This is a genomic window from Nostoc commune NIES-4072, assembly GCF_003113895.1.
GTDB lineage: Bacteria > Cyanobacteriota > Cyanobacteriia > Cyanobacteriales > Nostocaceae > Nostoc > Nostoc commune.
This window is the reverse complement of the sequence record NZ_BDUD01000001.1, coordinates 2,269,118-2,326,788: the sequence shown is the minus strand read 5'-3', so window position 1 is coordinate 2,326,788 and position 57,671 is coordinate 2,269,118. Positions and strand designations below refer to the sequence as shown.

54 protein-coding genes, 1 tRNA gene and 3 pseudogenes (1 of these 58 cut by a window edge) are annotated in these 57,671 nt (G+C 41.5%); 23 read left to right on the top strand and 35 right to left on the bottom strand.

Annotated features, from left to right (window positions below; translation table 11 throughout):
* Together CDC33_RS10330 and CDC33_RS10325 are read right to left on the bottom strand one after the other, a co-directional pair.
* Nucleotides 1–535, bottom strand: the start of a protein-coding gene (locus tag CDC33_RS10330) for a CBS domain-containing protein (protein ID WP_109008406.1). The gene continues 2,204 nt to the left of window position 1, outside the view; the window shows 535 of its 2,739 coding nt (coding positions 1–535); its start codon is at nucleotides 533–535; its stop codon lies beyond the left edge, outside the window.
* Nucleotides 526–789 (bottom strand): hypothetical protein, encoded by a 264-nt coding sequence (locus CDC33_RS10325; RefSeq protein ID WP_109008405.1) that lies wholly within the window; start codon nucleotides 787–789, stop codon nucleotides 526–528. Before CDC33_RS10325 ends, CDC33_RS10330 begins: the two co-directional genes overlap by 10 nt.
* A gap of 142 nt (nucleotides 790–931) precedes the next feature.
* Between CDC33_RS10325 and psbZ the strand changes: the two genes are divergently transcribed.
* From psbZ to CDC33_RS10290, 7 genes are all read left to right on the top strand, one after another.
* A complete protein-coding gene (psbZ, locus tag CDC33_RS10320) occupies nucleotides 932–1,120 on the top strand; it encodes a photosystem II reaction center protein PsbZ (protein ID WP_109008404.1) in 189 nt (62 codons plus the stop codon).
* Between the two features lie 188 nt (nucleotides 1,121–1,308).
* Nucleotides 1,309–1,887 (top strand): 6,7-dimethyl-8-ribityllumazine synthase, encoded by a 579-nt coding sequence (gene ribH / locus CDC33_RS10315; RefSeq protein WP_094346524.1) that lies wholly within the window; start codon nucleotides 1,309–1,311, stop codon nucleotides 1,885–1,887.
* 255 nt (nucleotides 1,888–2,142) lie between these two features.
* Nucleotides 2,143–2,214 (top strand) — tRNA-Gly (locus CDC33_RS10310).
* 660 nt (nucleotides 2,215–2,874) lie between these two features.
* Entirely contained in the window at nucleotides 2,875–3,282 is a 408-nt protein-coding gene (locus CDC33_RS10305; RefSeq protein ID WP_109008403.1) for a hypothetical protein, read from the top strand.
* 4 nt (nucleotides 3,283–3,286) lie between these two features.
* The gene (locus CDC33_RS10300; protein WP_109008402.1) at nucleotides 3,287–4,552 is read left to right on the top strand and encodes a glutamate-5-semialdehyde dehydrogenase; all 1,266 of its coding nucleotides are present in this window, start codon (nucleotides 3,287–3,289) and stop codon (nucleotides 4,550–4,552) included.
* 372 nt (nucleotides 4,553–4,924) lie between these two features.
* Nucleotides 4,925–6,493 carry an alkaline phosphatase D family protein gene (locus CDC33_RS10295; RefSeq protein WP_109008401.1) on the top strand — a complete coding sequence of 523 codons (1,569 nt, stop codon included), beginning with the start codon at nucleotides 4,925–4,927 and terminating at the stop codon, nucleotides 6,491–6,493.
* Nucleotides 6,494–7,000: 507 nt separating this feature from the next.
* Nucleotides 7,001–7,852 carry a universal stress protein gene (locus CDC33_RS10290; RefSeq protein ID WP_109008400.1) on the top strand — a complete coding sequence of 284 codons (852 nt, stop codon included), beginning with the start codon at nucleotides 7,001–7,003 and terminating at the stop codon, nucleotides 7,850–7,852.
* Nucleotides 7,853–7,932: 80 nt separating this feature from the next.
* Here the strand turns inward: CDC33_RS10290 and psbM are convergent, their stop codons facing one another.
* The 5 genes from psbM to CDC33_RS10265 form a co-directional block, all read right to left on the bottom strand.
* Complete coding sequence (psbM, locus tag CDC33_RS10285) at nucleotides 7,933–8,049, bottom strand: photosystem II reaction center protein PsbM (RefSeq protein ID WP_096540882.1); 117 nt, start codon at nucleotides 8,047–8,049, stop codon at nucleotides 7,933–7,935.
* Between the two features lie 156 nt (nucleotides 8,050–8,205).
* Complete coding sequence (locus CDC33_RS10280) at nucleotides 8,206–8,502, bottom strand: 2Fe-2S iron-sulfur cluster-binding protein (RefSeq protein WP_109008399.1); 297 nt, start codon at nucleotides 8,500–8,502, stop codon at nucleotides 8,206–8,208.
* Between the two features lie 184 nt (nucleotides 8,503–8,686).
* Entirely contained in the window at nucleotides 8,687–8,824 is a 138-nt protein-coding gene (locus CDC33_RS10275) for a photosystem II reaction center protein K (RefSeq protein ID WP_006195022.1), read from the bottom strand.
* An 85-nt stretch (nucleotides 8,825–8,909) separates the two neighbouring features.
* Complete coding sequence (gene tgt, locus CDC33_RS10270; RefSeq protein ID WP_109008398.1) at nucleotides 8,910–10,058, bottom strand: tRNA guanosine(34) transglycosylase Tgt; 1,149 nt, start codon at nucleotides 10,056–10,058, stop codon at nucleotides 8,910–8,912.
* Between the two features lie 684 nt (nucleotides 10,059–10,742).
* Nucleotides 10,743–11,195: a hypothetical protein gene (locus CDC33_RS10265; RefSeq protein ID WP_109008397.1), complete on the bottom strand. Its 453-nt coding sequence runs from the start codon at nucleotides 11,193–11,195 to the stop codon at nucleotides 10,743–10,745.
* 376 nt (nucleotides 11,196–11,571) lie between these two features.
* On the opposite strand from CDC33_RS10265, the gene cobS reads away from it, so the two are divergent.
* On the top strand, nucleotides 11,572–12,345 hold the full coding sequence (cobS, locus tag CDC33_RS10260; RefSeq protein WP_109008396.1) for an adenosylcobinamide-GDP ribazoletransferase: 774 nt from the start codon (nucleotides 11,572–11,574) through the stop codon (nucleotides 12,343–12,345).
* Nucleotides 12,346–12,456: 111 nt separating this feature from the next.
* Here the strand turns inward: cobS and CDC33_RS10255 are convergent, their stop codons facing one another.
* From CDC33_RS10255 to CDC33_RS10210, 10 genes are all read right to left on the bottom strand, one after another.
* Entirely contained in the window at nucleotides 12,457–12,912 is a 456-nt protein-coding gene (locus CDC33_RS10255; RefSeq protein WP_109008395.1) for a PPC domain-containing protein, read from the bottom strand.
* A gap of 87 nt (nucleotides 12,913–12,999) precedes the next feature.
* On the bottom strand, nucleotides 13,000–13,677 hold the full coding sequence (locus CDC33_RS10250; protein ID WP_109008394.1) for a ComF family protein: 678 nt from the start codon (nucleotides 13,675–13,677) through the stop codon (nucleotides 13,000–13,002).
* 36 nt (nucleotides 13,678–13,713) lie between these two features.
* Entirely contained in the window at nucleotides 13,714–14,205 is a 492-nt protein-coding gene (locus tag CDC33_RS10245; protein WP_109008393.1) for a GNAT family N-acetyltransferase, read from the bottom strand.
* Between the two features lie 231 nt (nucleotides 14,206–14,436).
* Complete coding sequence (locus CDC33_RS10240) at nucleotides 14,437–15,771, bottom strand: alkaline phosphatase PhoX (protein ID WP_109008392.1); 1,335 nt, start codon at nucleotides 15,769–15,771, stop codon at nucleotides 14,437–14,439.
* A gap of 678 nt (nucleotides 15,772–16,449) precedes the next feature.
* Nucleotides 16,450–16,854: a VOC family protein gene (locus CDC33_RS10235; RefSeq protein WP_109008391.1), complete on the bottom strand. Its 405-nt coding sequence runs from the start codon at nucleotides 16,852–16,854 to the stop codon at nucleotides 16,450–16,452.
* An 18-nt stretch (nucleotides 16,855–16,872) separates the two neighbouring features.
* Nucleotides 16,873–17,490 carry a MiaE family protein gene (locus CDC33_RS10230; protein WP_109012526.1) on the bottom strand — a complete coding sequence of 206 codons (618 nt, stop codon included), beginning with the start codon at nucleotides 17,488–17,490 and terminating at the stop codon, nucleotides 16,873–16,875.
* Between the two features lie 44 nt (nucleotides 17,491–17,534).
* Nucleotides 17,535–19,064, bottom strand: a complete 1,530-nt coding sequence (trpE, locus tag CDC33_RS10225) for an anthranilate synthase component I (RefSeq protein ID WP_109008390.1) — start codon at nucleotides 19,062–19,064, stop codon at nucleotides 17,535–17,537.
* Between the two features lie 94 nt (nucleotides 19,065–19,158).
* On the bottom strand, nucleotides 19,159–19,584 hold the full coding sequence (locus CDC33_RS10220) for a photosystem I reaction center subunit II PsaD (protein ID WP_109008389.1): 426 nt from the start codon (nucleotides 19,582–19,584) through the stop codon (nucleotides 19,159–19,161).
* A gap of 83 nt (nucleotides 19,585–19,667) precedes the next feature.
* Nucleotides 19,668–19,796 carry a histidine kinase gene (locus CDC33_RS10215; protein ID WP_109008388.1) on the bottom strand — a complete coding sequence of 43 codons (129 nt, stop codon included), beginning with the start codon at nucleotides 19,794–19,796 and terminating at the stop codon, nucleotides 19,668–19,670.
* A gap of 9 nt (nucleotides 19,797–19,805) precedes the next feature.
* Complete coding sequence (locus CDC33_RS10210; protein WP_109008387.1) at nucleotides 19,806–21,815, bottom strand: DICT sensory domain-containing protein; 2,010 nt, start codon at nucleotides 21,813–21,815, stop codon at nucleotides 19,806–19,808.
* Between the two features lie 792 nt (nucleotides 21,816–22,607).
* On the opposite strand from CDC33_RS10210, the gene CDC33_RS10205 reads away from it, so the two are divergent.
* Complete coding sequence (locus CDC33_RS10205) at nucleotides 22,608–24,896, top strand: amylo-alpha-1,6-glucosidase (RefSeq protein WP_109012525.1); 2,289 nt, start codon at nucleotides 22,608–22,610, stop codon at nucleotides 24,894–24,896.
* Between the two features lie 125 nt (nucleotides 24,897–25,021).
* Here CDC33_RS10205 and CDC33_RS10200 read toward each other — a convergent pair.
* A pseudogene (locus tag CDC33_RS10200) lies at nucleotides 25,022–25,492 on the bottom strand (hypothetical protein); the annotation flags it as partial.
* Nucleotides 25,493–25,504: 12 nt separating this feature from the next.
* Here CDC33_RS10200 and CDC33_RS37745 point away from each other — a divergent pair.
* On the top strand, nucleotides 25,505–25,687 hold the full coding sequence (locus CDC33_RS37745; RefSeq protein WP_146195797.1) for a hypothetical protein: 183 nt from the start codon (nucleotides 25,505–25,507) through the stop codon (nucleotides 25,685–25,687).
* 76 nt (nucleotides 25,688–25,763) lie between these two features.
* Here the strand turns inward: CDC33_RS37745 and CDC33_RS10195 are convergent, their stop codons facing one another.
* Together CDC33_RS10195 and CDC33_RS10190 are read right to left on the bottom strand one after the other, a co-directional pair.
* Entirely contained in the window at nucleotides 25,764–26,093 is a 330-nt protein-coding gene (locus tag CDC33_RS10195; protein WP_109008386.1) for a DUF2973 domain-containing protein, read from the bottom strand.
* A 312-nt stretch (nucleotides 26,094–26,405) separates the two neighbouring features.
* Entirely contained in the window at nucleotides 26,406–26,723 is a 318-nt protein-coding gene (locus CDC33_RS10190; RefSeq protein WP_109008385.1) for a DUF2605 domain-containing protein, read from the bottom strand.
* Nucleotides 26,724–27,126: 403 nt separating this feature from the next.
* Here CDC33_RS10190 and thrS point away from each other — a divergent pair, with 403 nt between their 5' ends.
* The 3 genes and pseudogenes from thrS to CDC33_RS10175 all read left to right on the top strand — a co-directional run.
* Entirely contained in the window at nucleotides 27,127–28,977 is a 1,851-nt protein-coding gene (gene thrS / locus CDC33_RS10185) for a threonine--tRNA ligase (RefSeq protein ID WP_109012524.1), read from the top strand.
* Nucleotides 28,978–29,461: 484 nt separating this feature from the next.
* The gene (locus CDC33_RS10180; protein WP_244919194.1) at nucleotides 29,462–29,917 is read left to right on the top strand and encodes a hypothetical protein; all 456 of its coding nucleotides are present in this window, start codon (nucleotides 29,462–29,464) and stop codon (nucleotides 29,915–29,917) included.
* A gap of 284 nt (nucleotides 29,918–30,201) precedes the next feature.
* Nucleotides 30,202–30,369, top strand: a pseudogene (locus CDC33_RS10175) (DUF4351 domain-containing protein); the annotation flags it as partial.
* Nucleotides 30,370–30,535: 166 nt separating this feature from the next.
* On the opposite strand, the gene CDC33_RS10170 reads toward CDC33_RS10175, so the two are convergent.
* The 3 genes from CDC33_RS10170 to CDC33_RS10160 all read right to left on the bottom strand — a co-directional run bounded on the left by CDC33_RS10170 (nucleotide 30,536) and on the right by CDC33_RS10160 (nucleotide 32,574).
* Nucleotides 30,536–30,874 (bottom strand): hypothetical protein, encoded by a 339-nt coding sequence (locus CDC33_RS10170; RefSeq protein WP_109008383.1) that lies wholly within the window; start codon nucleotides 30,872–30,874, stop codon nucleotides 30,536–30,538.
* A gap of 181 nt (nucleotides 30,875–31,055) precedes the next feature.
* On the bottom strand, nucleotides 31,056–31,856 hold the full coding sequence (locus tag CDC33_RS10165) for an RMD1 family protein (protein WP_109008382.1): 801 nt from the start codon (nucleotides 31,854–31,856) through the stop codon (nucleotides 31,056–31,058).
* Between the two features lie 427 nt (nucleotides 31,857–32,283).
* Nucleotides 32,284–32,574: a hypothetical protein gene (locus CDC33_RS10160; RefSeq protein WP_109008381.1), complete on the bottom strand. Its 291-nt coding sequence runs from the start codon at nucleotides 32,572–32,574 to the stop codon at nucleotides 32,284–32,286.
* Between the two features lie 1,030 nt (nucleotides 32,575–33,604).
* Here CDC33_RS10160 and CDC33_RS10155 point away from each other — a divergent pair.
* Complete coding sequence (locus CDC33_RS10155; protein ID WP_109012522.1) at nucleotides 33,605–33,757, top strand: ribbon-helix-helix domain-containing protein; 153 nt, start codon at nucleotides 33,605–33,607, stop codon at nucleotides 33,755–33,757.
* 763 nt (nucleotides 33,758–34,520) lie between these two features.
* Nucleotides 34,521–34,925: a response regulator gene (locus tag CDC33_RS10150; protein ID WP_109008380.1), complete on the top strand. Its 405-nt coding sequence runs from the start codon at nucleotides 34,521–34,523 to the stop codon at nucleotides 34,923–34,925.
* Between the two features lie 204 nt (nucleotides 34,926–35,129).
* Here the strand turns inward: CDC33_RS10150 and CDC33_RS10145 are convergent, their stop codons facing one another.
* Nucleotides 35,130–35,918, bottom strand: a complete 789-nt coding sequence (locus tag CDC33_RS10145) for a hypothetical protein (protein ID WP_146195796.1) — start codon at nucleotides 35,916–35,918, stop codon at nucleotides 35,130–35,132.
* A 451-nt stretch (nucleotides 35,919–36,369) separates the two neighbouring features.
* On the opposite strand from CDC33_RS10145, the gene CDC33_RS10140 reads away from it, so the two are divergent.
* Nucleotides 36,370–37,350, top strand: coding sequence for an aldo/keto reductase (locus CDC33_RS10140; RefSeq protein WP_109008378.1), 981 nt, complete (start codon nucleotides 36,370–36,372; stop codon nucleotides 37,348–37,350).
* A 499-nt stretch (nucleotides 37,351–37,849) separates the two neighbouring features.
* On the opposite strand, the pseudogene CDC33_RS10135 reads toward CDC33_RS10140, so the two are convergent.
* Nucleotides 37,850–38,017, bottom strand: a pseudogene (locus CDC33_RS10135) (transposase); the annotation flags it as partial.
* Nucleotides 38,018–38,879: 862 nt separating this feature from the next.
* Here CDC33_RS10135 and CDC33_RS10130 point away from each other — a divergent pair.
* From CDC33_RS10130 to CDC33_RS10120, 3 genes are all read left to right on the top strand, one after another.
* Nucleotides 38,880–39,755 (top strand): inositol monophosphatase family protein, encoded by an 876-nt coding sequence (locus CDC33_RS10130; RefSeq protein ID WP_109008377.1) that lies wholly within the window; start codon nucleotides 38,880–38,882, stop codon nucleotides 39,753–39,755.
* Nucleotides 39,756–39,778: 23 nt separating this feature from the next.
* Nucleotides 39,779–40,759, top strand: a complete 981-nt coding sequence (locus CDC33_RS10125) for a 2-dehydropantoate 2-reductase (RefSeq protein WP_109008376.1) — start codon at nucleotides 39,779–39,781, stop codon at nucleotides 40,757–40,759.
* 487 nt (nucleotides 40,760–41,246) lie between these two features.
* Nucleotides 41,247–42,440, top strand: coding sequence for a Fic family protein (locus tag CDC33_RS10120; protein ID WP_244919192.1), 1,194 nt, complete (start codon nucleotides 41,247–41,249; stop codon nucleotides 42,438–42,440).
* Nucleotides 42,441–42,496: 56 nt separating this feature from the next.
* Here CDC33_RS10120 and CDC33_RS10115 read toward each other — a convergent pair whose 3' ends face one another.
* Entirely contained in the window at nucleotides 42,497–42,976 is a 480-nt protein-coding gene (locus tag CDC33_RS10115) for a DUF4760 domain-containing protein (RefSeq protein ID WP_109008375.1), read from the bottom strand.
* A 116-nt stretch (nucleotides 42,977–43,092) separates the two neighbouring features.
* On the opposite strand from CDC33_RS10115, the gene CDC33_RS10110 reads away from it, so the two are divergent.
* A complete protein-coding gene (locus tag CDC33_RS10110; RefSeq protein ID WP_109008374.1) occupies nucleotides 43,093–44,580 on the top strand; it encodes an ABC transporter permease subunit in 1,488 nt (495 codons plus the stop codon).
* Nucleotides 44,573–45,307 carry an amino acid ABC transporter ATP-binding protein gene (locus CDC33_RS10105; RefSeq protein ID WP_109008373.1) on the top strand — a complete coding sequence of 245 codons (735 nt, stop codon included), beginning with the start codon at nucleotides 44,573–44,575 and terminating at the stop codon, nucleotides 45,305–45,307. The genes CDC33_RS10110 and CDC33_RS10105 overlap by 8 nt, the downstream gene beginning before the upstream one ends.
* Here the strand turns inward: CDC33_RS10105 and CDC33_RS10100 are convergent.
* Nucleotides 45,304–45,792: an NUDIX hydrolase gene (locus CDC33_RS10100; RefSeq protein WP_109008372.1), complete on the bottom strand. Its 489-nt coding sequence runs from the start codon at nucleotides 45,790–45,792 to the stop codon at nucleotides 45,304–45,306. The two genes, CDC33_RS10105 and CDC33_RS10100, sit on opposite strands and share 4 nt — an antisense overlap.
* Nucleotides 45,793–45,858: 66 nt before the next feature.
* Here CDC33_RS10100 and CDC33_RS10095 point away from each other — a divergent pair, with 66 nt between their 5' ends.
* Nucleotides 45,859–46,479, top strand: coding sequence for an NADPH-dependent FMN reductase (locus tag CDC33_RS10095; RefSeq protein ID WP_219930010.1), 621 nt, complete (start codon nucleotides 45,859–45,861; stop codon nucleotides 46,477–46,479).
* Here the strand turns inward: CDC33_RS10095 and CDC33_RS10090 are convergent.
* Together CDC33_RS10090 and CDC33_RS10085 are read right to left on the bottom strand one after the other, a co-directional pair.
* On the bottom strand, nucleotides 46,476–47,438 hold the full coding sequence (locus CDC33_RS10090) for an acetamidase/formamidase family protein (RefSeq protein ID WP_109008371.1): 963 nt from the start codon (nucleotides 47,436–47,438) through the stop codon (nucleotides 46,476–46,478). The genes CDC33_RS10095 and CDC33_RS10090 overlap by 4 nt on opposite strands.
* 181 nt (nucleotides 47,439–47,619) lie before the next feature.
* Nucleotides 47,620–48,240 (bottom strand): hypothetical protein, encoded by a 621-nt coding sequence (locus tag CDC33_RS10085; RefSeq protein ID WP_109008370.1) that lies wholly within the window; start codon nucleotides 48,238–48,240, stop codon nucleotides 47,620–47,622.
* A 148-nt stretch (nucleotides 48,241–48,388) separates the two neighbouring features.
* Between CDC33_RS10085 and CDC33_RS10080 the strand changes: the two genes are divergently transcribed.
* Nucleotides 48,389–49,621 carry a DUF4336 domain-containing protein gene (locus tag CDC33_RS10080; protein WP_109008369.1) on the top strand — a complete coding sequence of 411 codons (1,233 nt, stop codon included), beginning with the start codon at nucleotides 48,389–48,391 and terminating at the stop codon, nucleotides 49,619–49,621.
* Nucleotides 49,622–49,676: 55 nt separating this feature from the next.
* On the opposite strand, the gene CDC33_RS10075 is transcribed toward CDC33_RS10080, so the two are convergent.
* From CDC33_RS10075 to CDC33_RS10050, 6 genes are all read right to left on the bottom strand, one after another.
* A complete protein-coding gene (locus CDC33_RS10075; protein ID WP_109008368.1) occupies nucleotides 49,677–50,324 on the bottom strand; it encodes a GNAT family N-acetyltransferase in 648 nt (215 codons plus the stop codon).
* A gap of 246 nt (nucleotides 50,325–50,570) precedes the next feature.
* A complete protein-coding gene (locus tag CDC33_RS10070) occupies nucleotides 50,571–51,884 on the bottom strand; it encodes a GTPase family protein (RefSeq protein ID WP_109008367.1) in 1,314 nt (437 codons plus the stop codon).
* Nucleotides 51,885–52,156: 272 nt separating this feature from the next.
* Nucleotides 52,157–53,488: a polysaccharide lyase family 7 protein gene (locus tag CDC33_RS10065; RefSeq protein ID WP_109008366.1), complete on the bottom strand. Its 1,332-nt coding sequence runs from the start codon at nucleotides 53,486–53,488 to the stop codon at nucleotides 52,157–52,159.
* Nucleotides 53,489–53,672: 184 nt separating this feature from the next.
* Complete coding sequence (locus tag CDC33_RS10060) at nucleotides 53,673–53,969, bottom strand: hypothetical protein (RefSeq protein ID WP_109008365.1); 297 nt, start codon at nucleotides 53,967–53,969, stop codon at nucleotides 53,673–53,675.
* A 50-nt stretch (nucleotides 53,970–54,019) separates the two neighbouring features.
* Complete coding sequence (locus CDC33_RS10055; RefSeq protein WP_109008364.1) at nucleotides 54,020–56,671, bottom strand: PAS domain-containing hybrid sensor histidine kinase/response regulator; 2,652 nt, start codon at nucleotides 56,669–56,671, stop codon at nucleotides 54,020–54,022.
* A 293-nt stretch (nucleotides 56,672–56,964) separates the two neighbouring features.
* Nucleotides 56,965–57,663 carry a rhomboid family intramembrane serine protease gene (locus CDC33_RS10050; protein ID WP_109008363.1) on the bottom strand — a complete coding sequence of 233 codons (699 nt, stop codon included), beginning with the start codon at nucleotides 57,661–57,663 and terminating at the stop codon, nucleotides 56,965–56,967.
* Between the last annotated feature and the right edge of the window lie 8 nt (nucleotides 57,664–57,671).

Below are 57,671 nucleotides of genomic sequence, written 5' to 3'. Positions count from 1 at the left end.
TTACCGATAAACTCGCACCTTGTTGCATCAACCAAGCCAAAGCTAGGGCATCCCGTGGTGTGGACTGGTCATAAGTCAAAGAGCCAGTGTCAACGTGGATACCCAAAGCCATCACAGTTGCTTCGGCAGGAGTTAGGGAAATTTCCTGTTGTTGCAATTGTTCAACGATTAAAGTTGTGGTTGCTCCTACTGAAGAAATATATGATTCGGTAGCCGGAATATTTGATTCTTGTCCTAAGTGATGGTCATAAATTATAATTTCTCCAATATGGGGTAAATCTAACCACTCAGCAGCTTTACCCAAGCGATCGCGCTGTTGCGTATCCACCACAGTTAGAGAACGAATTTTTTCTGGAATCACCGAACGGCGTTCAATTAGGGGATATTCATCCCGATGCAATGCTAAAAAATCCCTTACAGGAGGGTGAGAACCGCCACTCAGAACAATCTTACTTCCCGGTAGTAGGCGCGTTAACCCTACCGCAGCCCCTAGTGCATCAAAATCTGCTGTTGTGTGGCAAAGAATTAAATCCATAGTATTAAGACTTTATTTCTGGTAAAATACTTGTGGTTTGCTTCACCCACATTGGTGTCTGATAAGCCTCTGTCCAGTAGCATAGCGACTATTGGTAAGCGACTCCGTTGCACAGCATGAAAAGAAGTCGGCACATCTTGATTAATACAAATTACCGATTGGTTTGTCCAATAGCGCGAATAAGCCAGCACATCATCCAGGATAGTAAAATTTGTAGGGTACAAGGTAAGAACTTGTAGTCTGCGGTAGGGCATTCCGTGGACTTAAAACAAAGCTCAACGCCTCCTAAGCAATAGCCGGATTGGTTGAGAAGCCTGCACTGTACAGCTTGCTGTCAGCGTGGGAGTATGTCACTGTAAGACATATCACTATTTCGCTGTATTGGGAGAAGCAAAAATGACCATAATATTCCAATTCGCTTTGATAAGCCTAGTTCTATTGTCTTTTGTCCTGGTTGTTGGCGTTCCCGTAGCTTACGCCACTCCCCAAAATTGGGTTGAATCTAAAAAACTGCTCTGGGTTGGTTCCGCCGCCTGGATTGCTTTGGTATTTTTAGTTGGTTTGTTAAACTTTTTTGTCGTGTAGGCGACGGCTTCACTCTGGCGCAGGCACATAATATAAGAACTAGAGGGGCAGAAAAGCTAAGGTCAAAGACCAAAGGAGAAAAGGAGAAATTTTTTCCAATTTCCTTTTTTTAACCGTGCTTTCCTGCTCCTCTACATTTAAATAAGAAATGTATATTGGCCAGAACTATAGTTGATTAAGAGGCAGTCATGGCAGTTTTCGAGGGAACTTTTACCCAAACGGAGCCTTTGCGGTTTGCAGTGGTGATTGGTCGATTTAATGACCTAGTTACCGGAAAGCTGCTAGAGGGATGTCAAGATTGCTTGAAACGCCACGGTGTAGATCCTAACCCCCAAGGTAATCAGGTAGACTATGTTTGGGTTCCGGGAAGTTTTGAGGTACCTTTAGTAGCTCGCCAACTAGCACTTTCCCATCGTTATGATGCTGTAATTTGTCTAGGTGCAGTCATTCGAGGACAAACACCCCATTTTGATTATGTATCCGCCGAAGTTTCTAAAGGCATTGCTGCCGCTAGCTTTCAAACTGGAGTGCCAGTAATTTTTGGTATTTTGACAGTAGACACTATGCAACAAGCCTTAGAACGGGCAGGCATCAAAGGTAATCATGGCTGGGATTATGCCCTGAATGCTCTAGAAATGGCAAGCCTGATGCGGCAACTGCGTTCTAACCTGGCAGAACCATATTCTCGTAATAGCCAGTCTTTGCCAGCCTCTTTTCAAAGCGCCAGCATCGGCAATTTAACTGCGGAATCAGAAGAACTCGGTTAAATGAGTCATTAGTCATTTGTCCTTTGTTATTGACCAATGACCATTGTACAGACGCGATTAATCGCGTCTCTACTGACCAATGACCAATGACTAATGATTAATAGGACTTACGCAAAAATTGCTAAAAAGCTTAATTTCTCGAACCGCCAAGACGCCAAGAGCGCCGAGAATTCGTAGAGTGTGCGTAAGTCCTAACTAAATTAAGGGGTTGACAATTAGGAATAAATCTGAGATATTAATATATGGCGATTGATTGCGGGTATAGCTCAGTGGTAGAGCGTCACCTTGCCAAGGTGAATGTCGCGCGTTCGAATCGCGTTACCCGCTTCCAACTAAAACCTCTTGCAGTTTTTAACTCCAAGAGGTTTAGTGTTTTTAGGGTGCATTAAATCAGTGAACAGTGAACAGTTAATCATTGGAAGTAGTCGGAGATTTGATCCCGATTTAAACACCCTACTTATATTCATGTGGGACTGTGACTTCCAACGGACAAATTAACTGATAATTGATAACTGTTGAAGTCTTCGGCGATTCGCACTACACTCTTGTGAATCACTCCTAATGTAGACAAATCGAGCAAACAAATCGTCTACTGTCTCAGAATATCACTCAAAATTGCGTTACCCACTTGCTAAGAAATATAAAACCCAGCTTTAGACTGGTGTAGATATAGATTAGCTTGGCTACAATCTTTGTGTGTCATCACAATAAATGCCCAAAAACGCAAACACAATATCTTGAAAGCGACAAATGGAGAGAAGGAAATTTTTAGATAAGATTGCCAGCTATGGGGAAAGATTACAAGCAGAGAACCTCGTACTGATATGGTGATTAGGATATTTAGAGTCTGCTGCATCTACTGTTTGCAATAATGGCGATATTTGAATCGTCTGTTTATTTTCATAAAAAAGAAGCCTTATCAGGCATTTACCAAGAAATCATATTCTCACAGTTCGTGTAAAACACGCTCAAGTTACTAGAACGCTTGTGCAATCTCAAAAACCCGAAAAAATAGACTTCAATACCGAATACCCCTGTCCCTGTCGTCGCCGGGGTCAGTTAGTTCCGATTACGTTGACAGAAGCATTTGGTTGCGATCGCTGTCAGCAAATCTTTGTAGTAGAAGATAATGGTCATGTCCTAGAACAGCTTTCTACCACCTATCCCTACAAACGGGCTTGGCGTTGGATGGGAAATAGTTGGCATGTTGTCCATCCGCGCTTGGGAGAAAGCTATCTGCCTATAGCACTTGGCATTATTTTCGTGCTAGTGATTATATGGCTGCCATTAGCACTGCGATTGGCAAATAGTTCCAGCATTGTTGCTTGGGCAATGGTGGCGGTGCTATTGGCTATTCTGCCAGCGCTAATGGTCTGGCTTACCTACAGACGTTAACTCAATGACTGTTGAAGTTTTGGACGATTACCCCGAACCAATTACTAGTGCCCAACGCGCCTATCATGCTTCCCTAAAGTTGGGGATCACTAAGGGAGCAGACCGGAGTCGTGCAGTACTGGCAATGGCACAAGCCCTTGAGCGTTCATTTGACGACATTCTAGAAGCCAATACCTTGGATTTAGAAGCCAGTCGAGAAATGGCAGTGCCTGAGTTGATACTAGACTGGCTGAAGCTGACTCCCACAAGGCTAGAGATGACCGTGGACATTTTGCAACGGTTGGGGGAATTATCAGATCCACTGCGGCGCGTCAGAACTGCTGATTATCAACTGGAAGATTCCCAGAGTTATACCCAGTTAATGCCCTTGGGAGTGATTGGATTTATTTATGAGGCGTTTCCAGATTTAGGAGCGATCGCAGCAGGTTTTTGTATTAAAACTGGCAATAGTATAATTCTCAAAGGCAGTACTGAAGCTAGCCATTCCAACGCGGTTATCGCTGAGGTACTGCAAAGTGCGATCGCCCAGGTTGGTCTACCTCCTGGCTGTCTAGAATTGATCACAACAGAACATGGTGCTTCGGTTCGGGATTTAATCACCCAAGACCAGTACGTAAATCTAGTGATTCCCTACGGACGTTCTAGTTTGATACAGCAGGTAGTACGACAGTCAACTTGCCCAGTCCTAAAGTCAGCGATGGGTAACTGTTATCTCTACTGGTCGCTAAATAGCAGTTTAGAAATGGTGCGCTTGATGATTCTTAATAGCCATCAGAGTGAACCAGACCAAGTTAATGCCATTGAAAAAGTACTTATTCATCGCCAAGCCTTGCCATCATCTTTAGCCGTTCTGTGGAACAGCTTGATGGAAAAAGGCTTTGAAATTAAAGGGGATGCAGAACTAGTAAAAGCCTTTCCCCAATTGCAGCTAGTGAAGGAAGGGGAATGGGGAAACCCTTATTTAACTAAAACAGTAGCTTTTAAATTGGTGGATAGCTTAGAAGCTGCGATCGCCTGGATTAATGAACACAGCAGTGGTCATGCCGACTCTATCGTTACTGAATCTTATCAAGAAAGTCGGCAGTTTGCGTTAGGAGTGAACAGTGCTTCTACCTACATCAACACTTCCCCGCGCTTTTCCCGCAACCCCTCGCGGGGAGATTCAGTGTTTCTTGGCATGTCTAACCAAAAAGGTCATCGTCGGGGATTTATCAGCCTGGAAACCTTGACCACCGTTAAGCACATTGTTCAGGGGAATGGCAGATTTTAAATAATTCGTAACTCGTAATTAGAAAAGGGTTTGATAAGAGTGCTGATAGTACCACTTCTGTTTGAGTTTTGGTATAAATCAATACAGGTCAGATAAGCTTTTTTTTCCCCCTGCATCCCCTGCTCCCCCTGCCTGCCTCAACGAATAAATTTCTTAACCCAACCGTATTGGGGTATAAATCTCCTATGCCTCATACCCCAATCCAATTTTAAACTTAACAAAATCTTAATTACTGCTTGATCCTGGTTTGCTAGGCTCCTTGTGTTTGGTTGAGCAGCAATTAGGAGACAAGTCAAATCAAGCCACTGTTTGTGCTTTTCCCAAATGACCCTCCTAAATGCCAACTGTATTTACATCTAGGTAGGGGTGAATATGGAACTTATGGATGGTACACGCCTGCTAGCAAATCGTTGCAGACGGCGGAATTTTTTGCTGGGTGCAGGATTCTTAACGGGGTTAACAATCGCTAGCCAATGGCATCCGGTATTGGCTTCAAGGTTTTCTGGCTATCCGTTCAGTCTTGGTGTTGCCTCTGGCGATCCTTTGCCGGATGGTGTTGTTATTTGGACACGACTGGCTCCAAATCCACTCTCTGGTGGTGGAATGCCACTTGTAAATGTGCCAGTGCGGTGGCAAGTTGCCCTTGATGAAAATATGAGGCGGGTTGTGCGGCGAGGAACAGTGCTGGCGACACCAGAGTTAGCACATTCAGTTCACGTTGATGTTCGCGGACTAGACCCTGACCGTTGGTACTGGTATCAATTTGAAGCGGGTAAGGAAGTTAGCCCCATTGGACGGACTCGCACAGCACCAGCATTTTATGGCTCTATGTCACAACTAAATTTTGCTTTTGTCTCCTGTCAAGACTGGCAAAATGGCTACTATACGGCTTATCGATATTTAGCTGAGGAAAACCTCGACCTTGTGGTTCATCTGGGTGATTATATTTACGAATACGGGCCACAATCCGGTGGGCCGCGTCAGCATAATAGTCCAGAAATCATTACTCTTGACGACTATCGAGGGCGCCACGCCCTATACAAAACTGATTTGAATCTCCAAGCGGCTCATGCTGCTTTTCCCTGGATTGTCACTTGGGATGATCATGAAGTTGACAACAACTACGCCAACTTAGTCCCCGAAGATAACCAAACCCAAGAGGCTTTTAGGAAACGGCGAGCTAACGCGTATCAAGCTTATTATGAACACATGCCTCTGCGTCGGTTTTCATTGCCTAATGGCCCAGATATGCTGCTTTATCGACGCTTGACTTTCGGTAATTTAGCTGAGTTCAATGTTCTAGACACCAGACAGTACCGCACTAACCAACCTTGTGATGACGGACTTAAACCTCGGTGTCCTGAAGCTTTTGAGACAAAAGCTACCATGACTGGCTCAGAACAAGAGCAGTGGTTACGAAAAGGGTTAGATCAGTCGCGATCGCGCTGGAATGTGATTGCTCAACAGACCATGCTTGGTCAGTACAATTTTAATAGCAATTCAGGTGCAGGTGTATTCAATCTCGATCAGTGGGACGGCTACGTGGCTGCACGTAATCGACTCTTGAGTTTTATAAACCAGCGCCAACCTTCTAATCCAGTGGTGATTAGCGGAGACATCCATTCTAGTTGGGTACATGACCTGAAGCTTGATTTTAATAACCCAAACTCACCGACGGTAGGCACTGAGTTTGTAGGAACCTCAATTACCTCTGACTTTCCTACCTCATTCATCGCTCCAGTTCAAGCTTCCCTACCTAACAATCCCCATACTAAGTTCTTTGACGGAGCCTTCCGGGGATATGTCCGTTGTAAGCTTACCCCACAACTTTGGCAAAGTGACTACCGTGTTGTATCAAGCATCATTGACTTGAATGCCTCTGTCAAAACCCTAGCTTCCTTTGTAGTCCAAAATGGACAACCAGGAGCGCATCTAAGTTAAGGGAAGTTCGATAAACCCTCCCTAAGTCTAACTAAAGTTCAGTCCCTCCCTCTCTCTGGTTTTACTGCGTAGAACCAGGGAGAGGTTTTTATAGTACCTCAACAAGTAAATTTCCTTAATCCAAGCATATCGGCTTACAGTAAATAAATCTTTTTGAAGAGTTATTTTGGCATTTCTTTGCAATACTTAACTAACTTCTAATTAAAAAAAGTGAATATAGATAAAAAATGATAACTAGCATCATAATTGATTAAGTTATCTAAGCTAAATTGAGACTATGCTTAATAATTGCAGTCTAGTCGATCATCTTAAGTAAATAGGTGCAAATGAACTTAAACATTTGTTGAGCTTTTTGTACTTTGTCATTTGTTTGAGTGTTAAATACTAAAAAAGAAAGTTTATTTATGCCGAGTTAATGACTAGGTTGTTGAACAAGGCAGTAAAAATCTGACCAGAGCCAAGTAATAACAGCGATAACTAAAGTAAACTTAACAACAATCACGTAAAATGATAAAAAAAATTTTGCTGGCTGTATCAGGATTGGGACATGCAGAAGAAATGCTCAAAACCCTGAGAGAAATCCCTTCTATTGAATCTGCAAAAGTGACAATTTTGCATGTTGTTCAAGCACAAAATACTGCTGCTACCATGACAACTAAATGGGAAAATGGTGGTAAAATTCTGGCGAATGCCATTCAAACTTTGAACTTAGATCCTAGCCAGGTTTCTTCGATTTTGCGCGAAGGCGACCCCAAAGATGTAGTTTGCCAAGTAGCTGATGAAATCGACGCTGACTTGATTGTTATGGGTTCACGCGGACTTAAACGGTTACAATCCATTTTATCAAACTCAGTCAGTCAGTATGTTTTCCAGCTATCTTCTCGCCCCATGTTGCTGGTAAAAGATGATATTTATGTCAAAAGAATTAAGCGCATTATGGTGGCAATAGACAACTCTGATTCCGCAAAAAACTGCTTGAAATTAGCACTGTTTTTACTGCGAGATATTCAGGGCGGTGAGTTAATTTTGGCAAATGTTGCCACAGATTTAGGCGGTAAAAAATCGGAAATAACTGAAGTTAGTTCAGATAAAAATCCAGTTTTGGCAGCCGCAGTTGCAGAAGCTAAAAGCCAGGGCGTTCAATCTCGTTGTTATATCAGCAGTGGCAAACCTGGTGAAGAAATTTGTCGGTTGGCAGAGGAGTTGAATATAGACTTATTATTGCTCGGTTCTCCAGATCGTCGTCCATCCATCGCTAAGAGTTTTGTTGATATAGACCGACTTATCGGATCTTCCTTGTCTGACTATGTTCGAGTCAATGCCACTTGTCCAGTACTGTTGGCGCGGACGATCGCTTAAAGTCAAAATAGAGTTAGCGGTTGACAAATAAAAACCCCTACACTATTGGTGCAGGGGTTCTTTATTTGATACACAAACTCTTAACTATCTTTTCCACCTTCGCGGCTAGCAGTTTGGATGTACAGAATTAGTAAAAACACAGAGGGAACTAGTACGAACAAAATGCTCGCCACGAACCCCAGGTCATTAACTTGCATGGCAAGAAAACCTCTCTTAAATTTCCAGTCAACAACATTAGGATAGCATCATCGACGACACAGTTATACCAATTCAAAATTCAAAATCAGGAAACTTAATTTGGTAAGTATTTTGACTACTGACTGGATACTTGAAGCAGTGGCAAATTTGAGAACTTAAGGCTTCGTAACCACACTGACTGAGCCATTCACTAAAGTTTGACAGGCAAGGCGGTAATTTTCCGGCTTTTTTTTGAATTTACGATTTTCTACCTCTGTGCGGGGGGAAAGATTTTCTAGTCCTTCGACTATCTCGACAATGCAAGTACCACACTGACCACTACCACCGCAATTGGTCATCTTGCCAATGAATTTATATATATCAATGTCATTTTGCATTGCTTTGAGCCGGAGATTGGCACCATCTGCTGCCACTACTTCTTTATTCTCTTTAACAAATTTGATATTACCCATAACTGATTTCTCCTTGACTCTAAGCTTGGCTTTCAAGGCTTCATATTGACATGGCTTGATTCACATCTTATTTATTATATTAAATCATTACAATTTATTAATAAATATTAACTTGATCAAATATAACGCACAAAAAAATAGAACAGGTACTACACCTGTTCTATAAATTGAAAAATAGATTAACTTACCTAAATCCCACGGCTGCTTGCCAAACGAAAGCAAGCAACAAGAAGAATACGGGGATGACTGGGAGAACGTCCACCAAAGGATCAAAGATTTGGTATGCTTCAGGCAGTTTTGCTAATAAAAGTGCTGCTTCCATGTTTGTTTAAATCCAACTATCCAACACAGCGTTCATAATTGAGAAATATCTTAACATGGTTTGGGTATTGGTCATTGGTCAATAGTTATTTGTCATTTGTAATTTCCTCTTCATTTGGTACTGATTCAGATGAGTTTAGCCAGTGACCAAATTCTGTGACAAAGCGATCGCTTAATATTGCTTCTCTAATATGCTGTGTAAAGCGAATTAGTTCGGTAATGTTGTGAATGCTCAACAAGGTATAAGCTAAAATTTCCTGCGATCGCACTAAATGAGATACGTAAGCCCGGCTAAAATTTTGGCAAGTATAGCAAGGACAAGTTTCATCTAATGGCGTAAAATCTTCACGAAACTTAGCATTTTTTAAATTCCAGCGTCCGCCCTGCACTATTGCCGTTCCATGTCTCGCCCAACGAGTGGGAATGACGCAATCAAATAAATCTACACCAGATGCGATCGCGATCGCCATTTCTCGATAAGTACCGACACCCATCAAATAACGCGGCTTTTCAGGCGGTAAAAGCGGTGCTGTAACTTTTACAATCTCAGCCATCATTTCTGGCGGTTCTCCCACACTCACGCCACCAATGGCATATCCGGGCAAATCTAACTTAGCCAAAGCTTCCGCCGCACGGCAACGCAAATCCAAATATACGCCCCCTTGCACAATCCCAAACAACGCCTGTTCACTGCGTTTATGAGCCGTTATGCAGCGCTCTAACCAGCGATAAGTACGCTCGGTTGCAGTTTCAACCTCTTGGCGAGTCGCTGGGTAAGGCGGACATTCATCAAAAGCCATAATCACATCAGCCCCCAAAGTATTTTGAATCTGAATGGATAGCTCTGGGGTCAAGTTAATAATTTGTCCATCATGAGGTGAGCGAAAAGTAACGCCTTCTTCAGTAATTTTCCGCATCTCGCTTAAGCTGAACACCTGAAACCCACCCGAATCTGTGAGCATTGGGCCATTCCAACCCATAAATTTGTGCAACCCACCACCCCCAGCCACGATCGCTTCTCCTGGTTGTAGGTGAAGATGATAAGTATTAGATAAGATCATTTGCGCCCCAGTCTCTTGTAGCTGAGATGGGGTGATAGTTTTAACATTAGCCAGCGTTCCCACTGGCATAAATCTGGGGGTTTCGACAACACCGTGAGGAGTGAAAAACACTCCGGCTCTAGCTTTGGTTTGGTTACAGCAAGCGAGACATTCAAAGGAAAAATTCGCACTCATACCATTTTGGATTTTAGATTTTAGATTTTGGATTGTGAAACGTTAATCGGTAAAGAGTTTCACAAATCCATAACTAGCAGCCTTGAAGAAGGCAGAAGGCAGAGGGCAGAGGGCAGAAGGAACAAGACACTTATAGGATTCAAACCCCTCCCAATACTGCTCGGGTAAAGGATTTTTAACTCGGAATTGGGTTTCGGGAAAAGGTTACTGGGTTTAGGTTAAAGGTTTTTTCTTTCCCCTTTCCCGCAACCCCATTCCCCAAAACCCGACAAGTATTGAAACCCCTCCTGTCTTGGAGCCACTAAACAACAGTTTAGTGGGGGTCTTAAACCGCAAGTTCGCTTTGGTCACGGGCAGAGTGTAGGAGCAGGAGTCAGAATTCCCTTCTACCTCCTGTCCTCTGCCTTTGCTGATAAAACCAAATGGTATTAGGGCAAGATTAATATTATTTGGCTAAATTGTGGCAAACATAAAACTGGCAATTAAGTTTGCGTGAACACTTAAGCGTTCAGTACCAACCCAATACTGCTCGGATAAAGCATTTCTAACTCGGCATTGGGTTTGGGGTAAAGGTTAAAGGTTTTTTCTTTCCCCTTTCCCGCAACCCCATTCCCCAAAACCCGACAAGTATTGAGTACCAACCTAGTTACCAACTTTATGAGTATATCCTGTACTAATTGTTATTTAAAAAGAATCAGAACAGTCATCGTCAATTTCTGCATCCCACCTGGCTGAGAGGACTTGTTCCATCATCGCCTCTATGGCGCTGACATTGAAGGTTCGCTCTCGTCGCTCTTGGAGGGGGGTTGAGCGGGGAATCAACCGCAGACACACTCCATCTTGCATCAAATCAAAATAGGTTTCTTGTTGCGCCGACTGTTTGAGTTCCAAGTAATCAAAACTACAAACATTCAGATATAGCGCGTGGTTAGCCACTAAGGTAGACCTTTGCGGATTGGCGAAAACTTCCATCACATCCCCTTCACCCTCGCTCAGTACCTTATCTTCTTGGGTGTAGATGTAGTGGACTCGACCTAAGTCGGTCAGCAATCGCCGGATGTCGAGCTTATTCACAATGATGCCCGTGTTAATAATGCACGGAGCTGGTATCCTGATGTCGGGTAGATGGTGACTCATAGGAAAATAGCGATTGAGCTAAGGAGAGCGACAACATAGCTAAACTGTCATAACTGAATAGCTTGTTTACTTCCTACATTTAAAAAAATATCAATTTTGTGGAGCAATCGTCTAAATAATTTAGAGTAAGTTTTTAATTAACGAATACAAAATACAAATTTTGATTTTTGATGGAATTTTAATTTCCTTGATCATTCGCTTTTTGTATAAAAAACACTTTGATTATCTATTTACCACTTAGACCAGCATAACAAAATTTTCAAAAAGAATCTCTAATAGAAGTAAATCTTATCTAAAGTTTTAAAGTATGCTCATGTTGATTGTACTTAACCCAAGTCTATTATCCAGCAATTAACCAAATATTAATGTTACTACGATGACGAAACAGCAACAGTGGTGGAAAAAGTTGCTGTTCAAGCTGGCAGCTAGTATTATATTTTACACTATTATTCCAGTACCATATTTGGAAGGATTAGACTTTCAAGGAGTAGTACGTCTTGCTCCAGTTGTAGGGTTAATGATTGGGGGAATTTTAGGGTTACTGGATACAGGAATGCTTTATCTGGGTATGCCAGTGTTAACTCGTAGTGCTTTAGTAGTCAGCGTTTGGATTGCCATAACTGGAGGATTGCACTTAGATGGGGCAATGGATACTGCCGATGGTTTGGCAGTAGGCGACCCAAATCGGCGGCTGGAGGTGATGACAGATAGTGCTACAGGTGCATTTGGAGCGATGGCTGCGATCGCCTTGGTGCTACTAAAAATAACTGCTTTGACAGATATATCAGAAAACCGTTGGTTGTTGCTGATGGCTGCTTGTGGCTGGGGACGTTGGGGACAACAAGTAGCGATCGCGCGATATCCTTACCTAAAACCAACTGGTAAAGGTGCGTTTCACAAACAAGCCATTCGTTCTTACAAAGATTTGTTACCAGGATTGTTGTTGCTGCTTGGTTTGAGTGGTTTACTTTGGTTCATAGATAAACAACAGCTATTTCTCGCACTGACAATGATAATTGCTGGAAGTGCGATCGCCACTTTAACTGGTGCATGGTTCAACCACAAATTAGGCGGACACACAGGAGACACTTACGGCGCAGTCGTTGAGTGGACTGAAGCCTTATTTCTCTGTGTATTGACTGTTTTTTAAGATGTGGGGAGTGGGGAGTAGGGGGAGCAGGGGAGGCAGGGGGAGAAGAATTAATAACCAATGCCCCATGCCCCATGCCCAATGACCAATGCCCAATGACCAATGACTATTTCATTTAATCGGTTGCAGCTTTGTCACCTTGAGTTTAAAAGCCCCAATCCCAGTTTCCCCAAAAGACCGGACACGAATTACATAATTTCCTGTCTCTACGATGCGAGTAAATAATAGGGAATTGCTACTACCATCAGGGCCATCATCATTTTCTGCCAAAGTCGATCCATCAGGTGCTAGCAGGGTGATGATGCTATCAAAGTTTTCGGATGACAGGTCAACTGCTAAATTATCGCCCTTTTGTAACTTCACAGTGTAATCACGGGCAAACCCACCTTGACCTGTGGGAATGTCTTTGTTTGAGAGGTTATCGGAAAATTCAGTACTGTTAGATAAAGGAATTGGACTATACAACTTACTTTGAGCAAAAGCTGCACTTGTACTTATACCTATTGCCAGCAATGTGGCAGGAATGATGATGAGTTGCTTTAAACCTGCCGCAAAAACTTTATTCATACATTTCAAGCAATTTTTTCTAAAAAATAAGGTAATTCGGTCAATTTATGTACTTAATCTGCTAGAGCGTGCCCATTAATTCTTAATTTATCCATCTTTGACGGCAGTGGCTACTGCTACTAATCCTAAGACTACAATTCCATACTGACGAAGTGTTTCTACAGCAGACCTAGCAGTAGCACCAGTAGTATAAATATCGTCCACTAACAGCACTGGGACATTTGGGGGACGATGGTGAAATTCTTGGCCAACAGCAAAAGCGTTAACCAAGTTTTTTTCTCGTTTAGATACCGATAAACCAAATTGCGCTTCAGTTTCTCGCACTCTTGCTAAACCGTTTAGTTTCAATTTTAAGCCAGTTATTTCGCAGAAGCTTTGGGCTATGAGTGCGGCTTGATTGTATTTACGTTGCTTTTGCTTGCTAGGGTGGAGTGGGATAGGAACTACTACAGGTTTGCTATCTTGCCTTGGTGAATTTAACAACCATGCTTCTCCTAACCAGTGACCTAAAGGACGAGCTATTTGGGGTTGATTTTCGTATTTCATCGCTGCGATCGCTCTTTTCACCGGGCCACCATACTCCCCCCAGCCAAATACTGGTATTGGCTCTTGCCACAGAGAAATCGGGTCTTGACGTTGACATTTTTGCAGTTGTCTGGTGCAATTTTGACAGAATTCTTGCGAGGTTGCACGTTGGCACAGAGGACAATGGGATTGGAGAAAAAGATTGAGTAAGCCTGTAAGATTTTTAATCCAAGTGTGCATTAGGGTTGTCCTTTGTCATTAGTCATTTGTCATTAGTCATTTGTGTTTGACTAATGACTTAAGATACACGCGATCGCACCTTGTTGTTTCTACACCCGTTGCTGGAGTGTAGCCGTTGCTTTCATACAGTTTGACTGCTTCCACCAAAACGCTGGCGGTTTCAATCCAAATTTGCTCAAAACCACGCTCTGCGATCGCTCCTTCTAGCTGTTGTAACAAATATTTCCCTAATCCTAAACCCCTAATGCTGGGCAAAAGATACATTTTGCGGATTTCTACAGCTTTTTTGCCTCGGTGTATGGGGTAGTATGCCCCAGTACCCACTAGCTGGCTTTGGTGTTCAATTACCCAAAATTCTCCCCCAGTAGCTAAATAATATTCCTCTACTTGCAGCACATCTCGGTCAGCGCCCTTTGGTTCCCAACCCAGACCGTATTCTGATAATACATAACTGATGACTTGGGCGGCTCTTGTGCGATCGCTTTGCACCCAATCACGAATTAAAAAATCTTGATAATAGTTTTTCATTACCATTTGCTGGTCAAGTTTACTCAGAAAATTTTTCTGGTTCTATATCCCAATTTACTCAGCAAATAGCAATTCTTGCAGAGTCCATTTCAAGCGGTACTCTCAAGGTGTCAATAAACAGACAAAGGGAGAGGAATTGTCTTCCCCTCCCTTTGTCTTCTTGCCAACGATATAATAACGATGCCTGCGGCGAACTACGCCTAGGCTGACATTGATGTTACGACTTGATAATTAACCTCTATTACTGTTCCAAGGGCCCCAGATAGCTAAAGTAATACCAGGGGTTTGGATGTTGACAAACAAAGTACGACCATCAGGGGAGAAGCAGGCTCCAGCAAACTCACCAGTTTCAAGGGCATTACGCGCAAATTTGTAGATTTCACCACTGGGAGTAACACCTATCAAGAAATTGTCATCGTTTCCGTCCTCACAGAGGATCAGATCGCCAAAAGGTGCTACCACTATGTTATCGGGCATGTCGAGTTCATCTTTAGATTCAGACTCGACAAATAATTCAATTGTCTCTTCACCTGGAATGTAGCGCCAGACCTGACCACCACCCACAGGGCCACCATCTGTAGCAGTGAAGTAAAATTCTCCTTTGCCATTGTTGTCTTTCTTATCCTTGTTGTCGTCATAATAGATGCCTTCCCCACGGCTAAACTGGGCTGCACCTAAGTTGCGACCTTGCAATCTGACATTATCTGTAGTTGTTGGGTTGGGGTCAGGAATGTTCACCCAATCTACAGGTAACTTCTGTCCTACAACGAAACCGGTCTTAGTGTTAACTCCTGGTCTACCTATGATCCTCAGAGCTTGAAGAGTGCCTCCTTCTTTTAACTGACCAGGAACTGTCGGGATAAAACGGTAAAAGAGGCTATCTCCTCTATCTTCAGTTTGATAAACATATCCAGTTTCGGGATCTACAGCTACAGCTTCATGATTAAAGCGTCCCATAGCAACTAGAGGCACTGGATCTACAGGAGGGGTATCGCTAGCTGGAACCTCAAAGTTATAACCATGTAACTTTATGACTCCATTACTTGCACTTGGTCTAGTTGTATCTTCTTCACAGCTAATCCATGAACCCCAAGGAGTTCGACCACCCGCACAGTTACGAATCGTTCCACCAAGAGAGGCAAACTCTTTAATAAGCTGGCGATTGGGCCCAACAACCAGGGTTGTAGTGCCACCTCTGCAAATGGGATCGTAGGGATTCGGCACTTCTACTCCTGGTACACGAGTGCCACTACTATTACTAAGTTCGTGATTGCGAATCAGGATTGTTGTGTTTTGGGGGCCAGGAAAGGCTGCCATTCCATCATGATTACTAGGCTCTAGGTTGCCATCGCTCATGGGAGTGCCTGTACGAGATATAACTCGATACTGAAATCCTCTTGGTACTTCTAAAATTCCATCAGCACCTGGAAAAAGTTCCCCATATCCTCTACCAAGTTTTTTACCAAAGGCTTTTCTGGCAAGAAGACCTTCTAAAGGAGACACTATCAAAGTGCCTACAGCAGTTGTACCTGCTATTGCAAAGAATTTACGTCTTGAAAATGTCATGAGGATGGTTTGGTTACTTACAAATAATGCTTGAAGAAAAAATATTTTATTTTGATTAAGTTTGGGTAATGCTTTATTTAATTTAGGGTTAGTTAATAAAAGATGAATTTTTTATATATAATTTGCTCAAAATAAGCCAAATTCATACTCACAAGGCTTATTTAAACCCAATACCTAAAGCCTGGGGCTATATAAACCAATCCTGCGATCGCAGACTTTGTTCTTTTAATTGCACCCTTTCAAAGGCAAAAATAAAATAAAGCTTTTTATAAATTATATTAAATTTGCTATATTATTCAAAACAAAAAATAACCAGAGGATATCTGGATTAGTTGAAATCTAAATAATACAATTTACTCAAAAGACCAAAAAAGACTATTGTTAATAACAGCAATAGCTATTCCTGAATCTGGTGCAATTTCTAGACTGTGGGTATTTGTTTTTCTGAGTAGAATCCTGAAAAAAAATTCAGCATCTACATAGATAGTGAACCTGAATAATGGAAGCGAGCCTGGTTATAACCGTAATTGTCCATTATTTTAGCTTTCATGACCAAGGCAACTGGAAGGCACGCTTAAAATTGCCCAAAATTTGTAGGATTATTCTGAAAACCCGCCTTTTGTTAGGAGCGGGTGAAAAGCCCGGATAATTTAGTTCTTGGAAATCACTCAGGTTGAGTTAACTGACAATTCCTAGATTGTTGTAGATTTCGATGAGATTGCCATCAGGATCGCGAAAATGAGCTGTGCGGATTCCCCAACTGGGGCGATCTTGTGGTTGAGTTACAACGATCGCATTCTGATTTTTGACTTGCTCATAGACCTCATCCACGTTATCGACTGCGAAAATCAAGACAATTTTATCTCGATTGGCAATATAAGAAGGCTGTTCGACTCTTGGAACTACTTGAGCCATTAATTCTTGTTTGAACAAACCTAGCTTGAGATATCCGGTATTAAACTCAGCATATCCGCTATCTTCATCGCCCCAATCGACATCAAATTTCAGCAGATCCCGGTAGAACAGAAAAGAATCTTTGTAGTTGGAGACAAGCAGTCTCAGGTGTGTTAGCTGAAGCTTCATATCTGTTACCTTAGTCTACTAACTGTGAATTCTAGGTTCTGGGTGCAAAGTCGCCAGCAACTGACTTTCGATAATTGCTAATTCATCAAGCCGTTTCATAACAATTTCTTTGTCGAAGTAAGTAGCAGCTAATACCCAATATATACCGTAGTGACGCGCTTCGGATGCCATTAGCCCACGATAAAATTTTGCTAACTCTGGTTCTGGACAGTGAGCAGCTAATAGTCCCAGGCGTTCGTGAGAGCGAGCTTCTATTAAACCAGTGACTAGTAAGGAATCTAGAAATCGCTCAGGTTCTTTAGGGCGGACAACAGCTTTTAAACCCGCGCCGTAGGGAGGCGGTGGTAAGGGAGCTAAGGGAATATTCCGGCGTTCTAACCATTGGTTAACTAGCTCAAAGTGTTCTAGTTCTTCACGGGCGATCGCAGTTAGTTCCCGAACCATTTTAGTATTAGAAGGGTAGCGAAACATCATGTTCAAGGCTACGCCTGCTGCTTTGCGTTCACAGTGCGAGTGGTCGAGTAAGATGATATCTAAATTAGCGTAGGCGTAGCCCGCCGCAGGCATCGCTTGTTTAACCCAAGCAGAGCTAGTGGGTTGTTTCAGGGCGTTGATAGTTGGTAACTGAGTAAGCACATCAATCAATTTTGGATTTTGGATTTTGGATTTTGGATTTTTCCTTAAGACAAACAACGAATCGCCTCTAATAGACCTCTAGCTTTATTTAGCGTCTCTTCGTATTCTTTTTCTGGCTCAGAATCAGCTACCAAACCTGCACCGGCTTGCACGCTTACCGTATTATCATGCACTACCATTGTGCGAATTGCGATCGCAGTATTTAATTGCCCTTCAAAATCGTAATATCCATACACACCGGAATAAACACCCCGACGGCTAGACTCTAATTCGTGAATAATCTCCATCGCCCGAATCTTGGGTGCGCCGCTTACCGTACCTGCGGGGAAGCAAGCTTTCAATAAATCCCATGCTGTTTTACCAAGGGCTAATTTACCTACAACATTGCTGACTATGTGCATCACATGGGAATAGCGCTCAACTACCATTAATTCATCGACTTTGACGCTACCATTTTCACAAACACGCCCCAAATCATTCCGCCCTAAGTCTACAAGCATCACATGTTCGGCGACTTCCTTGGGATCTTCAAGTAAATCCTTCGCAAAGGCTGCATCTTCCTGGGTAGTTTTACCCCGTGGACGTGTCCCAGCAATTGGGCGTACTGTTGCTATGACTCCACCATCTGAATCGGTTTCGGCTTTCACCATCACTTCAGGACTCGAACCAATGATTTGCCAATTCTGGAAGTTAAAGTAAGCCATGTAAGGCGAAGGATTTATCTGACGTAGGGAGCGATAAAGGGCAAAGGGGTCGCCTGTGTATGCTGTTGATAGTCGCTGGGAAATTACTACTTGGAAGATATCGCCTGCTTTGATGTAGTCTTTGGCCTTTTGGACGCTAGCACAAAAATCTGGGCGGGTGAAATTACTATTGTACTCCTCTGCTGCTTTGCTCCCTTGCTCCTCTGCTTTCCTGCTCCCTGGCGGTTTCCATTCCAATCGAGTTTTTTCTGGCGATAGGGGGAGAGATAGCTTTTCGAGCATTTGGGTAACGCGATCGCACGCTTGTTGATATGCTGCTTTGAAATCTACTTTCTCTTCACGTAAATCAGCATAAGCGATCGCCCAAATTTTCCGCTTCACTTGGTCAAAAATCAGTAGGTGGTCTACCTGCATCCACAACCCATCAGGGATATTTCGCTCATCTGGTGGGTGAATTGGCACACGCGGCTCAATCCAGCGAATTAATTCATAACCCCAAAACCCAAATAAACCGCCAATTCCTGGCGGTAGCTGTGGTAACTTGACTGGGTGAAAAGGTGCTAAACATTCAGCTAAAGCTGTAAAGGGGTCACCTGGAAAAACGACCTGTGAACCATCGCGGTTTTTCTGCGTTGTGCGATCGCCCCTTGCTTCCAAAACCCACAAAGGATCGCAACCCACTAAGCTATAGCGTCCCAGTTTTTCCCCACCTTCGATGGATTCCAACAAAAAGCTATAGGGTTGACCTGCACATACTTTATACCAAGCAGATACGGGCGTATCTAAGTCTGCTACCCATTCTTGATATACCGGGACAAAGTTGCCTTGTTGCGCTAGGGTGGAAAACTGGGAAAAATCCGGAAACATCATTATTTTTCAAAAGTAATTGGTAATTGGTAATGGGTAATGGGTTTTTAATTACCAATTACCCATTACTAATTACCCATTAGCTACTAATAGCTAGTTACGGAGCGTCGTAGGTAGTAACACCGCTAAACTTAACTTTAGAGGGGCTGGGGTTTTGTCCGATACGACGGTCTACATAACGCACTTTGTCACGACCTGGGTTAACCTTTTCAGGGAATACACCATCAGCTGGGTGAAGTAAAGTGGTTTCTCCGTTGGGTAAAATCCGGTAAATTTTGTAATCTGTAATTTTGAGTTTCCGGAGTTGCTGACCGCCCAAAAAGATTCCATATTCTTTACGAGCTATATACAGCAGGTTTTCACCTTGCCGCATAACAGCAGCACCACCTGTAGGCAATTCAAAAACTTGCTCTTTCGGGCTAGTCCAAGTAATAGCGTACTTTTCTTCTAGGTCTGCTTTGTTTAGCAAGCCACCGGTGCTGCCACCGTATAGCGGGGTTTGTCCAGAGAGTGTTTCTGCCATAAGTGATTCTCTCAACGTTTTTAGGGAATCCTAACACCGCAACCAGGATCATATTGCGATCGCGTCATAGACTGTAACAGTTTTTAGTTATTGGGCATTGGGCATTGGGCATTGGGCATTGGGCATTGGGCATTTATCTTAACTATTTTCCCCTCATCTCCCTCATCTCCCTTATCTCCCTCATCTCCCTCATCCCATGCCCCATGCCCCATGCCCCATCCCTATTTACTCTTGACTTTTGTCCGCTTTTCCTCTTTACTACTCTGAACAATTGGTATAGTGAAGTGAAACTGACTACCCTGGTCTTTGCCTGTTGACTCTGCCCAAATTTCCCCACCCCAGCCATTAACAATTTGACGGCAAATAGCTAAACCAAGTCCAGTACCGCCAGTGGTGCGACGCAGCGCTCCCTCTTCTTGATAGAAGCGGTCAAAAACTACTTCTAAACGATTTGGTTCAATGCCGCGTCCAGTGTCTGCTACAGTTACCTCAACCTTTTGATGGCTGTTGTAAATCGCTTTAATGGTGATTTCTCCTTGGGGTGGCGTAAATTTACAGGCATTATCTATGAGTTTTGCCAGTACCTCTACTAGCCAATCACCGTCAGCTCTAACCAAAGGTAGGTTTTCGGCAATTTCAGTCTTGATTTTCGGCGGCTTTTCCGTTGAAGAACGCGTGCGATTGCGGCTGAGTGATAAATCTATACACTCTTGTAAGGTGAGGGATTCTGGATGCCATTCCACTCGGCCGCTTTCCAAGTTGGAAAGTGTGAGAAAATCTTGTACCAGTTTTCGCATCCGTTCTGAGTCGGAAAGAGCAGTGTTAAGCATGATTTGCTGTAACTCCAAAGGCATATCAGGCTCACTAGCAAGGCTTTCCAGGCACACTTGAATAGTGGATAAGGGGGTACGCAGTTCATGCCCGGTGATGGCTATGAGATTACTACGGGTGCGGTCTAGAGCTTCTAGCTGCTGGTTAAGTTCTTCTAGGTTGGCGTAAGCTTCCGCTTGGATGAGAGCTGCTCCCACTTGGGTGGCGATCGCTTCTACCAAATCTAATTCCCCAGGTTGGCATTCGTGCGGTGGCATTCGGCAATAGTGTAACTCCACAATGCCCAATAATCGCCCTTGATAGAATACTGGTTCCATTAGCCAAGAACGAATGGCAAACTTTTTGGCGATCAAGGAGAGGGCTGGCGAATTGTTCACACGAGGGTCATTTAGTGTATCGCTAATACAAACACCTTCACCTTGTTGCACTATGTCCTGAAATAGAGAATTTTTCTCTAACTCCCAGGTTTGCCCACGAAGCGATAAAATGCCGGGATTCAAAAACTCGTGTTCAATTATGGCTTGGCTATCTGTGGCTTGAGCGCGGTAAATTAGACAGCGACAAGCTTCTAGATGTTGTCCTAATTCTTGTGCCGCCACCTGGAGAACTTCGTGAGGATCGAGCGATCGCCTAATGGCTGTGCTAATCGAGTTGACTAATCGTTCTTTTCGTGCTTGGGCAGCAATGGAACGGTAGGCTTTGTGCAATTTGTACTGACTAGCTTGCAAGTAAGTTACTAAACGCTGCACAAAGGGATCTGTATCAATGTCACAAGCGTATTCATTGATCTGTTCTTCTCCAAAAAGGCTTCTCGGCTCTCCTATACCAAACCTCTGACGCGCCTCCTCAATTTTACTTGCCAGTTCTGGTCTGTAAACCAAAATCCTGTCTAACAGCAATTCAGCTGCTTTGAGGCTAACTCCCCTTTCCGATGTCCAAACTCCCTCAAATCTTCGCGCTGCGTCTATATCCAGATTAGGGCTTAGTTCTGGTAGTTGCTTGTTTTTGGCAATAGAACCAAGGCTTTCCCGGCAAACTAGACAAGTTGCATAATTGTCAGCAATCACTACCAAATGCCACTCATGGCTTAAGCCATCCGTTGGCTCAAAAGCAATCTTTTCGTAGTATTCTGAACTGTTGACAAAATCCGTTTCCGGAGCAGCTAATACGTATATTTGGTTACTCCGCAAGGCAAGTCGCTGATAGCGATGAGCTTCTTGGCGGTAGAATCGCTCTCGCTGGAAACTAGCAATTACAAGGGGTTGTGCTAAAGTCGCAGCCAAAACTTGATCTTCCATCGCATGGGAGAGCGCCGTTAGTGAAGCCTTAAAATATAGCTGGGGCCGCAAGTATGCTAGGGACTTTAGCAAATCACTCAGCACAGAAGTAGAAATGCTCATGAATTATTGTTAAACGCTCAACCTCGACAAGATCACAAGTCACAGCTGCATTGTACAAATTCCAAGGGACTCTCAAGTTAAATAGAGAGTTGCAATATGTAAAGAACGCGCTTAAGCACTTTCTGCCAAAGCAGGCGTAACACTTTGTTACCAATTAAGAGTGCATACAGCTTGATTTGTTGATTGGCAACCTACTACGCCCAATATACATTCTCAACCAAGTTTGCAATATGCTTGCACAACCAAAATATTTCCGTACTAAGTACCAAGCTACTAATTGTTGTATATTTTGAAATATTTTATTCATCGATAACCACTGATTCTTTATTGATAGTCCACATATAGGGAAAGTAGCCCGTTGTAGACATCGCCTACTTTGCCTACGTTGATTTATGCCTACTAAATAAATTTTCTTATCTAAAAATCATTACTGCTACATTCACATAATTTAATCAATAATTATTGATTAATTTTAATCAATTAATGAATTATCATAAATTAGTCTAATCAAATACTATGGATTTTTAAAACAAAATCGTATAATTAGGAGAAAACAAATAATTTCCGCCCTATAAGTGCGGAGAGTGTCAATTTAGAGTTATAAATAAATTTATAAATATCTGCTTATACGGGTTTGAGCGCTACTATGTTGTCAGCAGTAGTTAAGTGTTATTTTGGCTTCAATGGCTCAAGCAAGTTTTAGAAAGCGTCTTTTTTTTGAAAGTTGTGAGGGTCAGCAATCTTTACTCAGAAGACCACAAAAATATAGACCTGTACACGGAACTTTGGCTAATGACACCGGATACGCTAATCACCCCGGAAAAAATTTTCCTGGATGGAAAAACTTTTATTCCTGCTGAACAATTACCTATCCCGGAGTGGCCTTGTGTTGTGAGTGAAAGACCACAACCGACACTGACGGTTAAAGATGATGATTTATTTTTTGTGACGGATACTGTTGGGAACATTTCTGGCTGTTCCCTTAATGATGGCAATCCCAGCATGGGATTGTTTTGCTGTGATACGAGATTTCTCAATCGTTTGGAGTTGCAAATTGAAGGGCGATCGCCTGTACTTCTCAGTAGTACTGCCGAGAAAGGGTTTTCACTCTCAGCTTTGTGTACCAACCCCAGAATCGACGAACGCCTGAGAGCTGAAACTGTGGGAATTCGCCGGGAAATGGTTCTCAATGGCGCACTATTTGAAGAAATAGAAGTATCTAACTACAGCACAACTACTGTCAATTTTGAACTAACCATCAGCTTTGATGCGGATTTTGTTGATTTATTTGAAGTCCGGGGCTATGACAGAGAAAAACGAGGTAGGCTTTTACGTCTAGTAGAACCGACGGCTGAAGAAGGAATTTCTCTAGCCGATGGTGTTTCGCCTATACCCAAAGAGCCACCAACTTTTAGGGAAGAATCCTTAACACTTGCCTATCAAGGTTTGGATGGCTCAGTAATGGAATCCCGTATTTTATTCCAGCATCGCCAACCAGACTATTTCAAGGGTTACACTGCGGTTTGGCAGCTAGAGTTGGCTTCTCACGAAACTCAAAAGTTGGGCTACCGAGTGAGCATGTTGAAAAACAACCAGTCTAGTTCAACCGTGAGCGCCGCCTTCACTTTAGGACAGGCAAAAGCTGCTGAGTTGATGGAGGAGCAACACTGGCTACAGCAAATAACACGCATTAGCTCAGATAAAAGCATTTTCAATCGAGTGATTGAACGAGCCGAGCAAGATATGTATTTGTTGCGTCAGTCTTTTGGTAAGCATAAGACAGTTTCGGCTGGAGTGCCGTGGTTTTCGACACTATTTGGGCGGGATTCTTTGATTACAGCTTCTCAAGCCCTGATGTTAAACTCGGAAATTGCCAAAGAAACCTTGATATTGCTTGCGGCATACCAAGGTAAAATCGAGGACGAATGGCGCGAAGAAGAACCGGGAAAGATTTTACACGAGTTACGTTTGGGAGAAATGGCTCGTTGTCAAGAAATTCCCCATACACCCTATTACGGTACAGTTGATGCGACTCCCCTGTGGCTGATGCTGTATGCCGAACATTATGCTTGGACTCACGATCACGAACTTCTAGAGCAACTTTGGCCAAATGCTCTAGCAGCAATGGACTGGATTGATCGCAATACGAAAGAAACCAGTTACCTGAGTTACTTCCGTAAATCCAAACGTGGTCTTCCTAACCAAGGTTGGAAAGATTCTGATGACTGTATCGTAAATCACAAGGGAGAATTAGCCAACGGCCCAATTGCCTTGTGTGAAGTGCAAGCTTATGTCTATGCTGCAAAAATGCGTCTAGCAGAAATCGCTAGGATGAAAAAGCGGCTTGATTTGGCAGATCGTTGGCAAGAAGAGGCCAGAAATCTTAAAGTTCGTTTTAATCGAGATTTTTGGGTAGAAGATTTAGATTTCTGTGCTTTGGCTTTGGATGGAGATGGCAAGCCAGTAGACAGTATTACCTCAAATCCTGGTCATTGTCTGCAATTGGGCCTCTTCAATCACGAAAGAGCCTATAGTGTCGCAGAACGGTTGCGAGCGCCAGATATGTTTAATGGTTGGGGCATTCGGACTCTGAGTAGTTTGTCACCCGCTTACAATCCAATGGGTTATCACACTGGTTCTGTTTGGCCCCATGATAACGCTTTGATTGCAATGGGATTGCGATCGCTCGGTCTTATCGATCAAGCCCTAGAAATTTTCCAAGGTTTATTCGACATGACGAGTCAGCAGCCTTATCAACGTCCTCCAGAACTCTTCTGCGGCTACGAACGGAACGGTGATAATGCCCCTGTACAGTATCCAGTTGCCTGCACTCCCCAAGCTTGGGCTACTGGCAGTGTTTTCCAACTACTGCAAATGATGGTTAACTTAGTGCCTGATGCTCAAAATAACTGCTTGCGAATAATCGACCCCGCTTTGCCAGAATCGATTAATCGTCTGTCATTTCATAATTTGCGAGTCGGCCCCACCATCCTCGATTTAGAATTCGAGCGTTCTGGGACTACGACGGCTTGTCGCGTTGCGAAAAAACGCGGTAATTTGCGGGTAGTTATTGAAGCTTAGGAAGAGACGCGATTAATCGTGTCTGTACTAGGGAGTAGGAAATTCCCTATTCCCTATTTTATGCTTGGTAATATGACATGAAATTCAGCACCCATGCCCTACTATCTACTCCAATCAACGCAGTATTAGTCTGCTTCATCGCCAGTGTGTAGACTTCTTAAAAGCTGCTCTGTAAGCTCGATCAATTCATATACAGAATTTTGCGTAATTTGTGTAGTTTTGAAGCCATGAGCAATAGAATTACGTAATGGGAGTGCATTCATTAGTAACTGATACTCAGATTTTGAAATTACACCTTCAATTGCTAATTGCTTCACCAAATAGAGTGGATCAAATCTTTGTAAACTTAGCTCTTCCTTTTGGGCAATAAGTCTCAAAGTTGCTTCTACTGAAGACCAGGAATATAAAAGAGCTAATTCTGGATGTTGCGTTGTAAGTTGCTTTGCTACTTGCAACTGTGATTCTATTTCATGCTTTTGAAGAGAAGCCTCTGCTTTGAGAGAATACGTTGTATCCTCCGGGTTGGTCATTACTAATTCAAATCTCCAACCAGGATGTTTTTCTACCGCTTGAGCTAAATTACCTAAATATTGATTAGAAGAAGAGGAATGCTACTGTTACTAACTGTTGCTGCGTCGCTCAGTCACTTCGCTGAGTGCTTCACGAATTATTTCATCACTCACACCATGCCTTTTCAGGCTCAACCTGTACCAAGTGAACAACATAATGTTAACTTACCAGCCTACGACGCGATCGCTTCAAGTTCAAGGATGGTAAAAAATTTCTGCTAAAAAAGGTTAAGGATGTAAAAACAACAATAATTTACACCCAAATTCTTGTACAAACGCGATTAATCGCGTCTCTACGTTATGCTTCCTCAGAATTATCTCTTTTATGTCCTGGGGATGCTTCGTAAAGTGCATCGAGATGTTGACGCGCATCTTCAACGTTAATCGAACGCATTACCAAAAGTGGCTCTTTAATTAATTTGCCAGTGCTATCTAATAACTCTGGATGCGGTACAAACTGTTTTTTTGATGAATAATAACCATAGTTGCCTTGATTATTCATTGGCGAGGAATTCGTCGGGTAAGTTCGCTCCCGATCAAAACTGAACATAATCAGGTTACGAATTAAGTTGCCAACAGCTATAAATGCAAGGATTGTAAAAGCAAGAATGTAAAGCAGGTGTAACATTAGATTTTCCTCCAGGACAACAATTTTTAAAACTTTATTTTCATTTTGTAACGCTTTGTTTCGCCGACCCTGTAGATCACAGTTAAGACGAGTATTTGACGCACTTTTTATGCGATTACATTTATATGGAGCTATTTGTCAACCGTTATTCCACTTACGGTAGCATAGGATACATTACTTTGTTAATCCAAAAAAAGTTAAGAAAGTGTTAAGAGATATTTACTATTTCTTTGACGGTTAGTTTACCGTCTGGTGTAGATGCAAAGAGGGTTGTCGTTATATATCGCTATAGCAGATGCTTTCATCTGTTGCTTAGGCTTCACGCGTTTGGCGAAAGCGCATTGCAACATTCCAGCATTCTGTTACTAATTGATGCCAAGGCATTAATGTTGCCATATCAATTCCAACTTGTTTATCAGTAGCTGTAAACAGCATCTTCGCCGTATTTAGTTCATCCTGCGCTTGCTTAACCCGCAAAAGCAAGTCAGATTGCTCTTGGTGACTCATAAATGATAGTTGCTCGGTTTCCAGTAAATGACGCGATCGCGTAAACCAATGCTGAAAATCTTCCAGCAGGGGTTCTAAAACCGTTTTTAGCAAATCAGTCCCTGGTAAATTTGAGTCTGACATAAATGAGAAGAATATTTCAAACTTTCTTACTAATATTAACGTTATTTACGTTTCTTAATATTTTTTTTAATTTTCTCATAATTTGCGGATGTAAAAAATTGTAACAAATAACACAGATTTTATTATATAGTCTTGATATAGGGTTTGTACAGTGTCTTTGGAGAGGCGTCTAGAGGTATAGCTGACACCTAGTTGGAAATTTAGCGATGTCTACGACGGGCTACGCCTACGCGTCAAATCCTGAATTTAATACTCAGCGAACCAATGAAAAATTTATCTTTATCCCCTATCACAAATTAAGCCAGTAGTTAGAAGATAAAGGTGAAAAAAGCAAAAATCAAAGTCGTTATAGTTGAATAAGCCTACAGATTCAGATAAATCACCTTTTGTAATCACTTCGCCAATGGTTCAGCAGCCAATGTCGCCAAATTCATCAAATCAGTCCGAACAGTCAGAACAAGTTGAAAAAATTTATTTACCGCGTACCAGCGAATCGGAGAACTTAAAGAAGATTCGCCACACTGCTTCCCATGTTATGGCAATGGCAGTACAAAAGCTGTTTCCCAAGGCGCAAGTTACAATCGGCCCTTGGATTGAAAACGGTTTTTACTACGACTTCGACAATCCAGAACCATTTAGCGAAAATGATCTTAAAGCCATCAAAAAAGAGATGGCGAAGATTATTAATCGCAAGTTGGCAGTTATTCGAGAAGAAGTCAGCCGCGAAGAAGCCGAACGCCGGATTCAGGAAATTAACGAACCTTACAAGCTAGAAATCCTGGCAGATATCAAAAAGGAACCAATCACAATTTACCACCTGGGGAATGAATGGTGGGATTTGTGTGCGGGGCCTCATCTGGAAAATACTAGTGAATTAAACCCCAAGGCGATTGAACTAGAAAGCGTTGCTGGTGCTTATTGGCGTGGGGATGAAACTAAAGCCCAATTACAACGCATCTACGCTACCGCTTGGGAAAGTCCAGAACAACTCGCTGAATATAAGCGACGGAAAGAAGAAGCACTGCGGCGAGATCACCGGAAGCTGGGTAAGGAACTGGGATTATTTGTATTTTCTGATTTAGTAGGGCCAGGTTTACCTTTATGGACACCCAAAGGCACTTTGTTAAGGAGTACTTTAGAAGACTTTCTCAAGCAAGAACAGTTAAAACGGGGTTATTTATCTGTAGTAACGCCTCACATTGCCAGAGTAGACTTATTTAAAACCTCTGGACATTGGCAGAAATATAAAGAAGATATGTTCCCCTTAATGGCAGACGATCAAGAAGCTGCTGCACAGGAACAGGGCTTCGTTATGAAGCCGATGAACTGCCCCTTCCATATCCAAATATATAAGAGTGAGTTACGCTCTTATCGAGAACTACCGATGCGCTTGGCGGAATTTGGTACTGTTTACCGCTACGAACAATCAGGGGAATTGGGTGGTTTAACACGGGTGCGCGGTTTTACTGTGGATGACTCTCACCTGTTCGTCACCCCAGAACAGCTAGATAGTGAATTCCTTAGTGTGGTGGATTTGATTTTGTCGGTGTTCAATAAGCTGCAACTGAAGAACTTTAAAGCTAGACTCAGCTTCCGAGATCCAGCTAGTGATAAGTACATCGGTTCCGATGAAGTTTGGGACAAAGCCGAAGGTGCAATTCGCCGTGCAGTTGAAACCTTGGGGATGGATCACTTTGAAGGTATTGGAGAAGCGGCATTTTATGGCCCCAAACTCGATTTTATCTTTAGTGATGCTCTAGAACGGGAGTGGCAATTAGGAACTGTGCAGGTAGATTACAACTTGCCAGAACGCTTTGATTTGGAGTACGTTGCCGAAGATGGTGTTCGCAAACGTCCAGTGATGATTCACCGTGCGCCTTTTGGTTCTCTAGAACGACTAATTGGGATCTTAATTGAAGAATATGCGGGCGATTTCCCTTTGTGGTTAGCGCCAGTGCAAGCTAGATTACTCCCAGTGGGTGATACACAGTTAGACTTTGCTAAAGATGTAGTAGCGAAAATGAAAGCGTTAGGCATCCGTGCAGAAGTTGATACTAGTGGCGATCGCTTAGGTAAACAAATTCGCAATGCAGAGAAAGAAAAAATACCCGTGATGGCTGTGGTGGGAGCTAAAGAAGTGGAAACCAACACTTTGAGTATCCGTACTCGCGCCTCTGGGGAATTGGGAGTTATCCCTGTCGATGAGGTGGTAGATAAAATGAAGGATGCGATCGCTAAGTTCGAGAATTTCTAAAATCTAACCGCAGACGCACACTAATTATAATTGGTGTGCGTTTTTTCTAGTAGATCAGATTATTAGCTAGCTGTTAGGTTTTGGCAAAGGTGCGATGTCTACGACGAGCTTCTCTACGAGACGCTAGGTGTAGCTTGCTTCCCGAAGGGTACGCTTACGCAACGTATTTAATATCAAAAACTCATTTTAATCTTAACTTTTCATGGCATTTAAACCAATTCGCAATTCGCAATTACGTTTTGTGACGGGGATTTAGACCCCGACACAAAACGTGCTGCCTATCTTGCTGGGGACTTAAACCCCCAAAGTTCGTTAAAAGGTTAAAAAGTATCACAGACAACAAAACTTTTCTCAATCAGCGCACCGAAAAAAACTTTTTGATTTATTCAAGACTGATAGCATAGATTTAAAGACTTGTGGAATCTGCTCTTCCTAAACAGACTAGACTTGCATAAATTAATGTCAATAATTTTTGACTAAAATTATGAACCGCTTTACCTCTATTTTGCTGGCTGGTTTGATAGCATCTGCATCAGCTTTGGCTATTTCTCCAAAAGCTGATGCTAATACACCAGCGTCTTATCTTGCTGAGTTAGATAGCTACGGCTATCAACGCAACGATGATCGGAACTACGAACGTCATAGTCGTCACCACAGAAATGGTGATTATGACCGCCAGAACGACCTTCGCAACATTCGTGACAATAATGATCGCTATGAGCGCGATTATAACCGTCGCTATGAGCGCGATCGTAACTATCGCTATGAGCGCGAAAATAATCGTCGCTATGAACGTGATCATAACTATCGCTATGAGCGTGATCATAATCACCGCTATGAGCGCAACAATAACTACCGCTATGAGCGCGATAATAACCTTCGCAACATTCGTGATAATAACTATCGCTATGAGCGCGATCGCGACTGGGGTCGTGGTTAATCTCTTTGCCTACCTATTAAGCTTAGTTTCAAGTGAACTGAGCATTGATTCTACTTGGCGGTAGGACAGGCACAATCTCTCTTTCCATTCATTCCAATATCTGACTTTTCATGTCATATAGAAAACCTCGCTTATATTCCTTAGTAAGGACGCTTGCTCAGAGTTTAGGTTTAGCATTAACTTTTCTACATGACGTGAAAAGTGAGATTTTTATTAAATCAACAACAGGACTTACGCAAATAATAGCCAAAACTTGAAAAACCACTACTGACCCTTGAGATTAACTATTGACTCGACGGGTGGGAGAATTACCCCAAGAGCTGCTAGACCGTATTGAAACTCTCTCCTTAGAACAATTAGAAAATCTCGGTGAAGCATTGTTGGATTTTCAGGCTCAAGCGGATTTAGAAACCTGGTTTAGTACATTAGACGTAGGAGTGAAAATCACGTAGGCACAATTTATGAATTATGCCTATCAAAGATTTCGGGAAACGCATAATTAATTTCACTCCTATGTCTATTAGATGAATTTTTCCATTTGAGCCAGTGTCTGATGGCGCTAGGGAAAAAAATAGTTTTAGAAGAACGAAAGCGAGTTGAGCTTGTCAGATTGCCGCATTAAAGCTCAATTAACTTGAAGCCCCAAGGTTTGAGAGCCGCTAGAGCTATTTCTGGATTTACACCTTCATAAGCCTCCCATTCCAACGGATGCTCTTTAGGATGTCCGTCACCGACATTACCTGCAACTTTGATTATTGGACAATTAGCGATGCGATCGCGCTCCAACCCTCTTGGAATTGCTAGTTGGATTTTGTGACCGATAAACTTTGCTGTACTTTCATTAGCTACAGATTCACGGATTAAACAAATATCACCAGCAGTCCCCCAAGTAGTTTGGTAAATGTGGAGGAACGATATATAAGTGGCTGGTTTGATGGGTTTTTTGAGAACGTGCATTATCTGTAATCCTTACACTATGAGTCAAAAATCATAAATCATACAAGTATTTTCTATCACGTTCGTAGGGAAGAATGTTTTTACTTAACATTTTGCACCTAGCCCAGATGATTATAAATCGTCTGATAGAATATAGCAGTTTTCAATTACTCCAATAGGTTTACGCTCTCCAAATTTAGCGTTAGCCTTTGAAAATGATGTCGTATAGTGACAAAAGAATCTCTACTACAATCAGAATCACCACATACCACTCTACTCGCTGGCTGCTGCTATGCTGCATGAACTCCAGCACAGTTTGTGCAGTTTGGGAAATTAAATCTAGTTTGCGTTCTAGAGCATGGTGACGTTCACGGATTTCGTATTCGTCCTCCAAGCGCAGATATAAGTTTTCTAGCTGTGGAGCTTCCCAGAGTAACTCCGGCTTATCGATAATCTCTACTTGACCAACAATCTTATGTTGAACTAATAAAGTAGTCCCAAGTTGACGCAGTAATTCCCGGCTCTGGCGTCTACTCCTGTTTTCACGCTGGAGACTAGCTGCAAAGGGTTCAATTTGATCAAATACACCCGCTAGGCTAGTTTCATAGTGAGACAGCACAACACTCTTGGCGAGAATATCAGCCACTATCTGCAAGCGTTCTACGCTAAATTCATGCAGCGAAATTTTTCCTTCTTTAACTCGCTCACTCTGTGCTACGTTGAGATGAATTTCCACCTCTTCTGTTTCTGGGTTGGCAAAAGAGCCGCTAACTTGAGAGGATAATTTGGTCAAGAAGGCTACCTTTTCCACTGGCTCAAGGTTAAACAGGACAACTGCACCATAGTTCAGCAGTACTGCACAGCCGTGTTCACCAACTGAAACTATTACTGGCATAGTCGCCAAGCAAATGTAATTCTCCAAGTTCTGTAAGTTAATCTTTTTACCAAGGAATAGGGCCTGCGCTCTAAATCTATCTCTGTCATTAAAAAGAAGTTTTTGCATTGTCGCCCTATGCTAGATTCTGCTTGCTGAACTGCTCAAGTAGCGATGTCTACGACGGGCTACGCCTACGCAATTCATGCCTGTTATTGGAAATCGCTACTATCTCAGCTTACCAATAAATCTATCTAGCACTACCTTCGTTAAAGAGCGTGGAGAATTCAGCATCTCAGACGCTCTTTAAATTATGAATTCTAAATCATGTTGACATAGGAGTATCTTGTTTACATCTCTACGTCAAGCTTATTTGAGATAAAATTGATTCTGCTGGCTAGGAGCTTTCAGGGTAGCTACCTAGCAAACCTACACACCAGAAAAATCGACAGACTTTAGCTGCGTTTCCATGTTATTTGCCGTTTCCACTCAATGCGAATCAAGCATGGGAGTTCTCGTCAAAAATATCTAAATAATTTTGCTTAATCACTTAGTCTTAATTAATACTAAAATACTGAAGTTTGAAACCGATAAGGCCAACAAGTACAACAAAACCTAGCGCTCTCCGAAAATAATTAACACCTTGAAATAATTCCAGCCACGCCCAAGTAAACAAAGAGCCATAAGCTACTAGGTCTAATAATGTATTGATTTTGCCGCTTGGAAAAACTAGAGTTAGTAAACTAGTTACTATCCAAATAATAAGCGGTAGATTTGGCGCCTGAGCCACAACAATGTTACCTTCGTTGTCGCGGAAGGTTTTATCAACCAATGTATTTTGCGTCATTTTTAATTGCTAGTTAGACTTGCAAAAAGGACTAGGTACTCTTGTGAGAATAGATTTGCATTTAATTGCAAATCCACTAATGATATTAAATCATTAAAAACCGTATTTTAAACTATCTAATTGCTGAGATGAGAGCGGTAAAGCATATTCCTATATGACTATGTTAAGAGGCATACTCACACTATATCTGCCAAAATATCTGTCCTGTCAGGAGTTTTTTGCATTTTGCAGCGATTGTAATAGCTTTTATCTTCTGCCTCCAGCAAGAACTGTCTCAAAATCCGGAGTTTTATACTTTATCTAAAAGAAAATTGCTGTATATCTGAAGTAGAAGATCAGTATAAAATGATTCTCTCTCAAGAGGCATGAAAGTAGCTTATTTAAACAGCTAAATTAAAAAGGTTAAGAAATGAATAATCATAAAAATTTATTAGTGATTTTATTACAGAAAATTATTTGATGATGATATGGCACGCCGAGGAATCAAGGATATACGTGTTTTTTGGGTAGTTGCTCTTTTTCCCTTATTTGGGCCATTAGTATATCTATGTTTACGTCCGTCATTACTAGAAAGTTTGTTAAAAGAGCGTTACGCCACAGCAAATAGCCCGTTATGACAATGCTACTGTTCTTTACTCAAAGCCAAAAGGGTGAGTAAATGAGACAAAATGTAGTTGTCTAGTTTAATAGCGTAGGCGCAGCCCGCCGTAGGCATCGCTTCCTCAATTGCCTTAATATCTCCAATGTAGTACTGTAGTTGGGCTTCTGATATGAACTAGCAGATATTTGAGCCAATTACTTAGTCTAATTTAGACTTTTTATACTTTCTTTATACTGACTTTATATTTACTACTTTTAAGGGAGTTAAACTTTATATTCCAAAATAGACTTTACATCTTGACTATTTTTTGGAAAAACATATTAGTTTGCTTCATCATTTCTTGAATTAAAATTCCTAAATAATACCCATGTAATAACAGATTAAGTGATTGATATTAGAGAAGTAGTTGAATCGAACTTGTCTAATATTATGAATAAGAAATGGGCTGTTAAACGACTTACAATCAATCTCACATCAGGTGAGGCTGAGAAATTAGAAAAATATTGCTCAAGCACTGGCAGACCAGCAACCGATGTAATTCGGGAATTAATTCGCTCTCTTCCGACTAAAGATGAAGAGTAAAAAACCTAAAAGAAAAGGAAAACACACTGAATAAAAACTGAACCAAGAGAAGGAATAAAAGTTTCAATGAACTTGATGCTAGACAAGACTTGTCAGCAAGAGATAGTTCTTCCAGGGGGAAGGAAAAGAGGAATTAGGGCAGGTTGGGCTTTGCTGGGGAAAAAGTTTCCCCTTTTCCCCTGCTTATTGCTCGCCGCTCCCCTATTTATAAAGGTTATATAGGAATCCGGTTTGATTTGGAGAAAATATACGTAGGATGTGTTAGCACAGAGAGTACGGCATCAAACTCGTGTTCATAGTGCGTTACGAACTCCGTTCTAACACACTCTACAATACTTAATTTCGTTCAAAAATCAAATAGTAATCCTATAGCATTTATAGCGCTTCTCGTTTACGTGAGATACACCCTACACCTCGTGATATAATACTATATAACATCTAAATGGGAAGTACTATATTCAAATCATCACTAATAGTTTGATCAGGAATTATAAAACGAGTTTTATCTCAATTTTTTCTTTGGCAAATAATGCATATATAGAGACTGCTTTACAAGGGAAAGCTTTAATTTATATACTTAATAAATCTTTTACATAATTCAACCATATTCAGTTTTTCCCCTGCTCCCTTGCCTCTTTTTACCGTTGATTATATACTTCTGACTTTTCACCGCATCTGAAAAAGGTCATTTTGAGGGTTTCTCAAGCCCTGATTTTATCATTAGCAGGTAAAAGTCACAGAAAGTTATAATAAAATGACATTTATGGAACCTTCTGGAACTCTTGCTGGTTTAGATATTCTGGTAGTTGAAGATGATGATGATACTCGCTTCTTCATCACTACTGTCTTGGAAATGGATGGAGCAAAAGTTATAGCAGTGATCTCAGCAGATGCGGCACGCAAAGTTTTATCTGAATTGCAACCCGATGTTTTAATTTCTGATATTGGTTTACCTGGGGAGGATGGCTACACTCTTATCCGCAAAATCCGTGCGCTCAAACCAATAAATGGTGGAAGAGTCCCGGCTATTGCTTTAACAGCCTTTGCTGATAGTGAGGATCGTATCCGTGCTTTAGAAGGTGGCTTTAACACTCATGTATCTAAACCCATTGATCCTGAAGAACTAGTTGAGATAGTGGCTAGCTTAGTTGGTTCTTGTAATTGGTAATTATGAAGCGTTACTGTTCAATTACTTTCTCTTACCATTTTTCCACATTCATGCAACAACGCTATTTTAAGGCAGATATAGCGGTTCCCATATAACATTATATCGCCAGGTGTAGAGGCAGGGCACTGCCGTATCCTTACCGACATACCTCAGATAAACGAGAACCGCTACATTTAATTTACTATTTTTTAAAAGTTCTCTAGTTCAATATTTTCCCATTTTCCCTGAATCCCTAATATCTCGATGCCATCGTCCATCTTCACCCAGTCCAGGAATTTCGTTGATTCCTAAGGTTTTTCTCAAAGCTAAATACGATTTACCTTCTTCCGTAATATGAAAATAGTTTTTTAAATCGCCTTCTCCATCTTGTTGAACTTTTTCAATTCCTTTGCCCACAAAATTATTAATAAATCCCATAGCTCGAAGATGCTTCAGTTCCATTGCTAATTCATCATCAAATTTAAAATTAAATTCTTCTTGAGAATTAAGCTTAATTAGATGCTTAAGTTCATTGCCATCAATCAGATATCTAACTAAAAATTGCAATGTTGCTGATTGTTGCTCCTGAAGCAAGTCAATCCGCTTTTGTTGTGTATTCAGTTCGGCGATTTGCTCATCTTGCAACTTATTGATATCATCCCTAACTTCTTGCTTGAGTCTCCTTAGCGCAATTCCCGTACCTGAAATTGAGATATCATCTATGTTATCTAGCAAACCTGAGTTAAACAGTAAAATCAAACTAAATATAATAACTTCCGTATTTCCAATTCTACGGTTTTCTTGAGGAGGTGGGGTAGGAGTAAGTACGATAAAGAGTAAATACAATAATCCTGTTATAGATGCTATCTTTAGAAACCACCAGTTCATATTTCGCTTAGGCTTTTCTTTAGGTAAGCTAGCGTTCGAGTCTAGTGGTGACAAGGGTTGTTCCGGACTGCGCTCAGATTGTTTAAAAGCTAGTCTTTTGAGCGTTTCTAGCTCTTTATTAGCCATTTGGGTTTCGCTGGTGGAATAGGGGACAGAAGATACTGATTCTGGATGCTGGATAGGCAAGCGCTGCCTTTGTAAAAGATGTGCAGCGCGCTATCCACTCAACAACTAACAATTTTAAACACCAGCAGGCTGCTCATTGAGCAATTCTTGTATCACTTCATCCACCGTTTTTTTCAGATAAACGGCTCATTCATCTACTGCCCTTACCCATGCCACCTGCTATTAATCCACTATTTTAGTGAGCATACATAACTATTAACTCACCTATGTGGACTCTGTGAACAATTACTGCATCTTTAGATACAAATGAAATTATAAAGAAAACTAACAGTAGCTAAAACGCTCAAAATACTACTAAAGAGCTAAGACAGATTTCTGTAATTTAGGTAACATGTCGTTATTTGTTTTAATACTGATGTTCACATAAGGCTTAATAGCTGGGAAATTTTCAATGAAAACTAGAAAGTTAGGCAAGCAAGGACTGGAAGTTTCACAACTAGGACTTGGTTGTATGGGAATGTCTGAGTTTTACAGTGGTCGTGATGAATCTGAAGCGATCGCCACTATCCATAGGGCTTTGGATCTTGGAGTGAATTTTCTCGATACTGCTGATATGTATGGGCCTTTCATTAATGAACAATTAGTAGGTAGAGCAATTAAGGATCGTCGAGAGCAAGTAGTATTAGCAACCAAGTTTGGTAATGTTCGTACCGAAGAAGGTGGTTGGAAAGGAGTTAATGGCAGCCCCGAATATGTCCAAACAGCTTGTGATGCTTCACTTAAACGCTTGGGAGTAGAAGTTATTGACCTATACTATCAACATCGAGTTGATCCAAACGTGCCAATAGAAGATACTGTAGGGGCAATGGCTGAGTTAGTAAAGGCTGGTAAAGTGCGCTATTTAGGGCTATCGGAAGCTGCCCCGGCGACAATTAGACGGGCTGCGGCAGTTCATCCAATTACCGCGCTACAAACAGAGTATTCTTTGTGGAGCCGCGATCCAGAAGATGAAATTTTACCTACTATACGAGAACTAGGAATTGGTTTTGTTCCTTACAGTCCTCTTGGTCGTGGGTTTTTATCGGGAGCCATCGCCCGTCCTGAAGACCTTGCAGCAGATGATTACCGGAGAAATAATCCCCGTTTTCAAGGCGATAATTTCTATAAGAACCTGCAATTAGTTGAAAAAGTCAGGGAAATCGCTAATGAAAAGCAAGTCACACCTAGCCAACTTGCTTTGGCATGGCTACTGGCTCAAGGTGAAGATATTGTGCCGATTCCTGGTACAAAGCGGCGCACTTATTTAGAAGAAAACATTGCAGCAACTGAGATTGTTCTAACTACAGATGACCTCAGCCGGATTGAAGCAATAGCACCAAAGGGGATTACCGCAGGCGATCGCTATCCTGATATGAGTACTGTTAATCGCTGAGGAAGATCCAAAAAATAAGTAGGTAGGCGTAATTAAACCAATTCGCAATTCGCAATGGGCTAACGCCCCGCTCCGCTAACGCAATTCGCAATTACGTTTTGTGACGGGGATTTAGACCCCGATACAAAACGTGCTGCCTATCTTGCTGGGGACTTAAACCCCCAAAGTTCGTTAAACATAACTCTTGTGGGGTGGGTCGAAAAACCTGCCCAACTTATGCAATTCAAATGTGGAACAGCTTAACAGGCGTTGTCTGTGCGATTACGAGAGGATTTGCAAAGAGTATACCTCCAGTGACAACAATAAAAGATACTACCTTAAGTTTTATTGAATGAACATATTCCTTTTGTTTATAAGTGTTGGTTTCAAAATTAAATGAGCAAACGTTAATAAAGCCTGTCCTAGCAAGTGATGAAAGAGTGGCGTACAGCATACATGGTTAAATTAACAGTATATTACTCTCTTAGAGGATGTTTTAAAAGTCAGAGTGAGCCAAAAATTATGCCAACCGTCGAACCATGATACGAATCATGGCAATATAGATGAATGTCTCAGAAGTTTCAGGCAGTCGTTCATAATCTTTGCTTAAACGCCGACACCAATTAAGCCAGCCAAAAGTACGCTCAACAACCCAACGCTTAGGTAAATGGACAAAACCCTTTTTCTCCAAGGGTCTAAGAACAATAGTGACAATCCACCGAAACATATCCATCACCCAACGCATAAATTCATCTATCACTATACAAATTCTTATTCTGTAAATTCCCCTATGTATGTGCCAAAAATTTTATTGAACACTAATTTAGGGCTACTTAGGCATCGTGTTGAAAGAGTATTAAACTGTTACGCAGCTTAATTGTATAATATGAGATTAAATACTTAATCTCATATCAGCCACCTATACCCCCTAGCTGTCTAATTGGTGTTGTTTGCAGGTAAGCTGAAAAAACATCTACCAACAAAATCCGGCACAGTTTGTGTTCAAGAAAAAGTTACAATGTTTATGGGATAAATACGGGACTAAGTTATTGCACTGCTATGATATCCCCGGTTTGCCTCCAGATAACCTGAAAATAGAGAACATCGAAATAACTCTGTACTAACTATATACTACCGGATTTATTTCAATGTCTTTGCTTAAAGACACATCTTTGCATATTCTTCATATTAGACATCTCTAGAAATTAAATATGCGTTATTCAGAACCCTTGTAGAGACGTAGCAGTGCTACGTCTCTACAATTCATTTTTGGAGATGTCTGATATTCATCGTTCAATGTACGTACAAGTACTTTTGGTTATGTATTGCTGAACGGTTACGCTTTTTTAGGCGATCGCTAACCCGAATCAACAACGTCTTTCAATGTGGAAACTAAACCTTTAATGATAATGCAGCTTAACCAGACACACAGATTAGAGTAATATAACAACGGTGGTATCATTGCATCAAAATGATACCGTAATTTTGTCTAGATATAGAATTCTATCGCCCTGCCAACGGTAGATGATTTCTGAAAGGAGTTTGCTGCAATGTCCACAACACCTACTACTCGACTGATTTTGGAGACTTTACTTCCCCATCTGAAAGTAGCAGCAGCCTATGCCCGTTTTCTGCAACCAAAAATTGCTGCACTTCCCGCCAAAGAACAAGGAAACAACTTTTTTAGTGCTGCACTTACTGATGCAGATGTGGCTATTCAAAATCTGGTAGAAGTAGTACTATTGGGCACTTTCCCAGATATTCGCTTTTATGGTGAAGAGTATGAAAGTTCTAACAATACTAAGTATTTTCGCGCTAACGATCTTGGTTCAGAAGGTGATTATTTAGTCACGCTCGACCCAATCGATGGTACGAAGTTTTACATGGATGGACATTCTAATTACCAAATTATTCTCGGTATTCTAAATTCGGATGACTTTGAAGCAGTAATCGCTATTTCCCCTGCCCAAAATGTTTATTTTTACGCTCTCCGAGGTGAAGGTGCTTTTAAAGGGACGCTAGAGATGAGTTTAGAAGCCTGTGCGCCGTTACAGATAACATCCGCCAAACCTGCTATTTTGTTGGGATGGGGAATGAATGCGATCGCAGATTTACTAAAAGATCGATATAAAGTCATTGATATAGCAACTGATTACTCTAGTGATATTGAAATTCCCAGTCTCAATGGTATTCTCAGTGGCGATTTAAGTGGAGCAGTCATCAAATCGGGTAAATTTCTTGATAGTGCTGGACTTGCTTTTATTGCGAAAGAGGCTGGCTGGATTGTAACTACTCTGGATGGTTCGACTTTACCACCACTGCATACTTGTGAAAACTATAGTATGCCTGGATTGATAATAGCTGCTTCAAAATCTGTTCATCAAGACTTACAAAAAGCGATGCAAAGCTTTAAAAGTGCTGAGTAAGAAATAATGATTAATTTGACAAAATGAAAATTTGTATTGTTGGCGCGGGTGCGATTGGTGGATATTTAGGAGCAAAACTGGCATTAGCAGGTGAAGAGGTAACGCTAATTGCTCGTGGTTCTCATTTGGAGGCAATTAAAAAAAATGGGCTGAAGTTGCTTATAGCAGACGGTTCTAGCCAAATTGCTACTCCGTATCTAGCAACTAGCGATATTCAGGTAGCCGGGCCACAAGATGTAGTAATTTTAACTGTTAAGGCTCACAGTGTAACTGCGATCGCACCTTTTCTCCCTGCACTATACAATCCTCATACGATGGTGGTAACAGCCCAAAATGGGGTTCCTTGGTGGTACTTTCGCAAGTATGGTGGTGAGTATGAAGGTACGCGAATTCAATCTGTTGATCCAGATGGGATTATTGAAGCTAGCATCGGTGCTGACCGCGCTATCGGTTGTGTTGTTTACCCGGCAGCTGAGATAATTGAACCAGGTGTGATTAAGCATATTGAAGGCGATCGCTTTACTCTTGGTGAAATCGACGGCACTAAAACAGAACGCATTCAATTATTGGCACAGACTTTAAAACAAGCAGGATTTAAAACACCAATCCGCAATCAAATTCGCACGGAAATTTGGATCAAGTTGTGGGGAAATGTGGCGTTTAATCCCATCAGTGCCCTGACTGGTGCTACTTTAGAGGATATTTGCCGCTATCCCCTCACCCGTGAACTAGCAAGGCTTATGATGACAGAAACTCAAGCGATCGCAGAAAATTTAGGTATAAAGTTTGGTATCACTTTAGAACAGCGAATTAATGGCGCAGAAAATGTTGGCGCCCATAAAACCTCAATGCTACAAGATATCGAAGCCGGACGCCCCACCGAGATAGATGCTATTGTTGGTGCAGTCGCAGAATTGGGAAAACTTACTCAAATTCCCACACCTTATATTAATGCTATTTATGCCAGCGTTAAGTTGCTGGAAGCGACTAAATTAAAGGTTTGATTTGACTTTCCTTGACTTTTGATAGCATCTGGAAAGCATCGGACGGGGAAAAAAGTTTGTCTTCACCAGAGTCTTTCGGTTCCTCACCAAAACTCTGGTTTTTAGTATTATATGCATAAAGCAGGATAAGTCTATTTGATGAAAGTTAAAAGATCAAAATCTTATAGAGTTAGTTAATCAAAAAATGAAGTAGGGATGGGATATTTCGTATTTTATCCCTATTTAGGTTTAACTTTCTTTGATTTATAACAGATTTAAAACTAAAACAGATGAAACCAGATTAAACATGATCCAAAATTAATGTTTTATTTACTACAATAATTACTGACATCTACATAAGTATAGCAAGTGTATTGACCGCTCAGGGAACTAAGGCAAAAGGAACATGCAGTTTACTTGCTGTTTATTTAAATATATCAGACGAAATATTATATCATATATAAACACAAAAAAATCCTTATTGCTGATATTGAGGGAATTTGATAATATGGATGAAAAATTGTCTCTTGTGAATGAAATCGATAATATGATTGATACCGATAGAGCAGGTAGATACATAGAACAGCTTACTGGATACAAAGCTTTTATACCTAATCCTTTACCGCCTATACCCAAATTATGTATAGATGATGAAATGTTAGAACTTTTATCACAAGCAGATAGAGCATTAGGTCGTTTAGATGGATCAACAGACGCTTTACCTAATCCCGACTTATTCGTGTTTATGTATGTTCGTAAAGAGGCAGTGTTATCAAGTCAGATAGAAGGAACACAAGCTTCTTTGATAGATGTCCTTGAGTTTGAATCCCGTACAGTGGAACCAGACAACCCGCAAGATGTAACCGAAGTTGTCAACTATATTGCAGCAATTAATCACGGACTCGAAAGATTAGAGAATAATTTTCCTTTATCATTGCGATTGATCCGTGAAATTCATAAAGAATTATTGAGAGAAGGTCGAGGTTCTGAAAAGGGCCCAGGAGAATTTCGCCGCAGCCAAAATTGGATTGGTGAGGGAAGATGTAATTTAAAGGAAGCTACTTATGTTCCACCTCCACCGCATGATATGCAAGAAGCTTTAAGTAATTTTGAGAAGTTTTTACATGACTCTGCTCCAATGCCAGCTTTAATTAAAATTGGATTAGCTCATGCTCAGTTTGAAACAATTCACCCTTTTGAAGACGGCAATGGAAGAACAGGACGCTTACTAATTACTCTCTTACTATGTGAAAAAAATATATTAAAACGTCCTCTGCTCTATATATCTTATTACTTCAAAAAATACCGTTTGCAATATTACGATCATCTCCAATCTATCAGGGATAATGGGGACTGGGAAAGCTGGCTTAAGTTTTTTCTGAAAGGTGTATATGAAGTTTCTCAGGAGGCATCTACTGTTGCTCGTCAAATAGTTAATTTAAAAGAAGATCATCGTAAAACAGTAATGGAACGAATGGGAAATCGGAAGGCAGGGAATGCTATAGCTTTACTCGAAAAACTCTATTACAAGCCAGTTTTTAATATAGAAATGGCTCAAGAATTTACCCAATTATCATACACTAACGCTAACATTTTAGTCAGAGAATTATGTAATATAGGGATCGTGGAAGAAGTTACTGGAAATAAACGTAACAGAGCTTTTATTTATGAACCATACCTGTCTATTTTTAAGGAGTCTTAACAGCAAAGATGGAATTTTTAAAATATTTTTAATTTTAGGTAGCAGAGTAAAAAATACTAAAAACGGTAATTTTTTGGACGAAAAATAAAGGAGTCTTCAAGAAATATTACTTCAGCCGCCTTCATCTCGTTGACAAAATTTCGGAATAGTGACCAGTAGGGGCTATTTCGATTTACATCAGCCCAAAAATAGTTACTTTCCCAACAACGGATAGCATAATACCCAAACATATAGAAAGCAACATTATGTTTGATAATGCCGGAATTTACCATTAAAGCAATATCTTCATAAAATCCCAGTAATTCGACTTTTTCCGACCATGAAACTTCTACTAAATTTGAGTCATTTGTCTCAAGCATACTAATTAGTTTCGATATTACTTTACTTTCCCTAAAACGCTTCCGTATTTCGGCATACTGTTCGCTTCGTTTTTGGGCTAGTTGACGTGTATATTCGTAAACACCTTTTATCCAGGTGAGCAGAGCAACAAATGTTCCCAAAATGATGGCAATATTCCGGCAGTCATCTAATGTCATTAAATTCATTTAATAGCTTAATAATACTTAATCTATAATAAACTACTTTGTTTGTATGTCCACTTATAGCTACACTAAAATCTTTAGCTAGCTGAAGTTATATAATTATCACGTCCATGAAGAAAAAAAAAGTATGCCTATCAACGATACTAGTTGTAGCAGTAGTAATCAGCATCATCATCGGACATAGTAATTCTCTAAAAGCTGTCTCATCTTTAGGGAAAGACACGTTGACAATGATTACTTCCCCAGATTATCCTCCTTATGAGTTTTATGATACGAAAGGAGGCGATCGCCAAATTGTTGGCTTTGATATAGATATTGCCAAAACTCTTGCTGAAAAACTAGGGTTTAAACTTCAAATAATGGAATCCGATTTTAATGGCTTAATTCCTGCACTCCAAGCAAATCGCGCTGACTTTGTAATGGCTGGGATGACTCCGACTCCAGAACGTCAGAAAAATATTGACTTTTCAATTATTTATTACGAAGCCAAAGATACCATTGTCGCTCCTAAAGGTAGTAACCTAAAGCAGCCCCAAGACTTATTAGGAAAAAAGGTTGGCGTACAACTAGGAACCATCCAAGAACAAAATGCTCAGAAAATTGCTGAAAAATTTGCGGGTATTCAGCTAAAGCAACTCAACAGAGTGCCGGAAGTAGTTCAAGAAATCAAATCTGGGCGAATTGATGCAGCAATTGTTGAGGATACTGTCGCTAAGGGATTTGCCCAAGCTAACCCAGATTTAGAATTTAATATTATTCCTTCAGAGGAGCAAAGTGGATCTGCGATCGCTTTTCCCAAAGATTCCTCTTTTGTAGAACCGTTTAACAAAGTTCTTCAACAAATGAAGGACGATGGCACATTGAATAAACTTATAGCCAAATGGTTTTCACAGAATATTACTGCTAATTCTGAATCTTCAACTCCTACCAAAGGCGGATTAAATCTCGACTTCACCAGAATTCTTCCAGATATTCCCTTTATTCTGCGGGGAATCCCTTTAACTTTGTTGTTTACGCTATTATCTGTATTCTTGGGGTTAATTTGGGGAACAATACTATCTCTATTAAAAATTCTCGGTATCAAACCGCTTACCTGGGTTGCTAACGCCTACACCTCTGTTTTTCGAGGTACACCTTTGTTATTACAGTTAGCATTAGTTTACTATGCAACACCCCAGCTTACAGGCTATGACATTTCAGCATTGCAGGCTGGTGTGCTAACTTTTACCCTAAATTCTGGCGCTTATATGTCAGAAACCATTAGGGGTGGGATTCAGGCGGTGGATAAAGGGCAAAGTGAAGCGGCGATGTCTATGGGTGTTCCCTATTGGTTGATGATGTGGGATGTAATTTTACCGCAAGCATTGAAGAATATCCTCCCCGCATTGGTAAATGAAACTATCGGATTGCTTAAAGATTCTGCGTTGGTGTCAACCATTGGAGTGGTGGAAATATTACGCAGTGCCCAAATTGTTGGTTCAAATAAGTATATTTATTTTGAACCACTGCTATTTGCAGGGTTAATCTACTATGTTTTAGTAATGGGTATGACCTTGGGTGCATCCGCTTTAGAAAGGAGGTTACGGGAAAGTGAATAATGTAGTAATTCGCACGGAATTCTTATGTAAATCCTTTGGTAAACTCGACGTACTCAAAGATATTTCCACTGAATTTTATCAGGGAGAAGTGGTTGCTATACTAGGCCCTTCTGGTTCAGGTAAGTCTACGTTTTTGCGATGCATAAACTTGCTAGAACAACCCACCAGAGGCAGAATCTATTTTCACGATCAAGAAATCACCAAGCCCAAGGCAAACATTGCTAAGGTGCGCCAGCATTTGGTGATGGTATTTCAGCATTTTAATTTGTTTCCTCACATGAATGTGCTGCAAAATGTCACTTATGCACCGATAAAGGTAAAAGGAATTAACAAGCAAAAAGCACAAGAACATGGCTTAGAATTGCTTGCTAAGGTAGGTTTAGAGCCAAAAGCCAATGTCTATCCGTCCAAACTATCCGGGGGACAGAAACAGCGAGTAGCCATCGCTCGTGCATTAGCAATGGAACCAGAGATGATTTTGTTTGATGAACCCACCTCTGCATTAGATCCAGAAATGGTTAAGGATGTGCTGGAAGTGATGAAAGCTTTAGCATTATCTGGAATGACAATGGCGATCGTTACTCATGAAATGGGGTTTGCAAAAGAAGTTGCCAATCGGATTATGTTCCTCGATCAGGGAATTTTAGCAGAAGACACTACTCCTGGCGAGTTTTTCCAAAATCCTCAGTGCGATCGCGCGAGACAGTTTTTGGAAAAAATGCTTTAGAACATCAGGAATTTGCCGCTTTTTTTGTATTCTTGAAACTTTTCTAAAACAGGGCGATCGTTTGGCATTAATGTAGGTAAGTCTGCCAAATCGAAAAATTCTAGTGCTAGCGATTCTCCATCTAGGCAAGCAAGACTGCCTGACCATTCAACGGCTCGCAAAATTAAAATGAAATTTTGGACGCGATCGCCATTGGGATAAGTTACAGTTTCAAAGGCTGGATTGGAAGAAAACCCCACAGCTTCAAAACGCTCAACTGTTAAACCAGTTTCTTCAAAAACCTCTCGTGCTGAACATTCTTCGGCAGAGTCACCTACTTCTGGACAGCCACCAGGTAGCCCCCAAAGTTTGAAATCACTTCGCTTTTGCAACAAAACGCGCCCCAAATTATCCTCGATAATCACGCGTGCGCCAAATAATAGAAGTAAGCGATCGCCTACAACTTGTCGTAACTTACCGAGATAAGAGTCTGACCAATTTGCCATAATTTTAGAGAAAGTTTGTAAAGAAAATCTAAAGATAGCAAATAGCGATCGCCTGAAAACAGGATAATGCAGCTGAACAGGTTAATTATTCCCATTCAACGTAGAATTATGGCATCTACACCTAAAATCCTTGCCTTTGCAGGCAGCACCCGGATTGAGTCTTACAACAAAAAATTGGTAAAAATCGCGGCGGCTGGCGCTCAAGCAGCAGGCGCAGAAGTGACTTATATAGACCTCCGCGATTTGCCCCTACCTCTGTATGATGAAGATTTGGAAGCTCAAGAAGGACTACCAGCCAACGCCCGCACTTTTAAGGATTTGCTAATTGCTCATCAAGGATTGTTGATTGCTTCGCCGGAATATAACAGTTCACTCACAGCAGTTTTGAAGAACGCCATTGACTGGGCATCCCGTCCAGCCCCAAATGAAGCACCGTTGGCTGCCTTTGCAGGTAAGGTTGCTACGATTATGAGCGCTTCCCCAGGCGCTCTTGGTGGTTTGCGGGGATTGGTTCACCTGCGCTCTATTTTGGGAAACATCAAAGTTTTGGTACTTCCCGATCAAATAGCCTTACCCAAAGCTTACGAAGCCTTTAATCCTGATGGCACGTTAGTAGATCCTAAACAGCAAGAATCTATTCAAAAGCTAGGCGATAGCTTAACAAAAATATTGCTGAAGCTCAATTAAATTATTCTCTTAGCCAAAATTGATTTGGGTAGCATTCCATGCACACCTTTGTGAGGACTGTTTACAACTTGAGTAATATGAAAATTTACAGCTAAACTGCACAAGACATAAGCATCTTCTGGCGACAAATTTGCAAAGCGTTCCAGAAAATCAATCATGTTTTTTAAAGCCAGTTCTAAAGCTTCATCTAAAGTTTGAGCAAAGCCCATTGTGATGATGTGAGTTGGGGTTTCAGCAATTGGTGTTGTTAGTTGTAAATCCTTACGAAGTTTGAGGGTAATTCTACCGTTCATGGAAGTTTCAATGGCGGTGACATTTACTTCACCATCTCCTTGTGCCGAATGCCCATCACCAATAGAAAATAATGCACCTGGTACGAAAATCGGCAAAAATAAACGAGAACCAGCTTGCAGTTCCCGGTTGTCGATATTACCGCCGTAAGAACCCGGTGGGACAGAAGTTCGAGAGGTTTCTTGAGTAGCGACGCCAAGAATTCCAAAAAACGGTTTGAGGGGAATTTTTATGCCAGTACCCGCCGGAAATTCCGCGATATTGTTTGCTAAATCTAGAGGAATAAATCTTAAAGCAGGTTGAGGAAACTGATGAGGTAAAGCTCCCCAACCTGTACGAATGGCATTGAAGCCGACGGGTAAACGAGGTGCGATCGCATCTAATTGTACTTCTAAAACATCTCCTGGTTCGGCATCTCGCACATAAATTGGCCCTGTGAGTAAATGCGGCCCCCCAGCGATTTTGCGTTCTGGTAGAAAATTTTGACAGATATCGAGAAATTCTGGTGTGACAAATTCAGGTGGTGCTTTATCATAAACGTAGTAACCAGTATAAGTTTCTACGTCAACCGTATCGCCAGAATCAATAGTGAGTGCTGGTTCTAGCAGATTGGAGAAACCACCCAGATGCACAGTTTCCTTAGTAGCTTTTAAAATGTAATGAGTCACGTCGCTTTGCTCCAATTAAAAATTAAAAATTAAAAATTAACAATCTCCATAAATAATAAATTTAAATTTACTTCCTCTGTATCATGAGTCTGTTTCGGTCATATCATATCTGCCTAATCACTTATCAAGCGTTAGAACCTCCCCCTTGCTCCCTGCTTCCTTGCCTCTTTTCCAACTTCCATCAAGTCTCAGATGAAAGGATGCCTACTAATACTCGTACTAAATCTTCTAAACCTTCAGGAACACGATAAAGCTTAATATCTTCTGTAATTAGCTTTTGTTGTCTATTGAGTGTACCAAATTTCCAGTCATCTCCATTAGTAACTGCGCCAAATAAAATTGATGATTGTTCATCTAGAGACTGCTCCAGAGCTATTAATTCTACTGCAAGCTCTGTAAACCCCCTTCTAATATCTGATTGTTTTGCTTCAATCACCAATAGGGAATTAGACTTATGTAAATAATAATCTAAAGTCCCTTTGAGTTTTTCATTCACATTAATTGGATACTCACTATATAGTTGAGCTTTTGTCTGATCGCAGATTTCAGCAAGGATAGGAGCAATCATAAATTCTCTGATTGATATCTCAGCCGTTGGGTTAAAAAGCTTTATATTGCGTTGTAAATAATTTTGCAAAAATTCTAAATAGCTAATATCAGCAAGGTATCTTGGTAATTGTAGCTCTGTGCGATCGTAGCTGTACTCAAACTCAGCTACTACATCTATTGTTGGGTTAGGTAACAAAAAGTATTGATTAAAAGTGTAACTTTGCTCAGGTTTTAAAATTCTATATTTGTTCATGATTTTTATCGTTAATGAATTACACTGAAGATATTACGAATTACAATTAGGAATTAATTGCTCTGATTATCTCAATAATTTGCTAAACTCCAACTTTAGGGATAGCAAATAAGAACAATTTGAGCAGGGAATTTGGAGGGGTTGCAGAGTGGCTGATGATGAACGCATAGTCAATGCACAACAGATAAATCCAAAAGACTTTTCATGGGGATTATGGCCTGTTGTGCCACTCTACCCTTATGGCAGGCGGCAGACAATCCGCAAAGAAGTGGTGAAGGACACAATTTGGAATTTTGACCAGATTCAGGGCATTTTCTACGTTGTTGTACCGATTCGCATGACTGTTGTTAAGCTCGAAGCCGGGGGTCTTCTCATCTACGCACCTGTTGCACCAACCCCAGAGTGCATCAGGCTTGTGAATGAGTTGGTGGCAAAACACGGTGATGTTAAGTACATTATCCTGCCAACTATCTCTGGTATAGAACATAAGGTATTTGTCGGGCCTTTCGCCAGATACTTTCCGACTGCACAGGTGTTTGTGGCTCCCCATCAGTGGAGTTTCCCGCTAAATCTTCCCCTTAGCTGGCTTGGTTTACCTCCGAAACGAACTCAAGTACTCCCAGAAGATAGTAGCAAAACACCCTTTGCTGACGAATTTGATTATGCAATGCTGGGCCCCATCGAGCTTGGCCCTGGTCGGTTTGCAGAAGTTGCTTTTTTCCACAAGCGATCGCATACTCTTTTAGTAACAGATTCTGTGCTTTCTATCCCAGAAGATCCACCTGCGATCGCACTTTTAGATCCATATCCCTTACTATTCCATGCCAAGGATAATGCTACTGATATTGTTGCAGATATTCAAGTAAATCGGCGTAAGGGTTGGCAGCGCATCTCGTTGTTTGCTTTGTACTTTCAACCCAACCTACTAAATATCCGCCAATGGAGTCAGGTATTGCAAGATGCCTTGAAAGCACCAGAACGTTCAAGGAAAGCTTATTTTGGATTGTATCCCTTTAAATGGCATCCAGATTGGCAGCGATCGTTTAATGCTTTGCGAGGTGATGGGCGTTTGTTTGTCGCACCAATTTTACAGACATTGATTCTCAACCGCGCACCGAAAGAAACCATCGATTGGGCTGATAAAGTTGCTAGTTGGGACTTCGAGTGGATTATTCCTTGCCACTTTGATTCACCGATTAAAGCCGAGCCGCATCAGTTTCGTCAAGCTTTCTCTTTTTTAGAAAAGCAGCCTGCTGTCAGTGCGGGTTTGTTCAGCAGTAGTAGCTATCCCTTACCAGAGGAGGATTTTAAACTACTGAAAGAAATCGATACAGGTTTAAATAAGTTTGGGATTGTGCCGGCAGCAAAGGAGAAAGTGTAAAATAATTTTTGGTAACTGCTGTGCTAAATAATTAGAAAATGCGATGACTGCAAAACTAGCTGTTATTTAGTTCCATTAATGAAATATTTTCGTGGGAATAAAGCCATTTTTCAAAATTTCTTTTACAGCGCAACCATTCTTTATCTGTCATTGCGAACCAATCAGTATCTCTGTTTCTTCCACGAACAAACATGTGTTGTCGAAAACGTCCTTCATAAACGAATCCCATCCTTGTAGCGGTAGTTCGACTCGCATGGTTGAGGGAATCACATTTCCACTCAACTCGACGATAAGAATGATGATCAAAAAGATGCTGAAGTAGCAAAAACTGTGATTCTGTATTGACTTTACTTTTGTGGACTGCGGGAGTAAACCATACATGACCAATTTCAGCACGACCATGATTTGGTGCGATCGCAAGTAATGCTACAATTCCCACTTGAATATTTGTTGAGTTTTCAAAGACTGTCCAAGTAAGAGGGTCAGATTTACTTACTAGGTTTTTTTCCACCCAGTCTTTCATCGTGGAAGAGGAATCAAATGGGCCGTAAAATAGATAATTCCAGACGGCTTCCTTTTCAGGACTGCCGTGTGAAGCTGCATACAAGGTATCCACATCCCTTTCGGGAATTAAGGGCTTGAGTGTTACAAATTCACCGTTAAGTTGAAGAAATTCCGGTGGTTGCCAAGTTCGGTTTTGCATGATTTTATTGTTTTCTACACACAGATAATCTCATATCGAAACTACCTGCGATTCGGTTAATATAAATCTGCGGGTTATCAATGCTAGGACTTACGCACACTCTACGAATTCTCGGCGCTCTTGGCGTCTTGGCGGTTCGAGAAATTAAGCTTTTTAGCAATTTTTGCGTAAGTCCTAAATGCATAGCAGCATAGAGGCGTTATGTGGGAAATCCACTGAGTGGTTGCTGAAACAGATTCTTGAGTTTTACCGTTTAATTCCCTTAAACCGTTCTTGCGCCACCTGAAATGCTTCTTGCATTACCAACTGAATTTTCTGGGGATCGGGTTTTTTACCTCCCATTAAATCACCAAAGTAAACACAGGCTGCTTCTCCTAATGCCCAGGTGTAGGCAGCTGCCCAAGACGCTGCGATCGCACTACCAAAACCTGGTATAAATTTAATTAACTCCCGGGCAATTGCCTGTGCTAAAAAACCACCTGCGATCGCACTCACAACGCCCCCTGCCTGAGATGGAGTAACTGTTTGCCCATATAATTTACCTAACAGTCCCACCATTGATACTTGCAAGGCGGTGAGTACGGGCATTGTAGCAAATGGCAGAGGTACAGCCGCAAGAGTGGCAGACATAATCGAAAATGGCAAAATATAACGGCGTGCAGCATCTCGGTAAAGATTACCAAGTTGCTTTCCAGCTTCTTCTTGATCTAATAGTTGATAAATCGCCTGCGCTTCTGCTTCTGGGAGTAGTTCTGCTAAAGAATCTCGCAGTGCTTCTAAGCCATAAAATACCGGATTATAGCCATCTTCTTCTAGGGTAAAGTCAATGAGTACAGAGCGATCGCTTATTCCTGCGAAGGCTTGTTGGATTGCGACAAATGCACGGTTGACTTCCTGATAATCTGGTGGATAGGCAGGATGATCGATGGTATCGGCAGGATAAACCTCATGCAAGCAAGTAACCACCAGCAAACAGGGAATATTTGGATACTTCTGGCGCAACTGTTGAGCAATTTGTCTTAGCGTGTCAGTTGCAAAATCATTAATTTTGACGGTGAGAACCAGGATTCTAGCAGAACGAGTTTCCTTTTTTAAATCGCCAACTAACTCCTGAATGATTAATTGAGTATCTTGTTTAACATCACCAAGTCCTATCGTATCAGTAAAAATCAGTAACGGCAGGTCATTGGAAGGATAAGCATAGCGCTCTGTATGTTGCGTGTGAGGACGAAATCCCTGACCGACAATTTCGGCAGAAACTCCCGTCAATCCCCGGACAATTGAACTTTTTCCAGCTTGGGGTTTACCAATTAGGAGGGCTTCTGTGGTTGGCAATTCGGCTCGAACTTTCTCTAAAATCTCTGCAACTTGAGTTTCGCTTACACTAAACCATTCAACAAGCGTCTGTGCCACTTGTTCTACAGGTAAGAGTTGCGTTAGATGTGTTGTTGCTTTGTTCCAGACACCGCCAATGCGGTTTGTCCACGAATCATCGACCGACTTGGTAGTTGCTCCATCAGTCGGTTCAGTCAATTGCTGAGAATCATCTTGCTCAGTCATTTCTATCTAAACGTAGAAGACCCTTTTACTCATCTTATAGCGATTCTCAAAGGGATAACTAGTACCGCAAGGTGGAAGTCACGCATTCAAAAGTCAAAAGTCAAAAGTATTATGGAATAAGCTCTTTAGGGGTTTTAAATGGTTGCTCTATTTCCGCCGTGGCGTACTAGTACATTGTTTCGGCTTACAATGGAAAAAATTGTATTTTCAAGCCTTCTGCCTCTTTTTTGGGAAGTTTACATGCTACTAAAAAAGCTGAAAGCTTCTGCGGATTAGCGTAAGGTAATCTTGCGTAGTTCTATTTCTGCGTAAGCGTAAGGGTCAGTCTCGTATTTATCAGCAGACAATTTTTTGTTCGCACACACAGTGTTGGTGTTGCCGTAAATATCAGTCTTTGAGCAAGCTTGAATATATATGCCAGCCTTGAAGTAACAGGAACCGATGATACCCCTCATCCTCACTGTACCAGTACTACTCGTTACACCTGAACGCAGGTTTTTATAGGTGATGGTAACATTGCCACTGGATGTAACAGCAATGTCGATAGTCATGGGATCGCCGATCTTGTAAGCGCTATCGAGAGGCTTGATAATAGTGTCGTTGTTGAAGCGGGCTTCAAGCTTGCCGATGTCCGTCGAGCCATTGGCAGAGGACGGGCCGAAGTACTTCACCATCACGAGGTCGTTTTTTGAGTCATGGATCTGCCCGATAGTGGCTTCCGGCTTGTTTGTGGTGGTGTGCAACAGGGTCTGTTCCAGGTACATCGCATGATCGGTATTCACACAGTTCCAGGCAGCAGATTCCGTACCATCACCCTGCATTTCACGCAGTTCAGAACGGGCGTAAGCAGTATTTGTGCTGGTACGTGCGCCACCAGCGATCGCTTTCAAAAGCACACCATTTTTGGCAGCATTCAAACGAAAATATTCTGAATTACTGTAGGTCTTGAGTTGCGGTTGCTTAATTTCCGTTGCCTTGTTTGAGTTGGAATTCAAGCTGATTGGCAGAGCAATCTTCCACTTCCTTAAGTCAAGCACATCGGCTGGGTACTGAGCGTTACCACCTGAAACCTCGCCATTTGAAGGATTTGAAGTACCACTGTCATCATTTGAGGAATTTGAATTACTACTGCTTGTACAGCCATTGGTCAAACCCAGTGAATTAACCTTCAATTCGTCGATACGCAATCTAGAATCGATATCACCCACGATCTTGATCGCATTGGCGGCTTGGTCGGTGATGTTTTGCGCGTCTTTGTTGCCCTTGCCAGAGGTGTTACTGACCACAGTAGTCCAGGTTGCACCATTGTCCTTGGAAAGCTGTACGCTGTAGGTATACTTGTTGGTGCCGTACCAGTTAAGCACCAGATCATCTACGCGCTGGCAGTTACCGAATCTCGCAGTTATGGAAGCACCACGGGCGGCAGCCTCCCAGTGGGTATTCTTATTTTTGTCAATAGCGTTGTCTGCAACAAACGAACCACTAGTAGATGTGGCAGTAGCATCGCTGAACGACACAACGGTAGGCGACGCTACAGAAGCACCAGCTATCATTGCAGCCGAGACAGCTATTGTAAAAGACAGGTTTGAAAATTTTGTATTCATTCTTTAACTTCTGTTGAATGTTAAACAATAACTTGTTACTTAGAGTGCATAGATAATATTTTTTGTCAATGCGTAAGTCTTATTTAGTATTTATAGTCCTATTGTATATAAAGTAACGTACCGAACACGCCAAGAGGATTGCGCGTCAGGTTGCGATCGCCGCATATAAAAAAATACGCTTGGGTTAACCAGTACCGTTAGTAGTGTTATCAAGTTGAGCGATCGCATTCTGGAGGTAGCGGTGTCTTACACTCCCAAACAAACCGTCGCCGTAGAAAAAGGTAGCAAGGGAAATTATTGTATCGACTAACAATGCGATTGTATCGCCTGACAATGCGATTGTTTTGCCTAACAATGTGATTGTTTCGACTAACAATGCGATTGTTTTACCTAACAATGTGATTGTTTCGACTAACAATGCAATTGTATCGCCTGACAATGCGATTGTTTTGACCAACAATGCGATTGTATCGGCTGACAATGTTAATACAAAACTAAACTTATGGAAAGCCTCTCGGACGCTTACTTATATTATTTTGGCTCAATCAAATCAACGATCGCTTTCACCAATACATCTGGATCTACTGGTTTAGAAATATGCATTTGGAATCCTGCTGCTAATGCTTGCTGCTGATTCATTTCGCCTGCATAAGCCGTCAGAGCGATCGCTGGTACGTTTCCTCCTTGTTGGGGCGATCGCGATCGCACTTCCCGCATCAGCATATAACCGTCTGTCTTTGGCATTCCAATATCGCTAATTAAAACATCTGGTACTGACTCAAACAGCGCTTCTAATGCTTCCTGTGCTGAAGATACGGCAGTTACTTGTACACCGTAGTCTTGTAAAATAAAGGTAATTAAGTCGCGGATATCTGGTTCATCGTCCACGACCAAAACTTGAGTATCGGAAAGGAGCGGGGATTCAGCTTCACAATCTAAAGACTCATTCTCTTGACGCATCACCTGTTCACTTCTAACTAAAAGCGGTAGTTCAACAGTGAAAGTACTACCCAATCCTTCTCCAAGACTTTCGGCTTGAACTTTTCCCCCATGCATCTCTACAACTTTACGCACGATCGCTAATCCTAAACCTAATCCACCAAATGCCCGTGTAATTGTGCTATCAGCTTGGCGAAAGTAATCGAACACATAAGGCAAAAACTCTCGCGCAATTCCCTTACCTGTATCGCTAACCTGAATTTGAGCTTGGTTGTCAACTTCCATGAGTCGAATTTCTACCCGTCCCCCTGCTGGTGTAAATTTTACTGCATTGGAAAGTAGATTCCACACAACTTGCCCAAGCCGATTTGGATCGCCCATGACTTGTCCCAAAGTGGGATCAAATATCGTCTGAATTTGAATTGATTTAGCTTCTGCTGCGAGTTTTACTGTCTCTATTGCGGCTTCAACCACCATTACCAAAGTCACTGGACAGGTATTCAAGTTTAATTTTCCTTGGAGGATGCGAGACACATCCAATAAATCTTCAATTAGCTGGGTTTGTAACTTCGCGTTGCGTTCAATGGTTTCCAAGGCGTGCTTAGTGGTTTTTTCATCGAAATTACGAGTTCGCAACATTTTTGACCACCCCAGAACAGAGTTGAGTGGAGTTCGCAGTTCATGGGAGAGAACCGCCAGAAATTCATCTTTGAGTGTGTTGGCGATTTCTGCTTCTTTGCGTGCTTTCATTTCTCGTTCGAGGAGGCGATCGCATTCTTTCTCAACTGATTTGCGAGCGGTAATATCTAGTACAAAAGCAACACCATTATTTTTGGAGTCATTCAGCAAGGCTACGCCCAAAACAATTGGGACTCGTTTCCCGTTGCGCTGGAGATATTCTTTCTCATAAATTCTGGAAACTCCAGTGGTTTGCACTTCCAAAAGGGCGCGATCGTCTAAATCTTTATATTCAATAGGAGTAAGTTCTCTCCAATTAATTTTACCCAAAGAAGCAAACTCATCACGAGTGTAGCCAGCTACGTGGAGAAAGGCATCATTGGCATCAAGAATAAAGCCATCCACATTCCAAAAAGCGACCCCGATTAGGTTGGATTCAAACAAACGCCGAAATCTGGCTTCACTTTCGCGTAATAATTTTTCTGCCCGTTTGTGTTCGGTAATATCACGAGAAACTGTAATTACCCCTTCAATTTTTTGGTGGGAATTCCGTAATGGTGTGAGGATGTATTCATAATAATGTACCCCATCAGCAGTAACATATTTACACTCATCCTTGATTGGCTGCCCAGTTTTCATGACAGCTTGTCGTTGATTATCTACCTGTTCTATAAGGTCTGCGGGTGCATCCAGGTCTTGCAAAGTTTTTCCGACAATATCCTGGGGCTTAAAACCTAGTATAGTAGCTGCATCAAGACTGACATACTGATAGCAACCTCTGCCATCAAAGATATAAATGTGATCGACTGAGGCGGTGAGGATGGCATTTAAAATATTTGCCTGTTCTTGCACTTGGGTTGTGAGTTCACGAGTACTTTCTTCTGCTTGCTTGCAAACAGTAGTTTCCATACATACGCCGATCATTCGTACCGCTTGTCCGCGATCGTTGTAGATAAATTTTCCTTTAGCAGAAATCCAATGTACACTTTGGTCTGATCGCACTATGCGAAATTCATCGTTGTAGTCAGACTTTTGTTCTAAAGCGTGGGCGATCCCTTGCATTACAGATTGCCTGTCTTCAGGATAAACACACTTCTGAAACGTTTCGTAAGGGCTATCAAAACTACTTAGAAGCACACCAAAAAGTAATTCATAATTTCCAGACCAGATGACTTTATTGGTAATAATATCCCAATCCCACAAGCCCATCTGGGAAACCTCTAGAGCTAGCCTGAGCCGTTCTTCACTCTCTTTTAGCGACGCTTCTACCTGCTGTCGTTGGGCAACTTCTTGTTGGAGTTGTTCTGAATTTACTGCGACTGTTGACACATTTAAGGTTGTAGATGTCCCCTGTTCAAAATGCCGCTTAATATCATATTCGACAGCTTGAATATGGGGATATTCTAGTGCAAGCGCCAGTTTTTTTTCTAGCTCTATTACTTGCTCCTCAAGGGCTGCTTGCCTTTGCTGATAAAATATTTCTGATTGCTCTAACTCAGCTACACGCTGCCGCAGAGCTACTAATTCATCAGTGACTTGAAAGTTAATTTTATCAACATTTGGCATCTTGCACACCGTTTATAACTAAACAATACCGATTTGAAGAGCAGGCATCCCCTAGTACCGCATGGCGCAAATCAAAATTCAAAAGTCAAAATTCAAAAGTCAAAAAGCTTATAGGGCAGACTTTTTAGCGATTTGGAAGGGGTGGTTTACGCCTTACTGTACTAGCTTTAACAGTATCGATTTTTAAGCTAAAAATGTAATCTGTCAAAAGACCCATAAAGTTTTAACCAAAATACACCTTCTGAGGTTAAGAGCTTTGTCCAACGACAAGACACTTTGCATCCAATAATGAATTATCTCTTCAAACGCATAAAACCTGCACCAATCAATATTGCCACAACCTGTCCCCAAAAGACACCACCCGATTGGTTTACGCCAACAGGAGGAATATTTAAACTGCCGATGCCATAAAATAATTGTTGCACAAACCACCAAAATAGATAGAAAAAAGCTGGAAGTTGAATTGGAATATATAAGATTATTAGCGGCAAAATTGTGTCAATTTTAGCTTTAGGAAACTTGATAATATATGCTCCTAAAACACCTGCGATCGCGCCATTGCCCCCAATCAATGGTACTGTCAAACTCGGTTCCGCCAGAACTTGTATTAAAGATGCGATCGCGCCAGCAGCCAGATACAAACCGAGATAGCGTCTATGCCCTAGAATATTTTCGACAGTTTTACCAAAAACCCATAAGAATAACAGATTTCCCAATATTTGACTAAAACTACCATGTAAAAATATTGCAACAAGTAGTGAAAATGTCCGCCAAATTACAATTATCCAAGCAGCATTATTGTAAAATAATGCATTTGTAATTGCCCCACTAATCTGGGCTGGAATCACACCCCAACTATTAACAAAATCGCCTAAACTACCACTAAATTCTAGTTGAAGCTCCCATAAAAATACGGCAATATTAATACCAATCAGCCAGTAATTAATAATCGGTTTATTCCGACAACAAATATTATCACTAATAGGAATCATATTGATTA

Bases quoted from the DNA above. Each gene is read 5' to 3' on its own strand.
- CDC33_RS37745 (WP_146195797.1), top strand. From the start codon at position 25,505: ATGCTACTGTTACTAACTGTTGCTGCGTCGCTCAGTCACTTCGCTGAG.
- CDC33_RS10085 (WP_109008370.1), bottom strand. From the start codon at position 48,240: ATGAACAAATATAGAATTTTAAAACCTGAGCAAAGTTACACTTTTAAT.
- ribH (WP_094346524.1), top strand. From the start codon at position 1,309: ATGGCAGTTTTCGAGGGAACTTTTACCCAAACGGAGCCTTTGCGGTTT.
- CDC33_RS10155 (WP_109012522.1), top strand. From the start codon at position 33,605: ATGAATAAGAAATGGGCTGTTAAACGACTTACAATCAATCTCACATCA.
- CDC33_RS10325 (WP_109008405.1), bottom strand. From the start codon at position 789: ATGCCCTACCGCAGACTACAAGTTCTTACCTTGTACCCTACAAATTTT.
- CDC33_RS10220 (WP_109008389.1), bottom strand. From the start codon at position 19,584: ATGGCAGAAACACTCTCTGGACAAACCCCGCTATACGGTGGCAGCACC.
- trpE (WP_109008390.1), bottom strand. From the start codon at position 19,064: ATGATGTTTCCGGATTTTTCCCAGTTTTCCACCCTAGCGCAACAAGGC.
- CDC33_RS10240 (WP_109008392.1), bottom strand. From the start codon at position 15,771: ATGACATTTTCAAGACGTAAATTCTTTGCAATAGCAGGTACAACTGCT.
- CDC33_RS10165 (WP_109008382.1), bottom strand. From the start codon at position 31,856: ATGCAAAAACTTCTTTTTAATGACAGAGATAGATTTAGAGCGCAGGCC.
- CDC33_RS10075 (WP_109008368.1), bottom strand. From the start codon at position 50,324: ATGCAAAACCGAACTTGGCAACCACCGGAATTTCTTCAACTTAACGGT.
- CDC33_RS10255 (WP_109008395.1), bottom strand. From the start codon at position 12,912: ATGAATAAAGTTTTTGCGGCAGGTTTAAAGCAACTCATCATCATTCCT.
- CDC33_RS10150 (WP_109008380.1), top strand. From the start codon at position 34,521: ATGGAACCTTCTGGAACTCTTGCTGGTTTAGATATTCTGGTAGTTGAA.
- tgt (WP_109008398.1), bottom strand. From the start codon at position 10,058: ATGAGTGCGAATTTTTCCTTTGAATGTCTCGCTTGCTGTAACCAAACC.
- CDC33_RS10245 (WP_109008393.1), bottom strand. From the start codon at position 14,205: ATGAAAAACTATTATCAAGATTTTTTAATTCGTGATTGGGTGCAAAGC.
- CDC33_RS10065 (WP_109008366.1), bottom strand. From the start codon at position 53,488: ATGAATACAAAATTTTCAAACCTGTCTTTTACAATAGCTGTCTCGGCT.
- CDC33_RS10070 (WP_109008367.1), bottom strand. From the start codon at position 51,884: ATGACTGAGCAAGATGATTCTCAGCAATTGACTGAACCGACTGATGGA.
- cobS (WP_109008396.1), top strand. From the start codon at position 11,572: ATGACGAAACAGCAACAGTGGTGGAAAAAGTTGCTGTTCAAGCTGGCA.
- CDC33_RS10250 (WP_109008394.1), bottom strand. From the start codon at position 13,677: ATGCACACTTGGATTAAAAATCTTACAGGCTTACTCAATCTTTTTCTC.
- CDC33_RS10050 (WP_109008363.1), bottom strand. From the start codon at position 57,663: ATGATTCCTATTAGTGATAATATTTGTTGTCGGAATAAACCGATTATT.
- CDC33_RS10180 (WP_244919194.1), top strand. From the start codon at position 29,462: ATGAACCGCTTTACCTCTATTTTGCTGGCTGGTTTGATAGCATCTGCA.
- CDC33_RS10100 (WP_109008372.1), bottom strand. From the start codon at position 45,792: ATGGCAAATTGGTCAGACTCTTATCTCGGTAAGTTACGACAAGTTGTA.
- CDC33_RS10210 (WP_109008387.1), bottom strand. From the start codon at position 21,815: ATGAGCATTTCTACTTCTGTGCTGAGTGATTTGCTAAAGTCCCTAGCA.
- CDC33_RS10055 (WP_109008364.1), bottom strand. From the start codon at position 56,671: ATGCCAAATGTTGATAAAATTAACTTTCAAGTCACTGATGAATTAGTA.
- CDC33_RS10275 (WP_006195022.1), bottom strand. From the start codon at position 8,824: ATGGAAGCAGCACTTTTATTAGCAAAACTGCCTGAAGCATACCAAATC.
- CDC33_RS10300 (WP_109008402.1), top strand. From the start codon at position 3,287: ATGACTGTTGAAGTTTTGGACGATTACCCCGAACCAATTACTAGTGCC.
- CDC33_RS10125 (WP_109008376.1), top strand. From the start codon at position 39,779: ATGAAAATTTGTATTGTTGGCGCGGGTGCGATTGGTGGATATTTAGGA.
- CDC33_RS10130 (WP_109008377.1), top strand. From the start codon at position 38,880: ATGTCCACAACACCTACTACTCGACTGATTTTGGAGACTTTACTTCCC.
- CDC33_RS10160 (WP_109008381.1), bottom strand. From the start codon at position 32,574: ATGACGCAAAATACATTGGTTGATAAAACCTTCCGCGACAACGAAGGT.
- psbM (WP_096540882.1), bottom strand. From the start codon at position 8,049: ATGCAAGTTAATGACCTGGGGTTCGTGGCGAGCATTTTGTTCGTACTA.
- CDC33_RS10215 (WP_109008388.1), bottom strand. From the start codon at position 19,796: ATGGGGCATGGGGCATGGGATGAGGGAGATGAGGGAGATAAGGGAGAT.
- CDC33_RS10190 (WP_109008385.1), bottom strand. From the start codon at position 26,723: ATGTCAGACTCAAATTTACCAGGGACTGATTTGCTAAAAACGGTTTTA.
- CDC33_RS10095 (WP_219930010.1), top strand. From the start codon at position 45,859: ATGCAGCTGAACAGGTTAATTATTCCCATTCAACGTAGAATTATGGCA.
- CDC33_RS10170 (WP_109008383.1), bottom strand. From the start codon at position 30,874: ATGCACGTTCTCAAAAAACCCATCAAACCAGCCACTTATATATCGTTC.
- psbZ (WP_109008404.1), top strand. From the start codon at position 932: ATGACCATAATATTCCAATTCGCTTTGATAAGCCTAGTTCTATTGTCT.
- CDC33_RS10295 (WP_109008401.1), top strand. From the start codon at position 4,925: ATGGAACTTATGGATGGTACACGCCTGCTAGCAAATCGTTGCAGACGG.
- CDC33_RS10110 (WP_109008374.1), top strand. From the start codon at position 43,093: ATGAAGAAAAAAAAAGTATGCCTATCAACGATACTAGTTGTAGCAGTA.
- CDC33_RS10265 (WP_109008397.1), bottom strand. From the start codon at position 11,195: ATGAGTCACCATCTACCCGACATCAGGATACCAGCTCCGTGCATTATT.
- CDC33_RS10205 (WP_109012525.1), top strand. From the start codon at position 22,608: ATGACACCGGATACGCTAATCACCCCGGAAAAAATTTTCCTGGATGGA.
- CDC33_RS10290 (WP_109008400.1), top strand. From the start codon at position 7,001: ATGATAAAAAAAATTTTGCTGGCTGTATCAGGATTGGGACATGCAGAA.
- CDC33_RS10235 (WP_109008391.1), bottom strand. From the start codon at position 16,854: ATGAAGCTTCAGCTAACACACCTGAGACTGCTTGTCTCCAACTACAAA.
- CDC33_RS10195 (WP_109008386.1), bottom strand. From the start codon at position 26,093: ATGTTACACCTGCTTTACATTCTTGCTTTTACAATCCTTGCATTTATA.
- thrS (WP_109012524.1), top strand. From the start codon at position 27,127: ATGGTTCAGCAGCCAATGTCGCCAAATTCATCAAATCAGTCCGAACAG.
- CDC33_RS10280 (WP_109008399.1), bottom strand. From the start codon at position 8,502: ATGGGTAATATCAAATTTGTTAAAGAGAATAAAGAAGTAGTGGCAGCA.
- CDC33_RS10115 (WP_109008375.1), bottom strand. From the start codon at position 42,976: ATGACATTAGATGACTGCCGGAATATTGCCATCATTTTGGGAACATTT.
- CDC33_RS10120 (WP_244919192.1), top strand. From the start codon at position 41,247: ATGGATGAAAAATTGTCTCTTGTGAATGAAATCGATAATATGATTGAT.
- CDC33_RS10140 (WP_109008378.1), top strand. From the start codon at position 36,370: ATGAAAACTAGAAAGTTAGGCAAGCAAGGACTGGAAGTTTCACAACTA.
- CDC33_RS10145 (WP_146195796.1), bottom strand. From the start codon at position 35,918: ATGGCTAATAAAGAGCTAGAAACGCTCAAAAGACTAGCTTTTAAACAA.